Origin of the sequence: Parafrankia sp. Ea1.12, from assembly GCF_900465275.1 — a bacterium.
In the GTDB taxonomy this organism is placed as follows: domain Bacteria; phylum Actinomycetota; class Actinomycetes; order Frankiales; family Frankiaceae; genus Parafrankia; species Parafrankia soli.
In genome coordinates, this window is the sequence record NZ_UBIZ01000263.1 from 1 (window position 1) to 45,978 (window position 45,978).

The window sequence follows — 45,978 nt, forward strand, 5'->3', positions numbered from 1 at the left end:
CATAGAGGATCGCGTCCACGATGTCACGCCGGTCGTGTTTCTCGGGCCGGCCGTCCTTCGACGCCGCCGGCAGCAGCGGCTGCACGTAGGCCCACTCCGCGTCCGTGAGATCCGAGGGATACCGAGGAGAACGTGCCATCTCCACGACCTACCAGCCCCACCGCCAACCCAAAACCTCCCACCCCCACGTCACTCTCCGCACAGAGAACCAAGATTCAGGACAGGTACTCAGTTCCACGGCATTTCTTCAGATTTCGCGCTTTCTGCGTCGTAGCTTGTTCGGCGGCCTGGTTGCGCTTGAGGTGCCCAGGTCCGGTTCGCTGGCGGGCTGCTGCCGTGCAAGGGCGAGGTCGAGATCCGTCGGGTGCCCGAGCTGGCGAGTACGCCACACTGAGCCCTGACCACGAGGACTACCTGTGAGCCCAGATCGCGCACCGATGAGTTTCCCGCACGGCGCCGGTCTATACGCCGGAGTCCGACTCACGGAAGGCTGGCGCCATGCGGAAACTGATCTACGGCATGAACCTGACCCTGGACGGCTACATCGCCGCGGCCGGCGACGACATCGGCTGGAGCGGGCCGCCGAGCGACGAGCTGTTCCAGTGGTGGCTCGACCACGAGCAGGCGAGTGGCCTGTCGCTGTACGGGCGCAAGCTGTGGGAGACGATGAGCTCCTACTGGCCGACCGGCGACCAGCAGCCCAACGCCACCCCGGCGGAGATCGAGTTCGCGCGGAACTGGCGGGACACGCCGAAGGTGGTGTTCTCCTCGACGATCGACAAGGTCGACTGGAACACCCGCCTGGTCACCGGCGACGCGATCGCCGAGATCACCCGGCTCAAGGCAGAGGACGGCGGCCCGATGGGCATCGGCGGCGCGACGCTCGCCGGGGCGGCCATGCGGGCCGGGCTGATCGACGAGTACGCGATCGCCACCCATCCGGTTCTGGTGGGCGGCGGCACGCCCTTCTTCGCCGCGCTGGACAGCTGGGTGAACCTGGATCTGGTGGAGACGCGGACGTTCCCCGGCGGCGTGGTGCTGACCAGGTACGAGACGAGGCGCTGAGCGGGAGGCTTTCCGTACCGCTGCCACTGCGGTGACCGAGGCGCCGCTGCCGGACATCGAGGTGCTGGGGATCGACGAGACCCGCCGGGGCAGGGCCCGCTGGGAGAAGGACCCGCAGACGGGGAAGTGGTCTGCGGCGGCCGATCGCTGGCACACCGGATTCGTCGACGCCGCAGGCTGCGGCGGTCTGCTGGGGCAGATCGAGGGACGGGCCACCGGTGATGTGCTGGCCTGGCCGGCCGACACCCCGCTCACCTGGCGCCAGGGGGTTCGTTTCGTGGCCATCGACATGTCCCCGTTGTGTCGGGCGGCGATCCGCACCGGACTGCCGCAGGCCACCGTGGTGGTCGATCATTTCCATGTGGTGCAGCTTGCGAACAAGATGCTCAATCTGGTGCGCCGCCGTCTGACCCGCACACACCGCGGCAGACGTGGCCGGGCCACGGAGTGGAAGGCCCGGCGCAAGCTGCTGCGCAACCGGGAGGATCTGACCGACGCTGAGTTCGAGCGGATGTGGAACCCGCTGATGGACCAGGGCCCGATCGGCCAGGCGCTGCTGGTGGCCCGAGATCGAAGCCTTCCTGAACACCGGCATCAGCAACGCCAAGAGCGAGGGGATCAACCGCGTGATCAAGTTCGTCGGCCGCTCCGCTTACGGCTTCCGCAACCCGACCAACCAGCGCCTCCGAGCACGCTGCGTCACCACCCGCCGAGCCCGCGGACACCTCCGCACCGCATAACTTCGAAGACCCGTTTTAGATCGACGTCGACTTCCGCGGCCTGTGCAGCGCTGGAGACGTCGACCGTGCCGGTTCTTCTGGTTCACGGCACGCACGGCTTTCTCGCACCGGAGACGATCGGCGAGTTCCGCGCCCGCGTGCCGCGGGCCGAGATCGTCGAGATCGAGGCGGGCCACAACGTCCAGGAGCAGCAGCCGGCCGCGCTCGCCGCCGCAACCAGCCGCTTCCTGCCCGGCCCGACGGACGGGACCGCATAGCGGCGCCTGCAGATCGGCCCACAGTGTGTGACCAACGACAAGATCAGACGGGGCGACACACTGTCAGATCCAGCCTGGCCTCAGGCTTTTCGAACAGCTCGATCTCGAATCTGGCCTGTCGGAGACGGTCGTGGAGCTCGTCGACCGGAGGAGTCCATCGAGCCAGTCGCTCGCGATCCGAATCTTGATAGATGCCGAGCAGGCGCCGTTGATCGCGAGCAAACTGCGACCACGTTCCGAGTAGCAGAACACCATCGTCCGCGAGTATCTCCCGCATACGCTGGATTATGCTCTGCAGATTGTCGTTTCGCGAGAGCTTCCGATCCCAGCCGAAATGAGACAGAGTGCCCAGCATACAGGTGACAAGATCGAAGTCTCCTCTCGGTAGCCGATCCGAGGAGAAATCAACGTGTTCAATCCTGATCCGTTCGTCTCCCGGGAAACGTCGTTCAAGACTGGCCTGAGCGAAACGGACGCAGTCAGGGTCGTCGTCGATGCCGATGAGTTCTCCGCTGGGAACCGTGGCATCCCTGAAGAGGGCGATGTACCTGCCCGTGCAAGTGCCAACATCGAGATGACTCCGCAGGTTTCCCCAGCGCCCGATGGACTCAATCGCGGCTACTGCTCGACGAGCTTCAAGTGTCTTCAATCGCTCGTCCTCGCCATCGAGATCGAACTCGTACGCCGTCAACCAGTTACCCGTGTAGTCGATCCTTGTATCGGCGCTCCTGATGGAGTTCTGCATGAGTTGGAGGAAACTATCCACTGGTTGTGCTTCCTGCCATAGGTCATCGAAGTAGGTTTCAGCCGCGGCTAGGTACGACGCAAACTCGCGCGTCGTCGCACAATGACTTTTCACGCCGCGAATACTTCCCATACTACCACCCTGGAAAGAGTCCACTCGGAACTCGTCGTAAATTGCCAGCTCGTTGTCGTAGGGGTCATCAATCAACCCCGGCGGGAGAGCACGATGCAGGCTCCACGCATCGAACACCACCCGGACTTCAAAACCTGCGGCGATCATCGCCCTTATGTTGCGCTTGACGTGCTCAAAACGGTTGGCCGACTCGCGCAGTTCCCGTCCTCGCGCCAGTTCACGGAGATGAATGCGGTCCGCCCGGAAGGCCTGGACCACAGCTTCGACATCCTGGTCAAGAATGAACAGCCGGCGCGCCTCGCCGCCGTTGCGACTGAGCCGCACCATCATCTGAGCATTCGCAGTGAGAACACTCGGCTGCGGCCGGCTCCAAAATCCGCTAGAAAGGAACGTCGTTGTCCAGAACCGGCGCTTCACCAGAGCGAGTGCTTCCGCATAGCTGGACAACGCGCTGTCCGGGGAGTCAAAGTAAACTGGTTCGTCATAAACGTCAGTAATACTTGCAACCGACTCACCGAGTGAGCCGACAAGCTTGTCCAGCCGATTCTGCTCGCGTTCAATGGTCTTCGAGTAGCCGAACAGCGCTCCGACCGAGTCATTTGGAATTGACGTGCTAAGTTTGTTCCTGCGCAGAGATTCCCATCGCTCCTTGATCCGGCGGGCACATCCTTCCAGCGTCACGCCGAGCTTTATATCGTTACTGCCGTCAAACTGCTCGACCGTCAGACCGACCAGATCCGTCGGCAGTGTCACTCCCTCCTCTAGAAGTACGCAGACCCGATCCCGACCCAGCCCAGCAACAAAGAACCCATACTCCAGGATCACGTTGTCGCGACTTGAAATGAAGTCTCGTTCACCTCGGGCGACTTCGTCGTCCGCACCGAAGATAAGTATTGCGGCATCGACGGTTCTGAGTTCTTTCTGCAGAACATCGAGGATGTAGGCCCCCGGCGGAAATACATTTCGCCAGAGGTGTAGCTCGAACCGGTCGACCAGCTCGGCTGCCAGCGTGTTTACGATTCCCCTGTTGACGGACTTCCCTGAACTACCAATGAAGATCGTTGGGCGCCATCCAGGAACATCTGAGCTGGAACCGACCACAGTCAGCACCTCCGAAGGCCTACTTGCTCACAGTTGGCGCGACGATATCGTGGCCGATGGCCTCAATATCCCGAAACCTGTCGTAATCGCATTAGGAAACACATTGGTGACTACAGGTAATCGGACGATCCCTATTCCGTTTCCGTTGCGGCCCCCTCGGGGAACCACACCCGACACAACAACCGGACATCAGGGAGAATCTGCACCAAAGGGGCAGCTGGCTTCACGGGCGAGGCAGGCGACGACCCGGGGTCGCGCGTCAGGGACGGACGTAGGGAGCCGTGGATGCAGGTCACTGCGCCACGGACGGTCACTGGGATCTACCGCGCACCCTTCTTGCCCAGCGGCCGTCGCCCGACCCTCCGGCCCAATCCCGCAGATGAGGGTGCTTGCGAAACAAGGGCCGGAGGATCTGATCGCGGCCGGCGTTTATCATCTGGGTGGGCACTGAAAATCCTCCCGAAGAAGATCGGGTATCATTTCGGGTTGCTGCACCCGCGTCGCCGGGACCAGCTTGCAGTCGAATGAACCTCGACCCCTTAGGCCCACCAGCGAGAGTTACACCCCAGCAGAATCAGAGAACAGGACGCGCGCGGGATGGCAGCCAAAAAAGGACCACCACTCAAGCCGAAGATCACCTTTGGCAAGTTCGAGAACATTGACATGCGCGTAGCGCGAGTGATCTCGGCTCCACTGGCCGAGGGTACAAGGTTTCCGTGCCGTGTCATCGAACTGGATCTGGGGAGTCTCGGAATCCGTCACTCGGTAGGTCAGTATGCGCTGCTGTCAGAGGATGAACTGGTCGGCAGAAATGTCATCGTGTGCGCGAATCTCGGCTCACGAGAGATAGGTCCGTACACCTCAGACGCCCTGGTACTTGGGGTTCCCCATCCGGATGGCCCGGAAGATCAGGCGCAAGCTGCTCCACTTTTCGCCCACGAGAAGGCCACACCAGGCGATCAGGTCTACTGACTCTGCCTCACGATCTTCCAGTCGAGCAGGGCCCCGTGGCCCGAGGCCGCTGCGCCCGAGCCAGCCACCCGCAAGGACGGAGCGGCCGCTACCGAGGCGTGTACACGTCCGGCCAGGGGGCGGCGGGCATGGCGGCGCCGATGTTGCGCCCCAGGTCAATCCGCCGCAGCCGGGTGCCGGACAGCTCGTACGCGTCGAGGTAGACGTCGCCGGTGTAGCCGGCCTGGGAGTTGTCCTTGGCGTTGGACGGGTCCCACCTGACGACGATCTCGTACTCGCCGTCACCGTCGAGGTCGCCGACACTGGCCTCGTTGGCGCTGTAGGTGTAGGAAGCGCCGTCCGGGGTCTGGCCACCAGCCGGTATCTGCAGCGGGACGTCCGGATATCCGCCGCCCAGCCGCAACGCGGGCTCGGAGGCGGGCGGCCGATCTGGCGGCCGATCTGGTCCTCGAACCCACCGCCCGGCCCCAACCGGCGGGACCGGCGGGAGACCCCTTGAAGATCAGCTGCCGATGACCTTGCAATACTCGCGCGGGCCGTCGTAGTCGTTCACCGCGTAGTGCCACGTGGCCTGGTTGTCCCAGATCACGAAGTCCCCCGGCTTCCAGCCGAAGCCCACGGTGTGGTTCGGTGAGGAGGCGTGGGCCAGGAGGAACGGCAGGAGGGCTTCTCCCTCAGCCGGGCTGATTCCGGTCAGGCGGAGGGCCGACGAGCTGATGAAGAGCCCCTTACGGCCGGTATGCCGGTGTGTGCGCACCACCGGGTGCTCGATGGTCTCGGTCACCGGCGGCCGGTTGTAGGTCCCGTCCCCCGGGTAGGCGCTGTACACGGCGTTGACCGATTCCAGGAGCCGCTCGAAGGGCTCGGACAGGCCGTCGTATGCCGCCTGCAGATCGGCCCACAGCGTGTGACCGCCGACCTCCGGCACGACCTGATAGGTCAGTGACTCGCTGTTGAACGGAGGGTTCCGCCAGGTTCCGCCGACGTGCCACGTCGCGGCCGTGCCCGCCTTCACGTGCGCGTCCGGTGAGAGGTTCTGGCCACGGAACACCAGGACCTTGTGCTTCCAGAAATCCTCGCGCAGGGCTTCGGCGGTGGCGTCGTCGACGCCGTCCGCCAGGTTGACACCGACGATCTCGGTGCCGAGGACCGGGCTGGCCCGGCGCGTTTCGTAAGGCGCGGTTCGGGTGACGGTCACCGTGACCCCTCTCTGTACGGGACATCTGGAACTCGATCGCGTGCAATCCTCACCGGAGCGACCGTGCCTGGACGGCGGACCAGCGGCTGGGCGGGAGAGACAGCCCGAGGTTCTCGCGCAATGTGCGGCCGGTGTACTCGGTACGGAACAGGCCGCGGCGGCGCAGCTCCGGAATCACCAGGGTGGCGAAGTCGTCGAGCGTGTCCGGGAGATAGGGGAAGACGACGTTGAAGCCGTCCGCGCCGCGGCCCTCGAACCATTCCTGGATGTGGTCGGCGATCGACTCCGGGGTACCGACGATGGTCCTGGTGTCACGGGCGAGCTGGTGGGCGAGCTGGCGGATGGTCAGGCCGCCGGCCCTGGCCCGCTCGACGATGTGCCGCTGGGCGCTCCGGCTCTGGTTGGAGGGCGGCAGGTCCGGCAGCGGCCCGTCCAGCGGATGGGCGGTCAGGTCGACGCCACCGAGCCAGTAGGCGAGGTCCGCCAGCGCGACGCGCGGGTCCAGCAGCGCGGTCAGCCGTTCCAACTTGTCCTCGGCCTCGCTGATCGTGCGGCCCACGACCGTCGACAGGCCGGGCAGCACGACCACCTCGTCCGGGTTCCGGCCAGCCGCCTGGGTGCGCGCCTTCAGGTCGGCGTAGTACGCCTGCGCGCCCGCCAGGTCGGGATGGTGGGTGAACACCACGTCGGCGACCGAGGCGGCCAGCGCGCGACCGGCGTCCGACGAGCCGGCCTGCACGATCACCGGACGGCCCTGTGGCGGCCGCGGGATGTTGAGCGGCCCGGTCACCGCGAAGTGCTTCCCGCGGTGGTCGAGGCGGTGCAGCCTGGCCTCGTCGAAGTAGATGCCGGTCTTCTGGTCGCGGAGGAACGCGTCGTCGTCGAAGCTGTCCCAGAGACCACGGACGACGTCGACGAACTCCTCCGCCCGCCGGTAGCGCAGGGCATGGTCGAGGTGGGTGTCGCGGCCGAAGTTGCCCGCCTCCAACGGGACGACCGAGGTCACCACGTTCCAGCCGGCGCGGCCTCCCGACAGATGGTCGAGCGAGGCGAACTTGCGGGCGATGTGAAAGGGCTCGTTGTACGTGGTGGTCGCGGTCGCTACCAGGCCGATCCGTTCCGTCACCGTTGACAGCGCGGCAAGCAGGGTGAGCGGCTCGAAGCGGTCGGCGCGCGCGGTGCGCCGCAGGGAGTCCAGGTCGTGGCCCCAGATCGCGACCACGTCCGCGATGAACAGCGCGTCGAAGGTGCCGCGTTCCATCGTCCGGGCGAGCCGGATGTGAAAAGGCAGGTCCAGCTGCCCGTCCGGCGGCGAGAGCGGATGGCGCCAGGCCGCGATGTGCCCACCTGAGCCGTGCAGCAACGCCCCGAATGTCAGCCGCCGCGGCCTCCCCGCCGTGCCATCACCCGCCCGAGTTTGCACCTGGCCATTCATCGGACGGCCCCGACCACACCGCCAGTGCTCGCCACGGCACCGCCTGTCTGCCCGCTCGGGGCTTTCCTCACGCGAACGCTGCCGGCATTCCGACCACCGGACCACCGGACCACCGGACCCGCCGAGCGTCGCATCGTGGCGTAAGCACCGTCAACCACCGGACCGATTACTACTGAACTACTGCCGAAATGTTTCTCCTCTTTGACTGCGAAGAGGAATCCCATCCGGCGGAAAGCAGCGCCGGCCCCGACCGGAACACAATGCCGCATACCTGTCGCCTTTGATCCTTCCCCATGTTCCCGGCGAGGTACCCGCCGAGCACCGCGGGTCCCTTCCGACGATGCCCAGGGAGCGCACGGGCCGCGGCCGGTTGCGTCGCAGTAAGGTGAGGCACCATGAAGGTCGAAGTCTGGTCCGACATCGTCTGCCCGTGGTGCTACATCGGCAAGCGACGGCTGGAGAAGGCACTCACCCGGTACGAGCACGCCGACGAGGTCGAGGTCGTCTGGCGCAGCTTCCAGCTCGACCCGACGCAGCCACGCGGGGAGAACATCCCGACCTCCGAGATGCTCGCGCGCAAGTACGGCGTCACCCCGCCCGAGGCCAAGGCCATGAACGACCGCGTCAGCGCACTGGCCGCCGAGGAAGGCCTGACCTACCACCTCGACCGGGCCGTCACCGCCAGCACCTTCGACGCGCACCGCCTCATCCACTTCGCCGCCACGTACAACCTCGCCGGCGCGACGCAGGAACGGTTGATGCGCGCCACCCTGACCGACGGCGCGGCCGTCGACGACACGGACACGCTCGTCCGACTCGCCACCGAAGCCGGCCTGCCGGCAGACAGAACCCGCGAAGTCCTCGACGGCGACGCGCACGCCGACGACGTCCATGACGACATCCGCCAGGCCCGCGCGCTCGGCATCAGCGGCGTGCCGTTCTACGCCGTCGACCGCACCTACGGCATCTCCGGCGCCCAGCCGGTGGAGACCATCCTGGACGCCCTGCGTCGAGCATCGTCCCCGGTCGCGTCCTGACCTGATGGTGGTGGGAGCCAGCATCCGAACTGGTGCGTCGCCGAACTGTTTGCTGTGCGCCCTCGGCCGGGCCGCACCGGCCATGCTCCCTCAGCGAGACGCGGTCCGGGCTTCGGCGAGCGCCCTTCGGCTGAGCTGATCGGCCGCCCGGGTCGTCTCCGGCAGCCGGTACCTGGGGCACAGCTCCAGTACCCACCGGCAGGCGGAGTCAAGGTTGGTGCGGTGCCCGACCGAGACGTACACCTCGCGGACACCGTCACGGGTCCGCAGCGCGGCTCCCACCGGCTCGCCGTCGAGAATGATCGCCGTTCGGTCTCCCCGACGCGGCCCAGGCGTTGAGTGGTCGCCGACAAACGGGGTCTTCGCCACGCCGATCGTCGGCAGGTCCAGGGTGACACCGAGATGACAGGCCAGTCCGAACCGTCGGGGGTGTGCGATGCCATGCCCGTCGCACACCAACAGATCTGGCGGCGCGGCCAACTGCGGGAGAACGGTTTTCCACGCTTCGAGCAGCGGCGGCATTTCCCGGAACGACAGCAGACCCGGAATGTAGGGAAACGCCGCCCGACCTACCACCGCGGCTGATGCGATCACCTCCCAGCCCGGCGCGGCGAGAACGACGACCGCGCCCGCGACCAGATCGGAGTCGGTGTCGTACGCGACGTCAAAGCCAGCCGTCGTCGTGATCAGGTCGGGGCCGGGCACGTCAGCCTGGACGAGCCGACGCAGCTCAGCCTGCAGCGCCTCAGCGTCCTCCACCTGCCTCATCGCAACCCCCTGCGTTACCGAACACCAACTCGTGCAACCGAGCCGAATGTAGATCAGCTCAACTCTGTCCCTTCTTGGGCGGCCGTTTCCACAGGTTTCAATCTCGCGGAGCTGGTCTGGTTCAGCCCGGCAGCAGCTTTGCGACGGCGGAAAGTCCCGCGGCATGATCGGTTAGAAGGGCCGTGACACTTCGGTCTCCGGGAGCGGGTGTCCGCGGCGTGCCGCAGAGCTCGGTCAGCTCCTCGAGAAGCCAGTCGAGCTCCTCCTTCTTGGCCTTGGACAGCACCTGGGAGAAGTCGGAAAACACGAGGATGACGGCGTCGGCCGGTACCTGGAAATCGTACAAGCTGTCATGGAGGGCCGACCAGTTACCACCGAAATAGGCGGGAAACTGGAGAACCGCTGCCAGTTCGTCAAACAGGCCAGCGGAGGTGCGACAGCGTGAGCCGCGGACGTGCAGCGTCCGTACTCGCGGCGAGGCCGTCCCGAGGTCGAGCTTGTGGTAGAGCTCGGCAACCAGTCGACCGGTCGCCGCGAGTCCGTCGACCGGCACTGCGTGAACACCACCGAACAGACCGCTTCCGATCACTTCCAGTGGATCTTGTCTCAACGGAACCTCACCCAGCTCTGGTAGTGGTCGTCGGTGTAGTAATGCGCGTCGTCGTCGCCGACGACGAATCGCCGACCATTTCTCTGTACGCCGTCGTACGGGTCGCGGTCGTACTCCTTGTACCTGATGGGCGTGCCATCCTCAGTGGTCTCGGGTAGCTTCGGCTCCGATCTGTTCTTGTAGGCGGTGCCACCGGAGTATTCGCCGGCCGTCAGGCCGTTGTATGGCTTACGGGGAACCGCATCCGCCTTCACACCATCAACGCCGTCTGCCGGGCCGGTGACCTCAGGCTCGCCTCCCCAGGGGATGTCACGATCATCACTTTCATGATCGGCGTCGCCGTCACGGCCGTCCGAGCTTTCCGGGCCGTCGGTGCCGTCGGTGCCGGGAGTGCCGGGATCCGGCAACAGATCCTCGGCAGTCTCGCCGTCGGTGCTGGTCGTCGGGTCGGGGTCTGCTTCGACAGACAACGGGCTGCCGGTGGGGTCGTTCTCGTGGACCGTGCCGTCGTTGACGATGGTGGGCGAAGGCGCCTCGTCAACGGACTCCTGGCGGGACGGTTGCGGACGGTCGCGCACGCTGCTGGAATCGGGCGCTGTCAGGGACTCCGAGTCGTTCCGGACGTCTACTGGGTCCTGCCCGTCCGGCTGCTCGACTCGGGCGGCAGGTGCAGACGCCTCAGGCGCCCCTCGCATACCGGGCGCAGTGGATGCATCGGGCGCATCAGTTGCGTTCCGGATGTCCGGTCCAGCTTCGGGCTGGACCGCTGGCCGGAACTCATTGCCCTGCTCCGTCCGGACTGCCGGCTCGGACTCGACGCCTTCCTCGGACCGGGACAGCGGGTCGATGCTGGGGCCAGCTCCGTCGGAGGACCTCTCCTCCATGGCGGCCTTGCGGTCATCGAGGTGGGACTGGAACTCGGGCGTCGGCTCAAGACCGCTTCCTGGCGGCTCCAGCCCCTGCGGTTCCTGGTTCCTCGCCGAACTTTGCTGATCTGCGTTCTGCGGTTCGCGAGAAGAGGGATCGCCGTCGAGCATGCCCGCCTTGTCCTGGGCACTGGGCTCGACTGTCGGCGACGGGCTCCGGTCTGACAGTTCTGCGGGCTGGCGCTGCTCCGGCGCACTGCTCGGGCCCTCGTGGCTGAGTTGTCGATCCTCCGGGGCGCGATCCAAAGCGGCGGCTTTGTCGGGCGGTCCTGGCGCGTCGGTGTGCGCGGCCAGGCTGTCCGCCCGCTGATCGGCAACGTCGGCGGATCCGGTCTGTTGGTCCTGCGTACCGGTATCCGGGCCGCTGTCGTCCACGTTCTCACGTCGCGTGGCGTCCGGACCGCCGCCGCCGGACACGCCCCGGCCGTCGAGGGACGAGGCCTTCTCCTGGGTGGACGTGTCTGGCGGCGGGGGTGGTGGAGGGGGAGGCGGAGCGTCAGTCGTCGTCGGGCTGTCGGTCGCCACGACCGGGCCTCATTTCAGACTGGACAAGCCGACACAGCTCGGCCTGCAGCGCCTCAGCTTCCTCGACCTGCCTCACCGCAACCCCTTGATCAGTAAGCCAGGTCAATCTCAATCTTTCCATCGCGCGCAATGCTGCCACTTATTACCTTTGGCGTTTCTTTCTGGCTTTCCCGAAAGGCGTCCTCGAGTTCGTCCAGCGCCTCGTACACATCGTCACCAAGATCGACCTCATGCTTCACATCGTTCTTACTCGCACTGATTTTGATTTTCTGGACATCCGGCTCGGAGATATCGCAGCTGAATCGTATTACGTCGAACTCAAAGTCGACCGAGGAATAGATAGCGCGCCCGAGCCGTTCGATCGCGTCCGCCTGGGAATCCCGGTCCGTCATCGTCCACCCGCCCTGTTCCTGAATCGAACTATCTCGGTCTCGCCGTCGATCTTATACCGGATCGCAATCCCGCTCGGCCGCTGACTACCCTCCGGGTACACAACCCGGATGTCGACTTCGACGCTCTTGTCCCGTGCCGCCTGGGCCAGCTTGTTCTCCAGGCTCCGGTAAGCCCCGCGGTTCAGGTTCATGTCCTGAGGAACGAGGTTGATGCGTCCCTCCGGTGGATTGAACCGATGGCCGATGAGGTGGCCGGCGTCGTCGCCCGGTTTGCCGGCTGCTCTGGCCTCCCTGGCCGCGGCCGCGTCACGCCTGTCCGGAGTATCGACATTCAACGTGCCGGTCGCCCTTCTGGTACGGCCATGCTCATCCACGGTGAACGTATATCCCTTGATCGTGTGGTCACCGGCTGCCGGAGCATCCTGGCTCCTCGTCTCGGACGCTGTCGGCGGGTCGCCGAGTTCTCCGGCTGACCTGAGGTTGTCGGAGCTGGCCGTGGGCGGCGCTTCGCCATCCACTGAGTTCGGGGTCTCGTTCTGGCTCGCGACAGTCCGTCTGTCGGGCTGCTCATTCCGGTCGGCCTGGGTCTCGGGCGTCGTCGCGGCAAGATGTTGCTCGCTCTGTGGGCCGGTCTGCAGGTCCTGGTCGGCCACGGTGCCGACGGGTTCGTCGACGTGGCCGCTCTGGGTGACCTCGTGATCGTCGATGTGGGCCTGGCGCCCGTCCGCATGCTGGAGATCCGGTGACTCCGCTCGCCGCAGCGCATCAGGCCCTTCAGGCACCACGGGCTCCTGGCGGGCACCGCTGACGCTGAAGTCCTCGTTACTTGTCGTGCCGCTGATCTGGTCGGCACCCCGGCCAGCGTCTTCCTGTCCATGCTGCGTCAGACCGAGTGGGACCTGGTCGCGCTCGGCATCGTTCTGATCGGCGACATTCTCCTCGTGGGGACTACTCGCCTCGGCGGCAGCAGGCTCAGCCCGGTCGAAAGGATCAGTCTCCAGCTCGCCGGCACGAACTTCGTCCGAGGCCCACTCGGGAGCCGAATTCCCCGCTACAGAACTGCCTTCATCCTCGGTTGCCGGCCTGGGCTCCTCTGCGGATTCCGGTTCCGGTTCCGGCTGGACATCGGTGTCGTTGTGGGGATCGTGGCGATTGTCGGCGTCGCCGACGACGTCGGGGGAACTCGTCTCCTCCTCCCCCGGTGCCTCGGGAGTTTCCGAGGTCCCCGGGCCTGCCGAGACGTCGGGCTCCTGCCGGGACGGTTGCGGACGGTCGGGCCCGCTCCCGGGAGCGGAAGCCGTCGGTTGCTCCGGGATGTTCTGGGCATCTGCCGGCTCCCGCCCGTCCGGCTGTTCCGTCCTGTCCGGCTGTTCCTCCCGGGCGGCGGGCACCTCAGGTGCACGTCGCGTACCCGGCGCAGTGGACGCGTCGGGCTCGCTGTTTGCATTCCGGGCATCTGGCGGAGCTCCGGGCCGAGCCGCCGGCTCGGACTCGACGTCCCGCTCGGGCGCAACCGCTGGCTCGGTGGCCTGGTCGGAGGGCCTCGTCTCGCTGGCGGCCTTGCGTTCCTCGATAGCGGCCTTGCGCTCGTCGAGGTGGGACTGGAACTCAGGCGTCGGTTCAAGACCGCGGCCTGGCGGTTCCAGCCCCTGTGGTTCCCGGTCCTGCTTCGCCGGACTCTGCTGGTCTGTGTTCTGCGGTTCGTGCGGCGTGGGATCGCCGTCGAGCGGACTCATCTTGTCCTGGGTGCCGGGCTCGGCTGTCCGCGCGCTGTCGCTCTCGTGCTCAGGTCGCGTGGCGTCCTGAGCGGCGCCGCCGGACAGGCCCCGGCCGTCAAGGGCCGAGGCCTTCTCCCGGGTGGACGTGTCCGGCGGCGGAGGTGGTGGCGGAGGAGGCGGAGTGTCGGTCGTCGTCGGGCCGTCGGTCGCCATTCGGTCAGCGCCCTCCGTCCGCGACGTACTTCTCCAGCAGGTCGGCGATCTGGAAGTGCAGCGCCTCCAGGTCGGCGTCGCCGCAGGCCAGGCGCAGCGCCGCGCGCAGGTGCTCCTTGGACGTCCCGCCGGTAAGCGTCTTCACGGCGACGGCGAGGCCACTGGTCGCCAGGTCACCGAGGCTCACGGCGTCCGCGCCGGGGGCGTAGTGGGCGCTGTCGCGGAGCTCCGCGAACTGCGCGGGCACCGTCTGGCTCACCAGTGACAGCCCACGGCGGCGCCAGTCGGGCGTCTCCGGGTGGGGGCGGTCGGCGTCGGGGCCGCTCTGGGCCTCGTTCAGGGTCCGGCGGACGTCCTGGTAGCGGTATGAGCCGGCGGTCCAGCGACGGGTGTCGGCGTCGTCCTGCGCGGTGCCGGCGAGCAGTCCGGCGAGTGTGCCCGCGAGCCGGCCGGCGAAGTCGTCCGGATCGACGTGGCCGCGCAGCAGGGTCGCCCGCGCGGCGACCGCCCGGTCCACCGCCTGCGCGAGCAGGCAGTCCCTGGTCCGGGTCGGCAGGGCGAGCAGCTCACCGGACAGCGGCGCCACCGGTTTCGGTGGCGCCTGGCCGAGCAGATGGGCCAAGCCGATGACCTGGTACGCGGCCACCGTTTCGACCCAGATGACCAGGCGGGGGCTGGAAGCGAGGTGAGCCGCGTCGTTGATCTGGCGAAGCGTGCAGGCGCCGTCACGCCGGCAGTCCGCGCCGCACAGATTGCTCCGTCGTCCGCCGAGTGGCGTGCCGTCGTAGCTGGCTTCGTCCATCGACTCCCGATCCGAGCCCGGCGTCATCCGGACGAGCACCGGACGGTCCATCCCGTCGACCGCTACCGCCGCCACGCCCGGAGGCAGCGCGACGACCAGCTCGGACTGCTCCTCCCGCAGGTTCATCGTGGCGCCGACGGCCGCTCTGTCCTCCGCCGAGGGCAGCCGGTGCATCACCTTCAGCGCGGTGTTCTTCAGCACGTCAGGAATGATCTTCGACGGGATCTGTTCGACGACGAGGACGCCTTCGCCGTAGGCGCGGATCTCGGCGAGCAGCGACGCGAACAGCTCGACGGCGGCCGCTGCCGGGCCGCTCTCGACGTTCCTGAGTAGCCGGTGGGCCTCCTCGACGACGAGGACATGCCGCAGCTCACCCGTCCCCGCGCTGCCGTACTTGACCCGCAGGTGCTCGACGACGCGGATCAGCACCGCGCCGAGGAGGAAGGCCTTGTCCTGGTCGTTGGTGATGTCCTCGAGCTCGAAGACCACGTTGCGGGTCAGGAGCGCGCCGACGTCGAGGGGGTGACCGCCCTCGAAGAACCGTCCGGGCGTCCCCTCCCGCAGCGAGCCGATCCGCACGTCGACGAAACCGCGCACGTCCGCGGTCACCTCGGCGCCGTAGCCGATGTTCTCGACGACCCGGGCGGCGGTGCGCTGCAGGTCACCGAGCGTCGGATAGCGGGGCCGCACGGATACGGCCGGTTCGTCGTCGCGGAACCGCGGCCGGTGCTCGGGCCGCATCCGGCCGGCCACCAGATCCCAGCCAGCGTCGGTGTAGCAGACGGTCAGGGCCCGGGCGAGTACCTGGGGGAACGGCTCGTGCGCCTCGAACGCGGCCAGGAACAGCGCGCGGACGAGGTCGATGTGGCTCTGGAGCGGGAAGCCGGGTTCCGGTTCCAGGGGGTTGAGTGCGGCCGGTGGCGCGTCCAGGCGCCCCGGTTTGATCACGATGACCTCGCTGTGGCCCGTGAGCCGACCGGCCATCCGGGCGTACTCGGCCTTCGCCGGTTCCAGCACCAGCCACGGCACCGGGTCCGCGGCCCGCGCCAGCGACTCGAGCAGTGATCGGACCGTCTGCGACTTGCCGGAGCCGGTCGCGCCGCTGACGAAGCCGTGCCGGTTCAGCGTCGAGCGCGGAACCGGCAGGACGCCTGCCGGCGACCAGGCCGCGTCGAGCACCTGGCCGAGCACGAGCCCGCCGCCGGGCACGGTCGCCGCCGGTGCCATCGGCCGGCTCGCCTGAACGACTCCCTCGGGGGTGACGTCGAAGGTGTGCGGGGTCACCAGTGTGATCCCCGGGAGTTCGCGCCTGGGCGGGCGCGCGAGCGCGGCGAGGAGCTCCCCGCCCGCGCGGAACGGAAAGGTCGCTTCGACGCCGGCTGTCGCCGGGCCTCCGACGGCGGGGCCGGCACGCCCGGGCGCGGAACTGCCGGCCGGCCCGGTGGCGATGCCTCCCGGTCCGGTACGGCCGGGGGCGGTGCCGGGACCGAATCCGGGACGCCCGGCGGGACCTGACGGGCCCGCCGTCCACGTGCCGCCCGGGCCGGCGCTGATGGCCTGCGGCGGCGGGGCGGCCCGCGGCGGCGCGGTCGGGCCCAGGGCCTCGGCCAGCGACATCGGCCCGCCCCGCGCCGGGGTGAGGAGGTAGGGCAGATCGTCGAGGTCCCCGGCGCCGCACAGCAGCGCGGCGGTCAGTCGCGCCGCTGTGCTCGTCGGCGCGCCGACGAGCACCCGCACGTCCCACATTCCGGTCGCTGTCGAGCGGGTCAGCTCGCGGTAGCGGGCCTCGGCTCGTTCCAGCTCGAGACGGGCGTGCTCGTCGCGCTCCCGCTGGCGCAGGAAGGGAATCATGCGCAGCAGGTCGCCGCGTTCGGTGTCGACGACCCCGGTGGGCACCGGCTGCCCGATCACCAGCCAGGCGAAGGCGCCCGGCAGGTGAGCGGCGTAGTCGTCGAAGGAGCCGTGACGCGCCGGCCCGTCGCCCTGCCGGGCTCCGCCGCCGTTGCGAGCCCCGCTGCGGGCTCCACCGCCGGCGTCCGCGCCCCAGAGGGCGTCGGCCGTCCCATCGCACCGCAGCCAGTGCGGGAAGCCGGCCAGTGCCGTCACGAGGTCGGTCGTGTCGACCGGAACGCCAGTGCTGCCCGGCGGGTACAGCACCGGCACCGCCACGCCTTCCACGGCGGCGGACGCGACGGTGCCCGCCGCCGGGAAGTACGGGTTCCCGCCGACCAGAATCCGCAGATGCGGGTCGCCGGGCACTCGCACCCAGGCGACCGCGACCGCAGCCGCAGCCGCAGCCGGGCCGGCGTCCACCGCGGGAAACTGGCCCGGGACACACGGGTAGGGGTCGGCCTCGACCTCTGCGCCCTGGGTCAGGTCGGCATGCGCCGCGATGAGTGCGGCGAACAGTTGGGCCGGCGCCGGGTCGGGCCTCTCCGACGGGTCTGGCGGACGCGGGGCGGAGAGCAGCCTGTGGAAGCGGAAACCGTCCAGCATTCCTGTCACCGGATTCCTGTCACCGGCTACTTCTGCCCCGGCCAGGTGTGCGGAGGCTGGTTCGGATGGGCGCCGGTACCGGACGAGTGGCCTGGGTGGTAGGGGCCCTGCTGCGCTGGCTGCTGCGGATAGCCCGGCTGCTGCAGGTAGTCCGGCGGCAGCGGATAGCCCGGCTGCTGCGGGTACCCCGGCGGCAGCTGGTGCTGGAACTCTCGCTGTGGCGCCGGTAGCTGCTGCGTGGCCGTGGCACCGCCCTGGTTCAGGCTCCCCGCGCCGTAGGCGGGTGCGGCCCCGGTGAGATCCCGGGGCTGCTCCGAGACCCTGGGCAGCAGCAACAGGCCTGGGTTGCAGTCGCCGGAGCGCACCCGGCCGGGACCGCTGGACGTGCCCACCAGGATGAACGCCGTCGTGGCCAGGCTCTGCAGCACGGTCGGCTCGACGGTGTAGTCCTTCTCGCGCTGCAGGGTCGTGCCGAGGTTCCGGCTGACCGTGTTGGAGACGTTGAGGGTGTTGGTCCACGTCGACGAGTGCGACGTCGTGGTCGAGTGGTTCCAGTTCCGGCCGCCGCTGCCTCCGCCGGGGCCGTAACCGCGCTGGCGGCCCTCTCCCTCGGTGAACGCCGTGCCGTCCTGTTCGCCGTAGCTGTTGGCGAGCCCTTCCGTGAAGCTGTCGCCGATCTGGTTAGTGACCTGGGAGAGCACGAAACGGAAGCCCTTGCCGATGTGGTCGGCCGCGGCGGAGGCCTCCCGGGCGTTGCCCAGCCGCATGAAGATCGCCGCGCTGTGGCCGGTGCCGATCAGCTTTTCCGCGTCGTCGCTGAGACTCTTGAACAGCAGGACGAGCCGGACACGGGCCGCCTCCGCCTGCCGGGTCAGCGTCGTCAGGGTCTCGCGGCCGAGATGGTCGGCGCCGGCGATGACGACGACGTCGTTGAGACCGGCGTGCCCGTTGCCGCGCAGCTGGTGCAGCAGCGTCTCGACAAGAATCCGGTCGGTGAGCAGCTTGCGCCGCCCGGAGTTGCCGCGCCCCGAGCTCGTCGTCGCCAGTACCCGCAGGCCGCCGCCCGGCCACCAGGCCGCCGGTTCCGCCGGCGGGACATCGGCCGCCGAGGCGTCGGAGCCGGCGAGTGTCTCCAGCTCGGTGCGCAGGAAGCTGATCTGGTCGACCGTCCGCTCCCGCTGGCCGAGGTCGTACATCCGCTGCTGCAGCGCCTGCACCTCGTAGTCGCTGAACACGCCTTCGTGGACGGCCGAGCTCTGGTTGTCGAGGATGCGCAGCGCGGCGGCGAGCCGGGCGAAGGTCAACGGCGCTTCGATCGACGACGCCACGCTGCGCAGGATGTTGAGGTCGATCGCGCGCAGGCTCTGGTCGCCCCCGCCCCGGCGGTCCGCGTCGAAGGCGTCGGCGAGCAGTTCGGAGGCCTCTCGCAGGTCGAGCTCGCCGAGCAGGCCGATCCGTTCCAGCGAGTTGGGCAGTTCCCGCACGTCGACCGAGATCGGCGCGTCCGCGTTGTTGGCGAGCATGACCAGACCGGCACCGACGCTGAGCTCGGACAGGTCGAGCAGCAGAATTCCGGACCCGCTCGTGAGCAGCGACGTGCCACCGGTGGCCAACAGACTTGTCCAGCCGGCGCCGGTACCGCCGAAGACATCGATCCGCGCCGGGCGCTCCGGATCCAACGGATAGAACTCCAGCGCCGAGCCGATCCGGTACTGCTCAGCCTGGTCGTGCTGGTGGACGCGTTGCTGCCAGGCGGCGTACGCGACCTGGAAGTCCTGTTCGCGGCGGGCGACCTCCGCCTGGTGGCCCGCCTGAATGGACTTCATTTGTTTGCTGACCGTCTGAATCGGCACAAAATACCAGGCAAGCAGGACGACGCCGATGAGCAGAGGGCCGACGCCGCTCGGCGATTCGGCCAGTGCTCCGAGTCCCCCGAGCAGGAACAGTCCGCCGACGATCGGCCGCCAGACCTTCCCTGACAACTGCCGCCTGCGGAACTCCAGCCCCCGCAGGTCGGGCACCGGAAGCTGGACCCGCGTCGGCGGGTGGAAGGCCTCGTGGTGCGCTGTCGCGGGATGCGGAGGCGCGTATTCCCAGCCCCAGCGTTCGTTCGAACTGAAGATTTTTCTGACGAGCTCTTCGCTCGGCGCGTTGACCTGCGGTTTGATCATCGAACTACCTGCCTGTTCCCCCGAAGCGGCGGTAGGCGACGTCCCCAGGCGTTCTCTTCAGGTGCCCTGGGGATGCCGTGGACAGATGAACGTTACATCCGTCCACGCTACATGCGTAATGGGCCCGCACGGCGTCCTACCGGACTCCGCCGCAGGCCCGGCCGCCTCATTCGAGGCACTCCAATTACGTGACAATCTGCAACCACTACTCGTCATGCGACTACTTTCTGTCGGCTCCGGTGCCGGCCGGGCGCGGGTTCTCCGGCCCGCTCCCCCGGCAGGAGTCGTCGGTACCATGAACGGGCCGCGCACGGCGGAACGGGCCGCGCACAGCGGGTGTACGCCTCCCGGGTATCGATTCGGGGATGGGAGACAGACATGCCCGACACACATCGGAAGCCGCTGCGCGACGAGGTGTCCCGGCGGCCGGCGGCTTCCTCGGGGACGGGGCCGTACGACAGCGCGTTCGCCGAGCTGTTGACCGACAGCTATCAGCGTCTCCTCGGTGAACCGATGCTGCCGGCCGGCTATCCCGTCGAGGCGGACGTTGCCCGCTGGCTCTACGATGCCGCTCCGTTCGGGCTGCTCGCGCACGACACCTCGGCCGACCCGCTTTTCGTGTACGCGAACACGACCGCACAGCGACATTTCGAATACACCTGGACGAGTTCGTCGGGATGCCGTCCCGGCTGTCCGCCCGGGCGGACAGCCGGGACGCGCGCCGCCGGCTCATGGACGGCGTCCTGCTGCGGGGCTACGCCGGCGACTACCGCGGCGAACGTACCGCCCGGTCCGGACGCCGCTTCTGGATCGAGGACACGACGATCTGGAATCTCCTCGACCGGGAGGGCACCCTCCACGGCCAGGCTGCTCTGATCCGCGGCTGGACCGCCGCCCCCTCACCGCCGGCCGTTTCCTGAGTGGGTTCAGCCGAGCGGAGGGAGAGGCTGTCCGCGCCGAGCGGTCGACCTGGGCGTGACGCCCGTCAGGGCTGGGTGATCGCGAAGCCCGAGCCCGGGGCGAACGTCGTCACGTTCGGCGGGATCGCCTTGAGCTCGTCGATGGCCGCACACGCCGGGCACTCGGCGTAACCAGACTGGTGGATCCGGTTCACCTCCGCGTCGGCCCGCGCCTGCGCGACCCGGGCCTGCGCCTCGCTCACGCCCGCGAAGGCCGCCTGCGCCTTGTTCACCGCCTCCTGGACCTGGGTCGGCAGAGTGATCCGGACCAGGTTGAACTTGAGATTGATCAGGAAGGGCGCGCCGAGCGTCGTCTCCAGGTCCCGGGCGAGCGACTCGTTGATCGCCTTCTGAACTGCGGCGATGTTGCCGTTCGACGATTCGGTCGGGGCGACCGGCGAGGTTCCCACGGCGCCCGAGCTCACGGTCCGGTTCGCTCCCAGCTGCACCAGCGTGCACGAGGAGACCAGCGCCGCGCAGTCGAACGTGTTGATCTGCTCGCGCAGGTCGTTGTCGATGACCGGCCGAATGATCGTGTCGAGGAACGCCGACCAGCTGTTGTCTCCCTCGTACGGCGCGTAGTTGTCGCCATCGGACAGCAGCCGGAACTTGCGGGTGCCGAACTTGTCGTCGAAGGTCCGCAACGCCCCCGGGTCCGTGTTGAGGGAGAAGTAGAGAGTCCCTTCGATACCCATCTCGACGCCGTCCTTCGACGGCACTCGCACGACCTCGTGGTCAGGCCGGTCGCACTGCCCCTCGTTCGCGGTGATCGTGTAAAAGCGCTGCTGGGCGGGGTACTTGTGGACGTCGGAGTAGAGGCCGACCCAGACCCGGCCGGAGGCCGGTTGAATGACCTGGCGGATCCGGTGGTTGTCGAGCGGGCCGCCGTTGCGGACGACGGCGACCTCGCCGCCGCTCGTGCGGTCGAACGAGCCCAGCGCGCTGAAGCCAAGAATCATCAGGTAGATCGCGAGTACGGCGAGCAGAGCGACCAAGACACGGAATCTCGATTTCCGGGTGGGCATCAGGGGTTCCTCGACACGGGCACGGATCGGCCAGGTAGCCGAATCGCGGCTAAACGGTGAGTACCACTATCGATGCATACCTCGCCCTTGAGCACTCACTGTGTCGGAAACCCGGCCCTCGGCACCGGGACCTGAAGAAGGGCACGACCACGGTCGGGGTGCAACGCCAGCGCACCGAAACCGCCGAAAGAATCGAGAACGCCCAGGTCACGGCCTACCTGGCTTACGCCTCCGACCGGGGCAACGCTTTCATAGACTGGGCGCTCTCCTTTTTCCGCACCCACGCACCCGACCCGGTCCCACTGTCCGCACCGGCCAGGCTCACCGGACGCCGCTGGGCCGTCGACTGTTCATCACCCCCATCACCAGACAACCCAGACCATCGCCCACGTCGTGCGCTGGTCACAGTGACATCACCGAGCCAACACCTACACAATCCACCATCACCAACGAAACGACCAGCCCATATGATCGCAAAAGTACGGTTGCAGCATTAGCCGTCCCGTGTCTGACGATCGTTTCTGCGGTTATGTCGCTGTGAGTGGTGATCGCTAGGCTCGGGGCGTGGGGTCCAGCGAGCAGCCGATCTGGAAGGCTGGGCAGGTAAGGACGGCTGGTCGTCGTCGCGTCCGCCGTCGTCTGACTGTCCATGCGTCAAGGCGGCAAAGCGGTCGTCGCGAGCGAGGTCGGGGCCGACACAGGTAAGCAGCCCGGCGAGCCCAGACGCACCCGCAAGATGGTCGACGCCCCGGACAGCGCCGACTCTCGACCACCCCATGCTGATTAAGCATCATTCCAAAATGGAGGGATTGAAAATCCACCATGGTGAACGGTGAGCATTTTCGTCGACGCATATTCGATCACGCTTCGTGATCGTCGATCGGGAACGGGTGGTTGCGGCGCTACCCGGCTACAAACTGGGTGCCCAGCTGGGCCGGGGTGCATTCGGGCTGGTCGTTGCCGGCTGCCACCGCGAACTGAACCGCGACGTCGCCATCAAAATTCTGTCCGCAGAGGCGGAGCGAACCACGGAGCGTGGCCGCGCCGAGGGTCGGCTGCTGGCAACACTCGACCATCCACACATCGTCCGGGTGTATGACGCCGCCGCCGTCGACGACCTGTACCTGATCGTCATGGAACTCCTCCGCGACGGGACCCTTAGCGAACGCCGCACGGACATGACGACCGAAGGCTTCTGCGCCGTGGGACTGGCAGTGGCGGCCGCCCTTTCTCACGCACACGAGCAGCCAAAAAAAGTCTTACACCGCGACATCAAACCCGGCAACATCATGTTCGACTCGACCGGCCTACTCAAAGTCACCGACTTCGGTATCGCCAAAATCATGGAGGGATCGGCGACCACCACCAGCGCGGTGATGGGCACTCCGCTGTACATGGCACCGGAACAGCTGTTGGGCGGCAAGCTCACCCCGGCGACCGACCTGTATTCCCTCGGGGTGATGATTTATGAGCTACTCGCCGGAGCACCTCCGTTCGCCACAGCCATGACCATCCCGGCACTCATGCACCATCACCTCAATGTTCCCCCGCCGGTACCGGAAGGCGTGCCAGCCCCACTGGTCGACGTGGTGATGCGCGCCTTGGCAAAGGAACCCCGCGACCGGCCCCCTTCGGCCCACGCCTTCGCCCTCGATCTCGCCCGCGCCGCCACCGCCGTTCACGGGCCGGGCTGGACGGACCGCGCCGGCGTCATACTGCATCTCCACAGCGACGTCCGTGCGGCCACCGAGAAGCCCGTCATACACACCGACCCGACCTGGGACATTTCGGTTTCCAGGGCATCGGCCGGGACGGCGGCGATTCCCATTCACTCCGATGACCGCCCGACGGTGGGCGACGAGGAGACCAGTAAACCGGTAAGCCGGCCCTCGACCCGCCGCTGGTTCCTCGGCGCCGCGGCGGCTGTCCCGCTCGCCGTCGCTGGCACGGTCGTGCCGACCGTCGTCGTCCCCGCCTTCAGGAAGGCGGCAGCCGATCCGCCCAGGGCGGACCCCCGGCTGCTGGGACCTCCCCTAACCGGCTACTCCGAGGCGGTATGGTCAGCGACCTTTCCCAGCTACAGAACGGAACGCGCGATCCTGACCACGGCGACCAGGAACGGCATGGTGCGGCTGTGGAATGTCACCGACCCGGCGGCGGCAAGCCTGCTGGGCTCGACCGACACCGACAGCCCCGACTCCGTCGGCACGGTCGCTCTTGCTCCGAACGGGCACCTACTGGCCGCCGTCACCAATAGCTTGCCAAGCGATCGGAACAGTACTGTCAGCCTGTGGCGGATCACCGAGAACGCCCAGGTCGAACTCGCCGGCTCGCTTCCCGGCCTCGTAGAGTTTACATTTCTAGTCGCTTTTCGCCGGGACGGGAGCGTTCTCGTGACCGTGACAGATGACGCCCGGGTACGGCTATGGGATGTCGCCGATCCGGCCGCCGCCCACCTGATCGGGACCATTTCCACCGGCCATACCAATCGAATAGAGTCGGTGGTCTTCAGCCCGGACGACAGGACCATCGCGACGGCCGGCCATGACGACACGGTCCGGCTGTGGGATATCTCCAACCCGGCAGATATTCGCGCTCTGTGCGCCCCCATCAGCGGCCACACCCAATGGGTACAGTCCGTGGACTTCACCTCGGATGGCCATGCCATGGCGATCGGCGGCGGCACCGGCACGGTGCGGCTGTTCGACACCTCCGACCTGACTTCACCCACTCCCTTCGGACCGCCCTTCCGCGCCCACACCGGCTGGGTGCAGTCGGTCTCTTTCTACGACGGCCTGACCCTCATCACCGGTGGCGGTGGCGATGCGATGGTCCGGTTGTGGAACGTGACCGACCTTGCTTCCCCCGTCTCTCTCGGTTCTCCCCTCGCCGGTCACACCGGGGTGGTAATGTCGCTGGCGACCGGATTCATCGGCCCAGGCCGACGCGTCCTCGCCAGTGCCAGTCAGGACCGCACTGTTCGACTGTGGCAGATCGAATGACCCGGATTACCGATCATGAGAGCGGGCCGTACGACGACACGTTCGCCGGCCTGCTGATCGGCAGCTATCCGCGTTTCGTGTACGCGAACATCACCGCGCAACGGCATTTCGAATACACCTGGGACGAGTTCGTGGGCATGCCGTCCCGGCTGTCGGCTCGGGCGGACAGCCGGGACGCGCGCCGTCGGCTCATGGGCAGCGTCCTGCTGCTCGGGTACGCCAGCGATTATCGCGGCGAACGCACCGCCCGGTCCGGACGCCGATTCTGGATCGAGGACACGACGATCTGGAACCTCGTCGACGGGGAGGGCGTGCTCCACGGGCAGGCGGCCCTGAGCCGTCTCGTTCCCGGGTGGCGGGCCGGGCCGGCGCAATGCGAGCCGGATGGCGGACGCGAAACGGGATTTATGCCGGTCAACCGCGCGGGAGCGGCGGGCTGTCCGCGCCGTGCGGTGCCGGTGGTCCTTCGCAGGGCGTGGACGTGAGGTCGTCGGCATGCATCCAGCCGACGCCGGTCCGGCTGTCACCTCGGGAGGGAAGCGCGACGGCGGCCCAGCGGACACCGTCCTGGACGCGCTGTGGCAACTCGACCAGAACGACCCGGTCGCCGGTGTACTTGACCTTGACGTGCCCCTGACCTCCGGCGCTGTCGAACACGTCGGACACTGGCTTCCGTACCAGGGCGCACCGCTTCTTTCCCGCGGCGGAACCCACCGTGTCCGGGTTGTCGCCACCGAAGGCAACCTCGGCGACCAGGACGACCACCACCACACCGACGACGGCGAGGAGCCCGACGACGCCGCCGCGCCCGCGTGACCGGCGTGGTCTCCTTGATCCGGGTGGTTTGAGTGGCCCGAGTGGTCGGTGCGGCGGCGGCGAATTCGTGACGACGTCGTCCGCGCCGGGGGCGGTTTCGGCGCCAGCCCCCTCGCCGGGGGCCGGCGGCTGCGTACCCGGCCGGATGTACCGTGGCGGCTCCGTGGCGGCCGCCGCCGAGCGCAGGACCCCGTTACCGGGATAGTCGTCGAGGGCCTCGGCGAGCAGCCGGTCCCAGCCGTTGACCGTGGCGCCGTCGGTGAGCAGCCTGCCGGCCTCGTACCAGAACTCCCGGGGCGTGTTGCTCCATCGTGGGTGGCGGCTCCGGTCAAGACCGGCCCGCTCCAGAAGCTGGCAGGCCACCGCCGGTTCCGCGTAGATCCTGGCAAGCTCGTCGGCGAGTTCCACGAGCGGCGCCTGGCCGCTGCGCTCGTTGACCACGCGCCCAGAATGGCAGCACGCCGTGCTGGCATCGTCGGCGGTGCAGGGCATCTTCGCCGGTTTTCCGCGCCCGGTTCCGGGGTCGCGGGTGGAACGGCCCTGACCTGGCCAACCGCGCCCGGCCGCGGCGCGAGGGCCGAAACTGTCGTAGGCCGTGGCTACGGTGTGCCCATGTTTGATCACGTTGGTGTCCAGGTCGGTGACGTCGAGGCCTCCCTCGCCCTCTATCTCGCGGTGTTCGCCCCGCTCGGGATGCGCGAGGCGATGCGCATCCCGCTCGAGGGGTCCGCCGTCGTCGGGCTCGCCGGTCCTGACGGGGTGCCCGCCTTCTGGCTCAGCCCTGCGGCGCGTGCCGAGGCACGGGAGCTGCACCTGGCGTTCCATGCGGCTGACCGGCAGGCCGTCGACGCCGTCCACGAGGCCGCGCTCGGCGCGGGCGTCGAGGTGCTTCACGCGCCACGCGAGTGGCCGGAGTATCACCCCGGCTACTACGCGGTGTTCCTCCGCGATCTCGACGGCCACAACATCGAGGCCGTCCATCACGGAGGTTGATGGGCTCACCGGTCCTCGGCACCTCCGGGGCCGGTCGGCTGTCTCCCCCACTGGCGGAGTCGACGAGGATGGGGCGTGCGGCCATGGGGCCGCGGACGGGAAAGGCTGGGTTGGTGACGCAGACGGGAATCTTCGGGCTCGGCACGCCGGAGCACTGCTACCTCGAGTTCGACCTTCGTGACGGCGCGTCAGCCGCGGAGCTGGTGAAGGCGGTCGCGGCGCTGACCGGCCCGCTGTCGACCGGCGGCGGGGTCAACCTCGTCGTGGGCTTCCGCCCGGAGCTGTGGGCGCTCGTCGAGCCCGATGGAATGCCACCGGGGGTTCACAGCTTCACCGAGCCGGTCGTGGGCATCGAGGGGTTCCAGATGCCCACCACCCAGCATGACGCGTGGGTCTGGGTCGCGGGAGGTGACCGCACCGCCGTCTTCAACAACACGCGGGATGTCGTCGCCGCGCTGGCCACGATCGCGACGGTCGCCAGTGAGGTCACCGGCTGGCTGTACGAGCACGACCGTGATCTCACGGGGTTCATCGACGGGACGGAGAACCCGTCACTGCTCGAGGCGGCCGGCGTGGCCGTGGTGGCGGAGGGCGCGGGCGCCGGCAGCAGTGTCGTCCTGGTCCAGCAGTGGCGGCACGACTCCGACAGCTTCCAGGAGCTCCCCGTCGAGGAGCAGGAGCGGGTGATCGGCCGCACCAAGGCCGACAGCGTCGAGCTCGACGAGGACGTGATGCCGCCGACCTCGCACGTCTCCCGGACGGTCGTCGAGGAGGACGGCGCCGAGCTGAAGATCTTCCGCCGGAACACCGCCTTCGGCACGGTCACCGACCACGGCACCATGTTCGTCGGTTTCAGCAGCGAGCAACGACGCCTGGAGATCATGCTGCGGCGGATGGCCGGCGGCGACGACGGCCTGCGCGACGCGCTCACCCGCTACACGACGCCCGTCACCGGCGCCTACTACTTCATCCCGGCGGTGCCGTCCCTGGCGAGGTACGCGCCCGAGGAGGACGGCTGACCGAACTCCCGGCAGCCCGACCGGGCCGGCGGCTCAGCCGTTCGGCCAGGCCGGGTGCCAGGCGGGGCCGGCGTGCTCCGCCGCCAGGTGCCGCCCGTGGGGATAGGTCACCAGCTCGGCGTAGAGGCCGAACGGCGCGAGGCAGTGGATGGTGTACGCCTCGTCGCCGGCCTCGAACAGGTACGCCGGCTTCTTCCGGCCGAGAATGTGGACGTCACGCGTGGTCAGCCATTCGAAGGCGGCGTCGATGTCGTCGACGTAGAACGCCAGGTGCCACCCGCCGATGTCGAACATCGCCGGCCAGCTCTGGTTCTGCCCCGGGTACGGCGGGCATTCGATGATCTCGACCGCCAGGTGCGGCGAGCGCAGGGAGCGCGCCCGGGTCGGCCTGGCCCGGGCATCGACGTTGGCGAACGCGCGCAGCCCGCCCTCGGGGCCGCCCCGCGGCCAGGGCGAGAGGTCCGCTCCCCGCTCGAAACCGAGGACGCCCTCGAAAAAGGCGCTCGCCTCGTCGAGGTCGGCGACGGTGATGTGCATCCGCTCGAAGCCGCGGAACCCGGGCAGCGCCCCGGGGCCCGGAGGCCAGGCCGGAGCCGGAGCCGGCGAGGCGACAACCTCGAAGTGGAAGCCCCACGAGGTCATCCACCTGCCGGCACCGAGCTCGTAGAGCTCCTTGCCGCGCAGGTAGTCGGTGGCCGCGTCGACGTCCGCGACCGCGACCACCAGGCCCCAGCCGCCGATGTCGAGCAGGTCGGGCCACAGCGGCCGCTGGCGCGGCGTACTCACCTGGAACAGCTCGATGTTGAGGAACGGGCTGCGCAGCACGCGGACGTGGTGGACGACGGAACGGACGTCGGCGTTCGCGATGACCCGCATGAACGGGCCGCGGCGGCCCTCGAACGGGCCCATCGTGTACAGCGTCTGGCATCCGAGGACGTCCGCGAAGAACGCGGTCGCCTCGTCGAGGTCGGCGACGGTGATGTTCAGGTGCTCGATGCCGCGCGAGGTCGGCAGGCCCGCGCGGGGCGGGCTAGCCATGGGCGCCGAGCCGGGGACCGGGGGCGAAGGTGACCGGAACGGCGACCGGCGCCCGGTTCACGGTCGGATGGAAGTGGATCTCGGCGCCGTCCTGCAGCCGGAGGTCGTGGAGCCTGCCGAGCAGCTCCTCGAGGGCGATGCGCAGGTTCATCCGGGCCAGGTTGGAGCCAACGCAGCGGTGGGGCCCCACTCCGAAGGCCATGTGCCGGTTGATCTTCCGGTCGAGGTCGAACTCGTCGGAGGCGGGGAACTCGTCCTCGTCCCGGTTCGCCGAGGCCCAGTAGATGATGACCTTCTCGCCCTGCCTGATCTGATGGCCGTCGATCTCGGTGTCGTGCATGGCGGTGCGGGTGATCTGGACGAACGGGCCGTCCAGGCGTAACAGTTCCTCGACCGCCTGTGGCAGCAGGTCGGGGTTCGCACGCAGCGCGGCCGGGATCTCCGGCTGGCGGCAGAACCGGAGCATGATCTGCCCGAGCGCGCCGGCCGTCGTCTCCAGCCCGCCGAGGATCAGCAGCTGCACCGTGCCGATGATCTCCTCATGCGTGATCGGCCGGCCCTGGATCTCGGCGTTGAGAACGGCGTCGACGACGTCGCCGCGCGGTGGCTCACGCCGCCGCTGGTCGAGAAAGCCGTTGATCCACTCGGACAGGCCACGCCAGCACGCCGCCGCGTCAGGATCCTTCGGGGCGCCGGACTTCGAGGCCAGATAGGCGACCCGCTCGATCTGGTCGGCGGGTGCGCCGATCGCGACGTCGAAGAAGGAAAGAGCCGGGTAGGGCCGGGCGAACTCGGCCATGAAGTCGCACTCGCCGCGCTCGACGAAACCGTCGATCAGACGGTTCACCAACGCCCTGGTCCGCGGCTCCCACGGCAGCACGGCCTTCGGCGTGAAGTAGGCGTTGATCAACCGCTTGAACTCACGTTGCAGCGGTGGGTCGATCTCCACCGGCAGGTTCCGCGTCGCGATCGGGCTGGGCGGAACCGTCAGCCCGAACGCCGAGGAGAAGGTCTCCCATTCCTGGGCAACCCGCAGGACGTGGTCATACCTGGTGACGACCCAGTAACCGCCATACCGGTCACTGCGGGTAACCGGACATAACGATCGCATCCGCGTCAGGGCCGGGTACAGGTTGTCGACGAGTTCCTGCGACAGGTGATCGAACTGGTTCCGGCACCAGTCGTCATCGATCGTTTCGCCGGGTGGTCCGGCGCGCTCCCCGCTTACCGCTGCCGAGTCATACGACATGGAATCTCCCCACCGGTACCGGTACGCGGCGATCGCGCTCGAAGATTACGTCGTCGGTGCCGAGCGGTCCAGAGTGACCGGGGCGGCCGCCGCCCCCGCGACGGCCGCGGTCGCGCCCGGAACGTGACGTACGTGCCGCCCGACCGGCGCCTGCCGCCCGCCCGATATGTGTGCTCACCGCCCCGGCCGGGGCCACACCGCGCGGTGTGGTTGCGACCCCGCGGAGCGGGTGGTGTCCTGGGCCGTGGGTACTACCCCGGCGGAGGAGGTGGCCGTGTTCGAGGAGACGCAGTATTTCGCCCCTGTCGTCGAAAAGGCGGACGGGCAGGTCGAAGTCCGCCTGGCCAGCTCCCATCCGGGTGCGGCCGACCGCGAATACCAGGCCCGGCGCAACCAGATCGCCCAGCTCGCCCTGCGGTGGAGACCAGGACAGCCCGTTCCACGGGTGGCGTACACCGAGGCCGAGCACGCGCTCTGGCGGCTGGTCACCGGTGAGCTGGCGCTGGCCTACCGCGGCTGTGCCTGCGCCGAGTTCCTGCGCGGCGCGGCGCGGCTGGGCCTGCCCGCCGACCGGATCCCGCAGCTGGACGAGGTGAGCGGGCCGCTGAGCGAGCTGACCGGTTTCCGTTACGTTCCCGCGGCCGGGCTCGTCGGGCTGCGGGAGTTCTACGGCTCGCTCGCCGACGGCGTCTTCCACGCCACCCAGTACCTGCGGCACCACACGGTGCCCTTCTACACACCGGAACCCGACGTCGTCCACGAGGTCGTCGGGCACGCGAACGCGCTCGCCAGCGACCGGTTCGCCGCGTTGTACCGGGCGGCCGGCGCGGCGGCCCGCCGCGCCGAGTCGGCCGACACGCTGCAGTTCATCTCCAAGGTCTTCTGGTTCACGCTGGAATTCGGCACGGTCTACGAGGACGGCGAGCTCAAGGCCTACGGCGCCGGAATCCTTTCCTCGTACGGAGAAATGGCGGAGTTCCGCTCCGTGAACGTCCGCCCGCTGGACGTCACGGCCATGGGAACCACCGACTACGACATCACGAGATACCAGCCGGTGTTGTACTCGGCCGAATCCTTCGGCCAGATCGAGGACGTCGTCGGCGGCTTCTTCGCCGGCTGTGACGACACGTTGATCTCGGGGCTTCGCGCGGCCGCGGTCGACTGACCGGCCCATCACGCCACGGGCGCACTCGCACCGGCCCTACTATCGGGCCCGTGCGAATTCAGGTCCTCGGACCGGTCGAGGTGCTCCTGGGCGGTGCGCCACTCGACCTCGGCCCACCGAAACAGCGCGCGCTGCTCGCCCTTCTCCTGGCGGCCGGCGACACCGTCATCCCGGTCGAGACGATCATCGAGCGGCTGTGGGACGGCCAGCCGCCGGCCAGCGCGACGGCGAGCCTGCAGGTGTACGTCTCGAACCTGCGCCGTCTGCTCGAGCCGGAGCGGGACCCCCGGGCGCGGGCGACCGTGCTGGTGACCCAGGCGCCGGGGTACGTGCTGCGCACCGGCGCGGCGGAGGTCGACGCCCGGCAGTTCGTCGCGGCGCTCGGCGCGGCCCGCGGCTCGCTGGAGGCCGGGCGACCGGCCGAGGCGCTGCCCGCCCTCGACGCCGCCCTGGCGCTGTGGCGCGGTGACGCCTACGCCGACGTGCGGGACGCGTCCTGGATCAGGCCGGAAGCCGGACGTCTCGAGGAGCTGCGGCAGAGCGCCGTCGAGGACCGCGCGCGGGCGCTCGTCGAGCTGGGGCGGCACGACGAGGCCGCCGCCGATCTGGAGGCCCTCACGGCGCGTCACCCGCTTCGCGAGCGGGCCTGGGGGCTGTTCGCCCTCGCGATCTACCGGTGTGGCCGGCCGGCGGAGGCGCTGGCCGCGCTGCGGGCGGCCCGCGCCCACCTGGCCGAGGAGCTGGGCGTCGACCCCGGGCCGGAGCTCGCCGCCCTGGAACTCGCCATCCTGCGTCACGACCCCGCGCTGGCCTGGACCGGTGGCGCCCACGAGCCGCCCGCGGCGCAGCCGGCCGCGGCGCAGCCGGCCGTGTCTCCGACGACGGGGCTGGACGGCCCGCGGCCCGTGCTCCCCGACGTGTCCCCCGCCGGGGCCGGGGCCCCTGAGCCGTCCGGCCCGTTCGTGGGCCGCGACGAGGCCCTGGCGGCGCTGCTCGCGGCGATCCCGGCGCCGGCCCGGCGCGGGCGCGTGGTGCTGGTCGACGGCGAGCCGGGTGTCGGCAAGACGCGGCTCGTTGCGGAGCTGGGCCGCCGGTGCGGCCGGTTGACGGCCTGGGGAGCGTGCCCCGAGCACGAGGTGGCGCCGGCCCTGTGGCCCTGGGAGCAGAGCCTGCGCGCGGTGGCCGCCGCGCGGCCGGACGTCCCGGTGCCGCCCGGCGTGGCCGCGCTCATCGACCAGCGGGCGCAGGAGCCCGGCGGGTACGACGCGGCCGGAGCCCGGCTGCGGCTGTACGAGGGAGTCGCCGGCTACCTCGCGGCGGCCGCGCCGTTGGTCATCGTCCTCGACGATCTGCACTGGGCGGACGTCTCCTCGCTGCGGCTGCTGGCCCACGTCGGCGGGGCGGCGCCGCGGGGCGTGATGGTGATCGGCACGTTCCGCACCCACGAGGCCGGCGCGCTGGCGGACACCCGCGCCGCGCTGGCCAGGTCCGGCTGCGAGCGGCTCCGCCTCGACGGGCTGGACGACGCCGCCGTCCGCGAGCTGATGCGGGCCACCACCGGCACGGACCCGGGACCCGAGACGGCGAGCGCCCTGCGCTCCCGTACCGCGGGCAACCCGTTCTTCATCGGTGAGCTCGTCCGCCTGCGCGGGCCCGGCCGACGCGGCCTGGCGGGGCCCGGCGCCGCCGGGCCGGCCACGGACCGGGGCGCGGAGCAGGACAGGGCGCAGGGCGCGCTGCCCGATCACGTCCGCGATGTGCTGTCCCGGCGGGTCGCGCGCCTGCCGGAGCCCGCCGCCGCGCTGCTCGCCACGGCGGCGGTGGCCGGCGGCGAGTTCGACGCGGACGTGGTCGCCCAGGTCGCCGGGCACACCTTCGAGACATCCCTCGACCTGCTCGACGCCGCGCTCGCCGCCGGGCTCATCACCGAGGCCGGCGACCGGCTGGGCCGGTTCCGGTTCTCCCACTCGCTGGTCCGCGAGGCGCTCGACGCCGGCCACTCCCGGCTGCGCCGCGCGCACCTGCACCGCCGGTACGGCGAGGTCACCGCCGAGCGGTACGCCGGACGTCCCGAGCGGGCCGGCGAGGTCGCGCGGCACTGGCTGGCCGCCGCCGAGCTCGGCGCCGAGACGGCCCGTGCCGCGACGGAGCACGCCGCCCGCGCGGCGCGCGCGGCGGCCGACCGGCTCGCGCCCGAGGACGCGGCCGGCTACTGGCAGGAGGCGCTGGCCGCGGCCGAGCTGGCGGGCGCAGACCGCGGCACCCGGCTGGAGCTCCTCCTCGGCCTGGTCAGCGCCCGGTACGCGGCGGGCCAGCTCAACGACGGGCTCGACGTGGTGGACCGGGCCCTCGACGAGGCCGGCGACGATCCGCACCTGATCGTCCGGGTCGCCGAGGCCGCGATGGGTGGCTCGCCGTGGTTCCCGTTCCCCTACGGCACCGACCGCGGCCGACTGCACCGCGCGCTCGAGCGGGCGCTCGGCGGGCTGCCGGCCGCCGGCCGCGACCGGGCGCTGGCCGTCGGCTGCCTCGCGGTGCTCGAATCCCACGTCGGACGGATGGCCGAGGCCGAGCGGGCCGGCGCACTGGCCGTGGCCGCGGCGCGGGACGTCGCCGACGACCCTGCGCTGCTGCCGCGGGTCCTGCACCTGCGCAGCCTCACCGTGACCGGGGTCGACTACGCCGAGCACCGGCACGCCTGCGCGCGAGAGCTGGCGTCCCTGCCGTCGACACCACCGGAGCTGCTGGTCGGCGCCCACCTCACCCTCGTCGACAACCTGGTCCGCTTCGGCCACGTCGCGCGGGCACGGGTCGCGCTGGACGAAGCGGACACGATGATCACCCGGCTCGGCTCGCCGACCCTCGCCTACCAGGCGGCGATCATGCGGGCGGCGCTGCTGGCCTTCTCGGGCGAGCTCGAGGAGTCCGCGGACGTGGCGACCGCCGCCGTCGGGCGCCTCGGGCTGGCCGCGCAGAACGGGGTCGAGAGCTCGTTCGTCGCGAACGTCATCGACCGGGCCCTCCAGGCCGGCACGCTGGCCCGGCTGGCCGACACGCTGGCCCGCTCGCTGGCCTCCACCGGCATCGAGGCCCTGCGCGGGTCGCTGGCGCTGGCCCTCGCCGCCGCCGGGCTCCCCGAGGCGGGCCGCGCCGCGCTCGCCGAGATGCGGCTGCCGCCGCGCGACTACACCTGGCTCAGCGCGGTCGTCATGCGGCTGAACGCCGCGGTGGCCCTCGGCGTGCTGGACACCGTCGAGGAGGACATCGCCCACCTGCGGCCGCACTCGGGCGAGCTGGCGAGCCTGGGCACCTGCACAGCGGTCGTCGGGGCCGTCGACAGCCACCTGGGCGAGGCCTACCTGGCGCTCGGCGACCACATGGCCGCCCGGGAGCACCTGACCGCGGCCCTCGCCCTGCTCGAGGCGAACGACTCCCCCTACTGGACGGCAAGAGCGCACCAAGCGCTTGCCAAGTGCCCGTAAAGCGGCAACCGCCACGCTGAGTCCCATCCGAAGGAAAAAGGGAGGGAACCTCGATGGCCCGCGCACTGATCATGGATGACCTGGCCGGTTTCGTCATCGCGCACGCCGGGATGCGCCGGGAGTTCGGCCGGCTGGCCCGGGTCGCCCGTGCCCCGCGGGACGCCGAGCACGCCGCGCTGATCGAGGAGCAGATCGCGCTGACCACCGGCGTCCTGCACAGCCATCATGCCGGCGAGGACCGGGACCTCTGGCCGCTGCTGCGCCTGCGCGCGCCGGAGGCGGCCGGCGAGCTCGACGCTCTCGCCGCCGAGCACGAGTCGGTCGACCCGCTGCTGGCCGCGGCCGCCGACACCGCCGTCGCGCTCACCGAGCGGGCTCAGGTTCTCGAGGCGCTGCACGACCTGATCAACGTGCACCTGGACCACGAGGACACGGTCGTCCTCCCGCTGATGCTCGACCATCTGACCCTGGCCGAGATGGAGGAGATCGGCCGGCAGGCACTCGCCGAGATCGGCCGGCGGCGCGCGCCCGCGGTCTTCGGGTGGTACTCGAGCGGCGCGCACAAGGAGCTGCGTACGGCCGCCCTCGCGACCGTTCCGCCCATCCCGCGCTTTCTGTTCAACCGCTTCTGGTGGCCGTCCTACCAGCGTCGCTTCGAGCTCCTCTACGGCGCCGACGAGCACGCTCTGCTGAGCGTCTGATCCGGCCGGGCCGGGCCGGGCCCGGCCGGGCACGGCGCACGATGTCGGCGTCGCGACCCTGGACCGACGCCGTCTGTCCGCGCGTGAGACGGTGCCGGCGCGGGGCCCTCGATCGTCATGGAGGACGCGTGCGACGGCCGTCAGGTGTGGTGCACCGCAGGTGGACGATCGGTCTCGTGCTGGTCGCGGCCGTCCTTCCCGCGTCGTGCGGCGATTCGGCCGGCACGACGGCGGGCTCCCCCGCGATCTCACCCGGCACCAGGGTCTCGCCCGGGGCCGCGGTCTCGCCCGGCGGGTCGGTCGGATCGGGCGAGTCCGGCGCGGCTGCCGGAGCCGATCCGCGGGACGGCGCGGAGCCGTCCCCGGCGGTCGCGCGGTGCACGGCGGCGGGACTCGCCGCGTCACTGGACGCGGCACCCGCGGAAGGCACAGGCCAGCAACAGCTTCACGTGATCTTCGCCAACCGTTCCGCGGCCGGCTGCGCCCTGTACGGACACCCCGGCGCGCAGCTGCGGTCGGCGACCGGAGACACCTGGGACCTCGTGCGGTCCACCCTCGTCAATCCCACGCGGGTCGTCCTGGCGCCCGGCGAGCGGGCACACGCGACGCTGGCCTACCTGCCGACCGACCCCGGCGACGGCACCGGCAACCCTGTCTTCGCTCCGGTCACCCTCGTCCTGACCCCTCCGGACGAGCGGGACTCGCTGTCGGTCCCGTGGACGCGCGGACCCGTCCTGCGGCAGGACGGCGCCACGCACCCCGGCACGTACATCTCCGCGTTCGAACCGGGCGCCTGAAGCCTTCCCAGGTGGACGCCGCTGCCCCTCGGGCACGCGGCCCGCGTTTTTCACGTTTCAAGGCTTGGCTTCAAGGCTTGGTTGTCATCTGGTGTTGTCAGCTGGTGCTGTCAGCTGGTAACGACTTATCCGTCCTGCGCGGATTCAGCCGAACGCGATCCTCTGACCCATCTGAGCCGGGTTGGCGTGTGTCGACGTCGCGGTGTGCCGTGTAGCCCTCGTGTGGCCCGTGTTCGGGGGCGATAACGGTGCCGGGACGGTCACTCCGCGGTCCGGCCCTCCAGGAGCCAGGCCTCGACGTCGCCGGCCCGCCACAGGTCGAAAAAGGGCACGGACCGGATCGGCTCGGGAAAATCATCACGAGCGCACAGCCGCCGGGCACGATCCGCCGAGATGCCCAGCCGACGGGCGATGTCCGCGGTACTCCACAGGTCATCGGCTGTCACAACAGCATGCTACGCGTATGCCCCACAGGCGCGGTGACTGTCATCCGGGCGTGCGCGGGTCCGACGCCCACCCGGTCGCATCCGGCCACGCACGGAGCACACGACCCGCCGGCCGCTTCCTGTCCACGATCGACCGCAGGCGACACACTCGCGATCAAGGTGTACGGTGGATCCGTTGCTCTTCTATTTGGGTGCCGCCGGTCACCTTCAGGATGGCATCACCGGTGATCAGAAGTTGGAGATCACCGCGCAGATTCGGGACACCACGTGGGTGTACCGCAGCAAGCGAGCGAGGAGCGACCGTGTCAGAAGGTACTGTCAAGTGGTTCAACGCCGAGAAGGGCTTCGGCTTCATCTCAGTGGACGGCGGAGGGCCCGACGTCTTCGCCCACTTCTCGTCCATCGTGGGTGACGGCTACAAGTCGCTCGAAGAGGGGCAGCGCGTCTCCTTCGACATCGAGCAGGGGCAGAAGGGGCCGCAGGCCGCCAAGGTGCAGCCCCTCAGCTAGCACAAGTAGATAGAAGCCAGCTCGTCTTGGGGCTAGAACCTCAGTTTTTGCAGGGGTCCGACAAGCCCGATCGCGTAGCTGCGTGGCAACCGGCCCACGTCGCCATCGAGATCATTTCAAGACTTGAACGTATTCACCCTGCTGTCCGTGAAGTGCGGTTTTCGGACGCGGGGGCGCGCGAGGATTCGTGCGTTTGACATAGTTGGTGGGCATACCCAACAGTCCGGCGGTACCTCTGACTTGGGCAGACAGTTCACGTACAGACCGCGGGAACTACTGCGCGGGGACTACTGCCGCCGATCGCCAGCGGTCGGTTCGGGAGTAGGTCGGTCGATCATGGGCCGACGCGGCCGCGCCCGTGTACCCGCGGGGCTGTTGTGATCAAATATGTCGCTGACTCCTGAAGACTGAGCCCCTGGGACCCACAAGGTCCCAGGGGCTCAGTCTGTTTCGTCCCAGAAGCCAGGTCTGTTTCGGGATTCAGGTCTCATCGTGCAGTCCGGTCGAGGGGCGCCGGTGGCAGTGCGGCGACCCAGCGGCGGACCTCCCGGCGGCTGCGCAGCCGGACCAGCTCCTTCCCGCCGTTGAGCGGATCCGCGAAGCGGGCGCCGTAGCGCGTCCGGTACTCACCATGCTTGCGCCACCCCCAGCGGATCGGATGCGAGGCCCGCGGCAGCTCACGCCAGCGTTCCCGGTTGCCGTTCCACAGCGTGGTCCGGCACACGATCCGGCGGGCCGTCCTCGTCACGACCTGCCATTCGACCAGCCAGCGCGGCAGGTCCAACCAGACGACCGTGTCCGCCCGGGCCCACAGGAGCTCGCGCACGGCCGCGTAGTTGCCGTCGACGATCCAGCCGGGGGCGCCGGTGATCTCGTCGACGTCGGTCCGGAAGGCGGGGCGGGGCACCCAGCCCGGGCCGTGGTACAGCGCGTCGAGCTCGACGTGTGGCACTTTCAGGCGTTCCGCCATGTTTCGGGCGAGTGTCGACTTCCCGGCCCCGGACGCCCCCACCACCAGTACCCTGCGCACAGCGATGATCTTAATCCGGCCCTGGACCGGCGCGCGGTCGCCTGGGCAGCTGCGGCCAGCGGGTGCTCCCGGGGCAAGCGCCGTAGTCTGGGTGGACGCCAGGAGCGATGGATGGGTTATCCACAGTGACCATCGTCGCCGTCCCAGGCGCACAAGCACCGCTCCCGAACACCGAGGAGGACCGCTGCGCATGGCCATCGCGAACGGTCCGGACGGCGTGCCCATTCCGCTGCGGCCGCGACATCCGGCTGACTTCGACGCGTTCTACCAGGGGACACCGCCCTGGGACATCGGCCGCCCCCAGCCTGCGTTCGAGGCCCTCGCCGAGGCGGGGCTGATCCGCGGCCGGGTGCTCGACGTGGGCTGCGGCACCGGGGAACACGCTCTGATGGCCGCCGGTCGCGGCCTGGAGGCCACCGGCGTCGACACCGCCGCGGCAGCCATCGCCCGTGCCGATGCCAAAGCGGCCGACCGGGGCATCTCGGCTCGGTTCCTGGTCTGGGACGCGCTGGAGCTGGTCGCCCTCGACGAGAGGTTCGACACGGTGCTCGACTGCGGCCTGTTCCACGTCTTCACCGACGACGACCGCGCCCGTTTCATCGCGACCCTCGGGGCCACGATCGCCAGCGGCGGCCGCTATTTCATGCTCTGCTTCAATGATCAGGTTCCCGGGGAGACCGGACCACGCCGGGTCAGCCAGCACGAGATCCGAGCCGGTTTCACCGACGGCTGGCGGGTCGACTCCGTCGAACCGGCCGAGATCGAGATCACCATCGGGCCGAGCGCGATCCCGTCCTGGCTGGCCACCATCACCCGGCTCTGAGCACCGGTCGTCTCGGCCCGGAATCAAGGATGTCGCCACCGCCGCTTCTGCGACGGTGGCGACATCGTCTCTCTGGGTGTGATCAGAGGTTGAGCGCGTCCAGGATTCCCTGCCACACAGATCCGCGGGTCGGAAGCGTGATGGACGGAGTCAGCTCGGCGTACGCCTTACCGGTGATGTTCGCACCGTTTATGGTGCCGGTCACGGTCGAGGTGCCCTCCCAGTACGAACCCTGCGGAACAAGCGGGTTGTACAGCTCCTGGTCGGCGAGCCGGGGTGTGATCGTCAACGATCCACCAGGAACGTTGATCGACCATTTCTGTTGGTAGGTGATGCCTGTGTGTGGGCTCGTCCAGCTACCCAGCGGCGTCGAGGAGATGGTGCCGGGGGCGAGGTTCGTGGTGGTGCCGTTGGCGTTCACCCGGGTGCCGACCGTCTCAACAAGCTGGTTGTTGGCATTGTGGATGAAGTAGAGCATGTACTGCGTGTTGTCGTCGAGCTGGATGCTGAACCACTCCCAGCCTCCCGGACCAGCAGTGAAGTCACCCCACTGGTGGTCCTGCCAGGCGGTGCCGGTGACGTTCACGGGCACACCGTGGTCCAGGAGCGTTCCGCTCGCCTTGAGGTTCGTCTGGGAGTAGTAGCCGGACTGACCGAACGGCCCGTAGGGAATGACTCCGGCATTCCCGTGCAGCGCCGCCGGCTGTGTCTGACGGAGGGTGAGGTTGATGCCCGCGTAGCTGAGGTCCGCGAAGCCGCCCGAAAGATGGTTGACGCCGTTCTTGCCATCCATGTGGTACAGGCCGACGGTGTTGTTGAAGCCACCACCGGCCGGAACGACGTCAGGCAGGAGTGCGTAGGTCGCCTCGTCCTGCTTGAATGCCTGGTGGGTGATGTCGCTGATCGCGAGATGCCCGTTCCAGATCGCTGTTACCGGCTCGGTCCCCAGCGCATCCATACGGATCATGGTCATCTCGAACCCATACTCATGGGATTTCCCGAAGATGTCCTTGCCCTGCAGGTGCCCGGTGAAGTACCACCACTCCATCGATGCGTCACGGTGCGGCGCCTCGTCGCCCGGCAGGGAAACCGGCCCCAGCGTGACGGCGGACGCGCCGGGCGCACCCACGGCGAGCAGGAGAAGTGACGAGGCAGCGGCGACGAATCCCACCAGCAGCGGACTTCGGCGCCGTCTCCCGTTGCGTAAGCGGTCAGGGATGAATCTCATTCTGCGGTCTCCTTTGGGGTGCGATCGTGGACGGTGTGGACTGGGGCATCGATGGATCATTCCGGCGCGCCGTCGAGCATGCCGCGGAATCCACCGGGTTCGTAGGATCCGATGACGAGCTGCTCCAGCACGCCGAGTCCGATTCGGTCACCCCAGACCGCGCGTACGACCTGCTGAACGTGCACACAGTCGGGAGCAATGGTGTCCAGTTCCGCCACCTTGAAGGTCTCGCCACCCACGGCCAGTTCGTCGTGCCATCGGCCGTGTCCCCATGTGGGGTGCAGGTAGCCGACGCCCTTCATCCGGAAGGTCTGCAGCGGCTCCAGCTCCACGGTCTCGCCCGGGGCGAGGAGCAGTGACGCTCCGGCGGAGCGCTCCAGCCAGGGCTGCCCCGCCTCGTTCTCCATCACCACGTAGTGCAGGCACTCATCGGCGAAGTTCAGCGGCGCCCACAGGAAGAACACCTGCGGCAGAGCGGTACGCGGTGCGGCGGGCGTACGTTCACCCACACCACGAATTCCCCAGGAGCGGTCCTTCGTGCCGTAGGTCCCGTCGTTCACCCGGATGTCCTGGCCGCCGGATGCGAGCTGACCGGTCCAGGTCACCATCTGGGTGGCCCGGGTGGAGTCGGTGCGAAGCTCGGTCCCGTCATACTGCGTGGCCCGCGGCTCCTCGTGAGCCGGCGTACGGGCGGTGGCGGTGAGGTCGGCGACCAGCCCGTGTTCCGCGGCGTCGACCAGGATGCGGTTGACCCGAAGCGGCTCGACGATCTCCACCGAGATCGGGCCGATGCTCGTCCGGGTCCGGTCCAACGGGATGCGCCCCGACGCGAACACCGACCGCTGCACCCCGTCGTGAACCACGCTGAAGGCGGCGTCGATAATCCCACGACTGGGATAGAGACCGAACGCGAGCGCGAAATACATCTGCTCGTCGTAGCCGTTGAACCAGAACCGGTCGTAGTGATCGGGATGGCCACCGCCCGCGTGCGCGACAGGCAGTGCGGTCTGGTGAACCGGATAGTCGTCAAACGGCGTGAGCATGTAGTCCCTTTCAGCGTACGCGGGCTCGCGCCGTCAGATCGGCAGAACCGGTAGACCGGCGGCCCGCTCCTGCCAATCCCCCACCGGTGTGCCCGTGGTGGTGTGCCGGAACAGCATCGATGCCTGACCGCCGGGAATCCTCAGCGGAACTACGCAGGCGGGTACGGGGACCGTCCGTACTACGTAGCGCCTTGACGACCCCCACCGCGGCGGCCAAAGATGATCCATGCCCGCGCCAACGCCGCTGCGGCCCCTGAACGAGCTGCGGTCCCTGAACGAGCTGATGCCGGCAGAACGAACAAGCTTCGTCGGACGACGGACCGAATGCGCGGACCTCAGACGGCTACTCGGCGATGTTCGGCTGGTCACGGTGACGGGTGTCGGCGGAGTGGGCAAGACCCGGCTGGCGTTACGCACCGCGGCCGAAGCCCGGCGGGCGTACCCGGGCGGAGCCTGGTTCATCGAGCTGGCCCAACTACGCGACCCACGCCTGCTCGGGCACACCGTCGCCGCCACTCTCGGATGCCCGCCGAGGGGAGCCGACCAGCTTCTGGCGACGCTGACCGATCACATCGCGTCGAGACGCATTCTGCTGTTACTGGACAACTGCGAGCATCTGGTGGACGCCTGCGCCGAGCTGACCGACATCCTGCTGGGCGCCTGCCCCAATCTGCACGTCCTGGCGACGAGTCGGGAGTCGCTGCGGGTCGCCGGTGAGACGGTCTACATGGTCTCTCCGTTCCCGGTACCCGACGGGCACGACGCGCGCCGGCACGCCGCCTCCGACGCGACGACACTGTTCCGCGAGCGGGCACGCTCGGTCCGCCCGGACTTCGAGCTCACCGAGGACAACCGGGCCGCGGTCGGCGAGATCTGCCGCCGGCTGGACGGGATCCCCCTCGCCATCGAGCTCGCCGCGGTCAAGACCCGGGCGCTACCGCCCGCCGAAATCCTGGCCCGTCTCAGCGAGAACACGGAGATCCTGCGCCATGACGGCCGGCGCGTCGCCGATCGTCAGCGCACACTGCGTACCTGCGTCGACCGGAGCTTCGATCTCTGCACGCCGCAGGAGCGGCTCCTGTGGACCCATCTGTCGGTGTTCGCCGGCGGTTTCGAGCTCGACGCCGCCGAGGGGATATGTGGGGACGAGCGTTTCGCCGAGCCCCTGCTGGATCTGATCTTCTCCCTGGTCGACAAGTCAATTCTCACGTACGAACCCGGCGCGGAACGCGGCCGTTTCCTCCTGTTGGAGATGCTGCGGCAGTACGGGCAGGAGAAGCTCGAGGAAAGCGGCGGGTGGCAGGCGATGCGACGCCGGCACCGTGACTGGTACGCCGATCTCGCCGCGCGGGCCGACCAGGAGTGGACCGGGCCCGGGCAGCAGTCGTGGCTCAGCCTCGAGCAGGCGCTGGCCCAGTTCCGCCGTGACGGTGACCTCAACCGCGAGCAGGAGACCCTGGCTCTGCTCACCCTGGCGGCGGCGCTCACCAGCCGGCCCGACCATCTGGGCTTCGCGCTGTGCCTGGAGACGCTGGCCTGGATCGAGACCAGCCTCGGTGAGTGCGCCACAGCCGCCGTCCTGCTCGGCGCGGCGGACCGGCTCTGGGAGCGGATGGGCACCTCGACCGTCGCGCTGCCCGCCCTGTTCAGGTTCCGCCGGCGCTGTGAGGCCAGGTCCCGCAAGGCGCTCGGCAGGCGGTCCTTCGACGCCGCCTGGACGCAGGGCGCCGCCCTCTCCTCCGAGGACGCCTGCGCCCGCGCGACGAAGGGGTCGTACTCCGCCTCGCCGGCCGGCGCCGCCGGGCGGGATCCGGGCTGTCGGTTGACGAAACGGGAACGCCAGGTCGCGGACCTGGTCGCGCGGGGGCTGAGCAACAAGGAGATCGCGGCGGCCCTGGTGATCTCCCCCCGCACGGCCGAGACGCACGTCCAGCAGATACTGAACAAGCTCGGGTTCACCTCCCGCTCCCGGATCGCGGCCTGGATCGCCGACCAGCCGGCCGGGGCCACCGGATAGACCGGCAGGCCCACCCGGCCACGGGGCGGGCGGGCCACGCGCGGGCCGGCTGGGGACGGCCGCGGGTTAGACGCCGGTCGGCACTGTGGGAGCGGCCACGATCACCTGATCCGCACGATCCGGATCGACGTCGTGTGCCTGGACGGGAACGACCACTCTCAGCTGCCGCCCGCGACGCCGGGCGAGCAGGAGGGCACTCGCCGCCGCGACGAACGCGACCGCCGCGAGCGCCCAGCCGGTGCTGTACTCCGCGTCGCGGGTCGAGCCGCCGTCGGCGGCGGTGGTCAGGAACACCGTGCCGACCGTGGCGATGCCGATGACCTGGCCGAGCTGCATCAGGGTCAGCAGCAGGCCGCTGGCGTCGGCCGCGTCCTCGACCGGGACGTGTTCGAGCGTCACCGAGATGATGATCGACATCACGCCGAGTCCCAGGCCGATCAGCGCGGTGAGGATCTCGTAGCGCGCGCCGCCGCCGGCCAGCGGCCCGAGGAACAGATACGAGACGGCGGCGAACACCAGCCCGACCGGGATCAGGTTCGCGTGCCAGCTGGACGGCAGGCGCTGCCAGCTCAGCCCGACCGCGGCGAACGCGACGACGCACGGGACGAACGCCAGCCCGGAGCGCAGCGGACTCATCCCCAGGTCGCCCTGCAGGTGCAGGGTGGTGGTGAACAGGAACCCGGCCCACGACGCCGGCCCGAGCAGCAGCGTGCCGGCGGCGGGCAGCAACCCGGGCGCGCGCAGCACCCGTCCCGAGATCAGCGGACGTCGCCCGCGGGCCGCGACCCACCGTTCCACCAGGACGAAGACCACGAACAGGACGACACTCGCCGCCAGCGACACGGCCGTCCAGGCCGGCCAGCCCAGCTCGTGACCGAGGATCAGCGGCATCACGAAGAGCAGCACCGCCGCGCTGAGGACGAGCAGGCCGGGAATGTCGAGGTCGACCCCCGCGCGCCCCTCGTCCGAGGGCATGACCCGCCGGCCGACGACGAGCAGCAGCACCCCGATCGGCACGTTCACCAGGAAGACGGTCCGCCAGCCGGCGTCGAACAGGTTCGCGCTGACGAGCAGCCCGCCGGCGGCCTGGCCGACGACGACACCGCCCGCGATCACCGCGGAGAAGTAGCCGAGCGCCCGCATCCGCGCGGCACCGGCGAAATTGCGCTGGATCAGGCTCATGACCTGGGGGGTCATCAGCGCGGCGCTGACCCCCTGCAGGAACCGGAAGGCGATCAGTGAGGACGTCCCGGGTGCCAGGCCGCAGGCCAGCGAGGCCACGGTGAACCCGGCGAGCCCGGCGTTGAACACGCGCCGGTGCCCGAACATGCCGCCCAGCCGCGCACCGGTGATCAGCAGAACCGCGTAGGAGAGGACGTAGCCGGCGACGATCAGCTGTAGCCCGGCGCCGGAGACGTCCAGATCCGTCCGCAACGTCGGCAGCGCCACGTTGACGATGCTGACGTCCAGGATGGCCATGAACTGGCCGAGGAGGATGACGGCCAGCAGGGCTCCGCCGGCCGCCGGGCGCTCAGTGGCGGGATGTGGTGCCCGCGTCCGAGAGGTGTGTGCTGCTTCGACCATGAGCCTCAGCATGAGGCGGTCCGGATACTGGTAACGAGAGCCTGTCGATACTGGTACTCGCAGCACCTGGCACCGGCGCCACCCAGCGGACAAGCTGGTGGCCGTGACGATGACGCAGTCCCATGCCCTTCCGGCCGCGGCGGTCCGCAACGTACGCCCGGCGCCGGCGGGCTCGACGACGGCCGGCCCGCGGGCGACGGCCGGCCCGCGGGACGGGCGGCGCCGGCCGGAGCTGGCCTCGTTCCTGCGCAGTCGGCGGGAGCGCATCACCCCCGACGAGGTCGGCATGCCGCCGGGGCCCCGCCGCCGCACGCCGGGCCTGCGCCGGGAGGAGGTCGCCCAGCTCGCGGGCGTGGGCGTCACCTGGTACACCTGGCTGGAGCAGGGCCGTCCGATCAACGCCAGCCCGCAGGTGCTGGACGCGGTGGCGCGCACGCTGCGGCTCGACGCCGCCGAGCGCGAGCACCTCTACCGCCTGGCCGACACGCCCGGGCCGCAGCCCGCCACCGACGAGGCGCCGGCTCTGCCGCGGGACATGCGCACCATCCTCGACAGCCTGGACCCGCTGCCCGCGTGCCTGGTCAACGCGCGTTCCGATGTGCTGAGCTGGAACGCCGCCTACGCCGCGCTGTTCCCCATCCTCGTGAACGCCCCCGCCGCCGCGCGGAACTCGATCTGGTTCGCGTTCACGACCCCGCGCTGCTGCAACCCGCTGGTGAACCTGGACGAGCAGGCACCCGAACATGTCGCGATCTTCCGGTACCGGTACAGCCAGCACATGGGAGACCCGGGCTGGCAGGAGTTCGTCCAGCGGCTGTGCGCGGCGAGCGCCGAGTTCGCCCGGCTGTGGGCGACGCACGACGTGGCCCCGCCGCGGCCCTGCGACAAGGTGTTCCACTATCCGGCGGTCGGGGACATCGCGACCCGCTCCACGAACCTGGACCTCACAGCCCTGCCCGGCACCCGGATGGTCATCTACACCCCGGTCGACGACGAGAGCCGGGCCAACATCGCCTGGCTCCGCGACCACCCCGAGGCGACTGTCCCGGACCACCAGCACTGATCCCGCCCGCCGCACCGCCCGCCGGCCACGGCCCGGCAGGAGGGCGGGCGGCGCTCCTCAGGCGGCGGCGAGGGCGGCGGGCGCGGGGCGCAGCGTCGCGCCCGTATCGGCGTCGAACAGGTGACGTCGCCGCCGACCACCTGCACCGCTACCGCGAGGACGTCGCCCTCATGGCCGGCCTCGGCCTGGGCGCGTACCGGTTCTCGGTCGCCTGGCCGAGGATCGTCCCGGCCGGGTCGGGGGCCGTGAACCCCGACGGGCTGGCCTTCTACGACCGGCTCGTCGACGAGCTCCTCGCCGCCGGGATCGACCCGTGGCTGACGCTCTACCACTGGGATCTGCCACAGCCGCTGCAGGACGCCGGCGGCTGGCCGAACCGCGACACGGCGCTGCGCTTCGCCGACTACACCGAGCACGTCGTCAGCGCACTCGGCGACCGGGTCCGGCACTGGTCGACCCTGAACGAGCCCTGGTGCTCGGCCTTCGAGGGACACCTGACCGGGCGGCACGCCCCCGGGGTGCGGGACGCCGGGGCCGCCGTCCGGGCCGTCCACCACCTGCTGCTGGCCCACGGTCTCGGCACGGCCGTGCTGCGGGCGCACGGCGCGGCGGACGTCGGCATCACCCTCAACCTGATTCCGGCGGAACCGCCGCCGGACGCCGCCGGGGCGGGCGACACCCGGGGG

General features: G+C 69.4%; 37 protein-coding genes and 5 pseudogenes. 21 read left to right on the forward strand and 21 right to left on the reverse strand.

Translation table 11 applies throughout. The annotated features are described in order from the left end of the window. On the reverse strand, window positions 1–139 hold a 139-nt coding region (locus FMEAI12_RS11790), incomplete at its 3' end, for a transposase (protein ID WP_146776683.1). Window positions 140–498: 359 nt separating this feature from the next. Here FMEAI12_RS11790 and FMEAI12_RS11795 point away from each other — a divergent pair. From FMEAI12_RS11795 to FMEAI12_RS39855, 3 genes and pseudogenes are all read left to right on the forward strand, one after another. Beyond that, window positions 499–1,065, forward strand: a complete 567-nt coding sequence (locus FMEAI12_RS11795) for a dihydrofolate reductase family protein (protein WP_112106050.1) — start codon at window positions 499–501, stop codon at window positions 1,063–1,065. A 61-nt stretch (window positions 1,066–1,126) separates the two neighbouring features. Further along, a pseudogene (locus FMEAI12_RS39850) lies at window positions 1,127–1,573 on the forward strand (transposase); the annotation flags it as partial. Between the two features lie 85 nt (window positions 1,574–1,658). Further along, complete coding sequence (locus FMEAI12_RS39855; protein WP_368672067.1) at window positions 1,659–1,805, forward strand: transposase; 147 nt, start codon at window positions 1,659–1,661, stop codon at window positions 1,803–1,805. Window positions 1,806–2,105: 300 nt separating this feature from the next. On the opposite strand, the gene FMEAI12_RS11805 is transcribed toward FMEAI12_RS39855, so the two are convergent. Continuing rightward, on the reverse strand, window positions 2,106–4,040 hold the full coding sequence (locus tag FMEAI12_RS11805; protein WP_160144262.1) for a TIR domain-containing protein: 1,935 nt from the start codon (window positions 4,038–4,040) through the stop codon (window positions 2,106–2,108). Window positions 4,041–4,637: 597 nt separating this feature from the next. Between FMEAI12_RS11805 and FMEAI12_RS11810 the strand changes: the two genes are divergently transcribed. Beyond that, window positions 4,638–5,012, forward strand: coding sequence for a tRNA-binding protein (locus FMEAI12_RS11810; RefSeq protein WP_112106053.1), 375 nt, complete (start codon window positions 4,638–4,640; stop codon window positions 5,010–5,012). Between the two features lie 139 nt (window positions 5,013–5,151). Here the strand turns inward: FMEAI12_RS11810 and FMEAI12_RS11815 are convergent. The 3 genes and pseudogenes from FMEAI12_RS11815 to FMEAI12_RS11825 form a co-directional block, all read right to left on the reverse strand. Continuing rightward, window positions 5,152–5,400 (reverse strand): annotated as a pseudogene (locus FMEAI12_RS11815) (rhamnogalacturonan lyase); the annotation flags it as partial. A 114-nt stretch (window positions 5,401–5,514) separates the two neighbouring features. Then, a complete protein-coding gene (locus FMEAI12_RS11820; protein ID WP_112106054.1) occupies window positions 5,515–6,210 on the reverse strand; it encodes a TauD/TfdA family dioxygenase in 696 nt (231 codons plus the stop codon). A 49-nt stretch (window positions 6,211–6,259) separates the two neighbouring features. Beyond that, window positions 6,260–7,588, reverse strand: coding sequence for an LLM class flavin-dependent oxidoreductase (locus tag FMEAI12_RS11825; protein ID WP_235013919.1), 1,329 nt, complete (start codon window positions 7,586–7,588; stop codon window positions 6,260–6,262). Window positions 7,589–8,040: 452 nt separating this feature from the next. On the opposite strand from FMEAI12_RS11825, the gene FMEAI12_RS11830 reads away from it, so the two are divergent. After that, the gene (locus FMEAI12_RS11830; RefSeq protein ID WP_112106056.1) at window positions 8,041–8,682 is read left to right on the forward strand and encodes a DsbA family oxidoreductase; all 642 of its coding nucleotides are present in this window, start codon (window positions 8,041–8,043) and stop codon (window positions 8,680–8,682) included. A gap of 90 nt (window positions 8,683–8,772) precedes the next feature. Here the strand turns inward: FMEAI12_RS11830 and FMEAI12_RS11835 are convergent, their stop codons facing one another. The 7 genes from FMEAI12_RS11835 to FMEAI12_RS11865 all read right to left on the reverse strand — a co-directional run bounded on the left by FMEAI12_RS11835 (window position 8,773) and on the right by FMEAI12_RS11865 (window position 19,303). Next, on the reverse strand, window positions 8,773–9,450 hold the full coding sequence (locus FMEAI12_RS11835; RefSeq protein WP_112106057.1) for an endonuclease V: 678 nt from the start codon (window positions 9,448–9,450) through the stop codon (window positions 8,773–8,775). A 121-nt stretch (window positions 9,451–9,571) separates the two neighbouring features. After that, entirely contained in the window at window positions 9,572–10,060 is a 489-nt protein-coding gene (locus FMEAI12_RS11840) for a barstar family protein (RefSeq protein WP_200835260.1), read from the reverse strand. Continuing rightward, window positions 10,057–11,097, reverse strand: a complete 1,041-nt coding sequence (locus tag FMEAI12_RS11845) for a ribonuclease domain-containing protein (protein ID WP_146776684.1) — start codon at window positions 11,095–11,097, stop codon at window positions 10,057–10,059. Before FMEAI12_RS11845 ends, FMEAI12_RS11840 begins: the two co-directional genes overlap by 4 nt. A gap of 503 nt (window positions 11,098–11,600) precedes the next feature. Then, a complete protein-coding gene (locus FMEAI12_RS11850) occupies window positions 11,601–11,903 on the reverse strand; it encodes a hypothetical protein (protein WP_112106059.1) in 303 nt (100 codons plus the stop codon). Continuing rightward, a complete protein-coding gene (locus FMEAI12_RS11855) occupies window positions 11,900–13,639 on the reverse strand; it encodes a DNA/RNA non-specific endonuclease (protein ID WP_160144263.1) in 1,740 nt (579 codons plus the stop codon). The genes FMEAI12_RS11850 and FMEAI12_RS11855 overlap by 4 nt, the downstream gene beginning before the upstream one ends. Before the next feature lie 199 nt (window positions 13,640–13,838). Beyond that, window positions 13,839–17,132: an ATP-binding protein gene (locus FMEAI12_RS11860; RefSeq protein ID WP_112106061.1), complete on the reverse strand. Its 3,294-nt coding sequence runs from the start codon at window positions 17,130–17,132 to the stop codon at window positions 13,839–13,841. A gap of 26 nt (window positions 17,133–17,158) precedes the next feature. Next, complete coding sequence (locus tag FMEAI12_RS11865; protein WP_112106062.1) at window positions 17,159–19,303, reverse strand: hypothetical protein; 2,145 nt, start codon at window positions 19,301–19,303, stop codon at window positions 17,159–17,161. A gap of 513 nt (window positions 19,304–19,816) precedes the next feature. Between FMEAI12_RS11865 and FMEAI12_RS38035 the strand changes: the two are divergent. Continuing rightward, window positions 19,817–20,223: pseudogene (locus FMEAI12_RS38035) on the forward strand (MEKHLA domain-containing protein). A 65-nt stretch (window positions 20,224–20,288) separates the two neighbouring features. On the opposite strand, the gene FMEAI12_RS11875 reads toward FMEAI12_RS38035, so the two are convergent. Further along, window positions 20,289–21,257, reverse strand: coding sequence for an SPFH domain-containing protein (locus FMEAI12_RS11875; protein ID WP_235013913.1), 969 nt, complete (start codon window positions 21,255–21,257; stop codon window positions 20,289–20,291). Between the two features lie 161 nt (window positions 21,258–21,418). On the opposite strand from FMEAI12_RS11875, the pseudogene FMEAI12_RS38040 reads away from it, so the two are divergent. The 3 genes and pseudogenes from FMEAI12_RS38040 to FMEAI12_RS11890 all read left to right on the forward strand — a co-directional run. Then, window positions 21,419–21,544 (forward strand): annotated as a pseudogene (locus tag FMEAI12_RS38040) (IS701 family transposase); the annotation flags it as partial. Window positions 21,545–22,156: 612 nt separating this feature from the next. After that, window positions 22,157–24,289 carry a WD40 repeat domain-containing serine/threonine protein kinase gene (locus tag FMEAI12_RS11885; protein WP_235013914.1) on the forward strand — a complete coding sequence of 711 codons (2,133 nt, stop codon included), beginning with the start codon at window positions 22,157–22,159 and terminating at the stop codon, window positions 24,287–24,289. Further along, a complete protein-coding gene (locus FMEAI12_RS11890; protein ID WP_112106065.1) occupies window positions 24,286–24,774 on the forward strand; it encodes an MEKHLA domain-containing protein in 489 nt (162 codons plus the stop codon). Before FMEAI12_RS11885 ends, FMEAI12_RS11890 begins: the two co-directional genes overlap by 4 nt. On the opposite strand, the gene FMEAI12_RS11895 is transcribed toward FMEAI12_RS11890, so the two are convergent. Beyond that, window positions 24,704–25,597 carry an effector-associated domain EAD1-containing protein gene (locus tag FMEAI12_RS11895; protein ID WP_160144265.1) on the reverse strand — a complete coding sequence of 298 codons (894 nt, stop codon included), beginning with the start codon at window positions 25,595–25,597 and terminating at the stop codon, window positions 24,704–24,706. The genes FMEAI12_RS11890 and FMEAI12_RS11895 overlap by 71 nt on opposite strands. A 120-nt stretch (window positions 25,598–25,717) precedes the next feature. Here FMEAI12_RS11895 and FMEAI12_RS11900 point away from each other — a divergent pair, with 120 nt between their 5' ends. Beyond that, window positions 25,718–26,098, forward strand: coding sequence for a VOC family protein (locus FMEAI12_RS11900; RefSeq protein WP_112106067.1), 381 nt, complete (start codon window positions 25,718–25,720; stop codon window positions 26,096–26,098). A 113-nt stretch (window positions 26,099–26,211) separates the two neighbouring features. Further along, the gene (locus tag FMEAI12_RS11905; protein WP_112106079.1) at window positions 26,212–27,117 is read left to right on the forward strand and encodes a Dyp-type peroxidase; all 906 of its coding nucleotides are present in this window, start codon (window positions 26,212–26,214) and stop codon (window positions 27,115–27,117) included. A gap of 33 nt (window positions 27,118–27,150) precedes the next feature. On the opposite strand, the gene FMEAI12_RS11910 is transcribed toward FMEAI12_RS11905, so the two are convergent. Both FMEAI12_RS11910 and FMEAI12_RS11915 read right to left on the reverse strand, forming a co-directional pair. Further along, window positions 27,151–28,155, reverse strand: a complete 1,005-nt coding sequence (locus tag FMEAI12_RS11910) for a VOC family protein (protein ID WP_112106068.1) — start codon at window positions 28,153–28,155, stop codon at window positions 27,151–27,153. Next, window positions 28,148–29,404, reverse strand: a complete 1,257-nt coding sequence (locus FMEAI12_RS11915; RefSeq protein ID WP_112106069.1) for a cytochrome P450 — start codon at window positions 29,402–29,404, stop codon at window positions 28,148–28,150. The genes FMEAI12_RS11910 and FMEAI12_RS11915 overlap by 8 nt, the downstream gene beginning before the upstream one ends. On the opposite strand from FMEAI12_RS11915, the gene FMEAI12_RS39220 reads away from it, so the two are divergent. From FMEAI12_RS39220 to FMEAI12_RS11935, 5 genes are all read left to right on the forward strand, one after another. Next, complete coding sequence (locus FMEAI12_RS39220) at window positions 29,403–29,531, forward strand: hypothetical protein (protein ID WP_255565684.1); 129 nt, start codon at window positions 29,403–29,405, stop codon at window positions 29,529–29,531. The genes FMEAI12_RS11915 and FMEAI12_RS39220 overlap by 2 nt on opposite strands. Window positions 29,532–29,678: 147 nt before the next feature. After that, on the forward strand, window positions 29,679–30,569 hold the full coding sequence (locus FMEAI12_RS11920) for a phenylalanine 4-monooxygenase (protein ID WP_112106080.1): 891 nt from the start codon (window positions 29,679–29,681) through the stop codon (window positions 30,567–30,569). Window positions 30,570–30,619: 50 nt separating this feature from the next. Next, window positions 30,620–34,051, forward strand: coding sequence for a BTAD domain-containing putative transcriptional regulator (locus FMEAI12_RS11925; protein WP_200835261.1), 3,432 nt, complete (start codon window positions 30,620–30,622; stop codon window positions 34,049–34,051). Between the two features lie 53 nt (window positions 34,052–34,104). Further along, a complete protein-coding gene (locus FMEAI12_RS11930; protein WP_112106070.1) occupies window positions 34,105–34,752 on the forward strand; it encodes a hemerythrin domain-containing protein in 648 nt (215 codons plus the stop codon). A gap of 128 nt (window positions 34,753–34,880) precedes the next feature. Beyond that, window positions 34,881–35,549, forward strand: a complete 669-nt coding sequence (locus FMEAI12_RS11935; protein ID WP_112106071.1) for a DUF4232 domain-containing protein — start codon at window positions 34,881–34,883, stop codon at window positions 35,547–35,549. A gap of 260 nt (window positions 35,550–35,809) precedes the next feature. Here FMEAI12_RS11935 and FMEAI12_RS11940 read toward each other — a convergent pair whose 3' ends face one another. Beyond that, window positions 35,810–35,995: an AlpA family transcriptional regulator gene (locus FMEAI12_RS11940; RefSeq protein WP_112106072.1), complete on the reverse strand. Its 186-nt coding sequence runs from the start codon at window positions 35,993–35,995 to the stop codon at window positions 35,810–35,812. A 302-nt stretch (window positions 35,996–36,297) separates the two neighbouring features. Between FMEAI12_RS11940 and FMEAI12_RS11945 the strand changes: the two genes are divergently transcribed. Continuing rightward, entirely contained in the window at window positions 36,298–36,504 is a 207-nt protein-coding gene (locus FMEAI12_RS11945) for a cold-shock protein (protein WP_018502733.1), read from the forward strand. A gap of 487 nt (window positions 36,505–36,991) precedes the next feature. Here the strand turns inward: FMEAI12_RS11945 and FMEAI12_RS11950 are convergent, their stop codons facing one another. Next, window positions 36,992–37,534 carry an AAA family ATPase gene (locus tag FMEAI12_RS11950; protein WP_235013916.1) on the reverse strand — a complete coding sequence of 181 codons (543 nt, stop codon included), beginning with the start codon at window positions 37,532–37,534 and terminating at the stop codon, window positions 36,992–36,994. Window positions 37,535–37,724: 190 nt separating this feature from the next. On the opposite strand from FMEAI12_RS11950, the gene FMEAI12_RS11955 reads away from it, so the two are divergent. Then, a complete protein-coding gene (locus FMEAI12_RS11955; protein ID WP_112106073.1) occupies window positions 37,725–38,357 on the forward strand; it encodes a bifunctional 2-polyprenyl-6-hydroxyphenol methylase/3-demethylubiquinol 3-O-methyltransferase UbiG in 633 nt (210 codons plus the stop codon). An 82-nt stretch (window positions 38,358–38,439) separates the two neighbouring features. On the opposite strand, the gene FMEAI12_RS11960 is transcribed toward FMEAI12_RS11955, so the two are convergent. Both FMEAI12_RS11960 and FMEAI12_RS11965 read right to left on the reverse strand, forming a co-directional pair. Beyond that, window positions 38,440–39,585 (reverse strand): lipocalin family protein, encoded by a 1,146-nt coding sequence (locus tag FMEAI12_RS11960; protein ID WP_112106074.1) that lies wholly within the window; start codon window positions 39,583–39,585, stop codon window positions 38,440–38,442. A gap of 56 nt (window positions 39,586–39,641) precedes the next feature. Then, window positions 39,642–40,628 carry a hypothetical protein gene (locus tag FMEAI12_RS11965; protein ID WP_112106075.1) on the reverse strand — a complete coding sequence of 329 codons (987 nt, stop codon included), beginning with the start codon at window positions 40,626–40,628 and terminating at the stop codon, window positions 39,642–39,644. Between the two features lie 226 nt (window positions 40,629–40,854). Between FMEAI12_RS11965 and FMEAI12_RS11970 the strand changes: the two genes are divergently transcribed. Continuing rightward, on the forward strand, window positions 40,855–42,645 hold the full coding sequence (locus tag FMEAI12_RS11970) for a LuxR C-terminal-related transcriptional regulator (protein ID WP_112106076.1): 1,791 nt from the start codon (window positions 40,855–40,857) through the stop codon (window positions 42,643–42,645). A 66-nt stretch (window positions 42,646–42,711) separates the two neighbouring features. Here FMEAI12_RS11970 and FMEAI12_RS11975 read toward each other — a convergent pair whose 3' ends face one another. After that, complete coding sequence (locus FMEAI12_RS11975; RefSeq protein ID WP_235013917.1) at window positions 42,712–44,241, reverse strand: MFS transporter; 1,530 nt, start codon at window positions 44,239–44,241, stop codon at window positions 42,712–42,714. Window positions 44,242–44,338: 97 nt separating this feature from the next. On the opposite strand from FMEAI12_RS11975, the gene FMEAI12_RS11980 reads away from it, so the two are divergent. Beyond that, window positions 44,339–45,292: a helix-turn-helix transcriptional regulator gene (locus tag FMEAI12_RS11980; RefSeq protein WP_200835262.1), complete on the forward strand. Its 954-nt coding sequence runs from the start codon at window positions 44,339–44,341 to the stop codon at window positions 45,290–45,292. A gap of 116 nt (window positions 45,293–45,408) precedes the next feature. Continuing rightward, window positions 45,409–45,978, forward strand: a pseudogene (locus tag FMEAI12_RS11985) (glycoside hydrolase family 1 protein); the annotation flags it as partial.

Excerpts from the sequence above, each read along its gene's own strand:
- FMEAI12_RS11795 (WP_112106050.1), top strand. The coding sequence starts at position 499 with ATGCGGAAACTGATCTACGGCATGAACCTGACCCTGGACGGCTACATC.
- FMEAI12_RS11810 (WP_112106053.1), top strand. The coding sequence starts at position 4,638 with ATGGCAGCCAAAAAAGGACCACCACTCAAGCCGAAGATCACCTTTGGC.
- FMEAI12_RS11830 (WP_112106056.1), top strand. The coding sequence starts at position 8,041 with ATGAAGGTCGAAGTCTGGTCCGACATCGTCTGCCCGTGGTGCTACATC.
- FMEAI12_RS11835 (WP_112106057.1), bottom strand. The coding sequence starts at position 9,450 with ATGAGGCAGGTGGAGGACGCTGAGGCGCTGCAGGCTGAGCTGCGTCGG.
- FMEAI12_RS11845 (WP_146776684.1), bottom strand. The coding sequence starts at position 11,097 with ATGCTCGACGGCGATCCCTCTTCTCGCGAACCGCAGAACGCAGATCAG.
- FMEAI12_RS11850 (WP_112106059.1), bottom strand. The coding sequence starts at position 11,903 with ATGACGGACCGGGATTCCCAGGCGGACGCGATCGAACGGCTCGGGCGC.
- FMEAI12_RS11855 (WP_160144263.1), bottom strand. The coding sequence starts at position 13,639 with ATGAGTCCGCTCGACGGCGATCCCACGCCGCACGAACCGCAGAACACA.
- FMEAI12_RS11860 (WP_112106061.1), bottom strand. The coding sequence starts at position 17,132 with ATGCTGGACGGTTTCCGCTTCCACAGGCTGCTCTCCGCCCCGCGTCCG.
- FMEAI12_RS11865 (WP_112106062.1), bottom strand. The coding sequence starts at position 19,303 with ATGATCAAACCGCAGGTCAACGCGCCGAGCGAAGAGCTCGTCAGAAAA.
- FMEAI12_RS11890 (WP_112106065.1), top strand. The coding sequence starts at position 24,286 with ATGACCCGGATTACCGATCATGAGAGCGGGCCGTACGACGACACGTTC.
- FMEAI12_RS11895 (WP_160144265.1), bottom strand. The coding sequence starts at position 25,597 with ATGCCCTGCACCGCCGACGATGCCAGCACGGCGTGCTGCCATTCTGGG.
- FMEAI12_RS11900 (WP_112106067.1), top strand. The coding sequence starts at position 25,718 with ATGTTTGATCACGTTGGTGTCCAGGTCGGTGACGTCGAGGCCTCCCTC.
- FMEAI12_RS11910 (WP_112106068.1), bottom strand. The coding sequence starts at position 28,155 with ATGGCTAGCCCGCCCCGCGCGGGCCTGCCGACCTCGCGCGGCATCGAG.
- FMEAI12_RS39220 (WP_255565684.1), top strand. The coding sequence starts at position 29,403 with ATGGAATCTCCCCACCGGTACCGGTACGCGGCGATCGCGCTCGAAGAT.
- FMEAI12_RS11915 (WP_112106069.1), bottom strand. The coding sequence starts at position 29,404 with ATGTCGTATGACTCGGCAGCGGTAAGCGGGGAGCGCGCCGGACCACCC.
- FMEAI12_RS11930 (WP_112106070.1), top strand. The coding sequence starts at position 34,105 with ATGGCCCGCGCACTGATCATGGATGACCTGGCCGGTTTCGTCATCGCG.
- FMEAI12_RS11955 (WP_112106073.1), top strand. The coding sequence starts at position 37,725 with ATGGCCATCGCGAACGGTCCGGACGGCGTGCCCATTCCGCTGCGGCCG.
- FMEAI12_RS11960 (WP_112106074.1), bottom strand. The coding sequence starts at position 39,585 with ATGAGATTCATCCCTGACCGCTTACGCAACGGGAGACGGCGCCGAAGT.
- FMEAI12_RS11965 (WP_112106075.1), bottom strand. The coding sequence starts at position 40,628 with ATGCTCACGCCGTTTGACGACTATCCGGTTCACCAGACCGCACTGCCT.
- FMEAI12_RS11970 (WP_112106076.1), top strand. The coding sequence starts at position 40,855 with ATGCCCGCGCCAACGCCGCTGCGGCCCCTGAACGAGCTGCGGTCCCTG.
- FMEAI12_RS11975 (WP_235013917.1), bottom strand. The coding sequence starts at position 44,241 with ATGCTGAGGCTCATGGTCGAAGCAGCACACACCTCTCGGACGCGGGCA.
- FMEAI12_RS11980 (WP_200835262.1), top strand. The coding sequence starts at position 44,339 with ATGACGCAGTCCCATGCCCTTCCGGCCGCGGCGGTCCGCAACGTACGC.